The organism is Cohnella nanjingensis (assembly GCF_014212125.1).
GTDB lineage: Bacteria > Bacillota > Bacilli > Paenibacillales > Paenibacillaceae > Cohnella > Cohnella nanjingensis.
This window is the reverse complement of the sequence record NZ_JACJVP010000062.1, coordinates 1-43,759: the sequence shown is the minus strand read 5'-3', so window position 1 is coordinate 43,759 and position 43,759 is coordinate 1. Positions and strand designations below refer to the sequence as shown.

Genomic DNA, 43,759 nt, shown 5'->3' with positions numbered 1-43,759 from the left:
CACCATCAGGCACCACCATCAGGCACCACCATCAAGGCACCACCATCAAGCACCACGACGCACCACCATCAAGGCACCACCATCAAGCGCCACGACGCACCACGGCGAGCACCACCGACAAGCACCGCCGGACAGGTCCCGGCCGATGAATTACGGGCGACATGAAGACGAATATTCCGTACGATTATTAGGTGTATAAGCCCTGATAGCGATAATGGCCAAGACCCATTTTCATAAATAAAAGCCGACCCCTTCGTCGCCGAAGCGATCCCGGGATCAGCCGAATAGAGGATGGTCAGAGCGTGGTGATGACTTTGTCGACGATGCCGTAGTCCACGGCTTCTTCTCCGGTCATGAAGTAATCCCGGTCCATGTCCCGTTCCACGCGATCGAGAGGCTGCCCGGTACGCTCGGCGGTGATCCGATTCAGCCGCGCCCGAATATCGAGGATGCGCTTGGCGCTGATCGCGATGTCGCTCGCCTGCCCTTGGGCGCCGCCGTGCGGCTGGTGGATCATGATCTCGCTGTTCGGCAGCGCGAAGCGCTTGCCGGGCTCGCCGGCCAACAGCAGGATCGCGGCGAAGGAGGCGGCCATGCCGGTACAGATGGTCGAGACGGCGGGCTTCACGAACTGCATCGTGTCGTAGATGGCGAACCCGGCCGTCGTCTCGCCGCCCGGACTGTTAATGTACATCGAGATCTCTTTGTCCGGATCCTCCGCCGCCAGAAACAGCAGCTGGGCGATGATGCTGTTGGCGACCTGCGTGTCGATCGCCGATCCCAGGAAGACGATTCGATCCTTGAGCAGGCGGGAATAGATATCGTAAGACCGCTCGCCGCCACGCGTCTGCTCCACTACGTAAGGGACATATCCGCTCATGTTTGTTTCCTCCAATCGGGTGTTGTACTTCGCTTTCCCCTTGTAAACGAACGGAAGGCGGCGTAAGATACGAGCATAAATATTTTTCGGATCCCCGTATCCTCGGGGCGCGTTCGTTCGTTTACGGAATAAGGACCATTATCGGCATAGCCGCGCAAAGGAGAATGCGGAATGTACCAAACGGTTGTCGCCATGGCGGAACGAGCGTCCGAGCGAACGTCGGCCGCGGAGCTGGAGCGTCTGCAATACGTCGTTCAGCGGTATTGCCTGTCCTTGACGGGCTCCGGCTGGGAAGCGGAGGACTTGGCGCAGGAAGCGTGGCTGAAGGCGCTCGGCACGAAGCAGCTGCGGCATCATCCCCATCCGGAGGCGCTGCTGCTGCGGATCGCGAAGAACGCTTGGATCGACCAATCTCGCCGAAAAGCCAATTTGACCCGCATCCTCGAAGGGGAGAAGCGGGGGGATACCGCCCGCTCGGACGAAGACGGACTGGCGATCGAGAATGCGTTGCATGCGCTGACGCTGCGGCTATCGCCGTTGCAGCGGACGGTATTCCTGCTGCGGGACGTGCTCGGCTATTCGATCGCGGAGGCGGCTGAGATGCTGAAGATGACGGAAGGCGCGGTCAAGGCCGCGCACCACCGCGCGCGCCGGTCGTTGGACGCCGTGCAAGCGGACTTGGAGGCGGATTCGCTCCCTGCGCCGGAAGACGACGGACTCAAGGCGATCCTCCGCGCGATGGCGGCGGCGTATCGCTCCGGCGACGTGGCGGCGTTGATCGAGCTGGCGCAGCAGGACGTCGTCGCGCCGGCCGTTGCGATCGGTATCGTCCGGCAGCGGATGCTGAGCCGACAGGAGCCGACCGCGCGGCGCGACGGCGCGGGGCCGGTCATGCAGCTGGCAGCTTAATGTCGGATTCGCGGCCGGGACGCTCTTGCCCGTGCGCCGCTCGGAATAGAGAAAAGGATGGCCGCGCTTGGATGCGGCCATCCTTTTCTTTTTGGCGCTTCGTTGCCGTGTAACCCGAAACAATCGGGTTACGGCCCGCGAGGCGGAGCTAGCGGTTCACGCCGGAACCGTTTCCTTCAATCCCTGCTTCAAATGGTCGTATAACTTCGCCGCAGACGGCAAGAGCGGATGTTCCGAGACCCGGCTCAAGAGGCCGATCGGCAGATCGATCGCTGCGTCGCGCAGATCCGCGATCCGGGTGCCGGACGGCGGAGGCGCAAGCAAGATCCGAGGGACGAGCGCCACGCCCAGTCCGCTTGCGACATACGAAGGCAACGCTGTCATGCTGCTGACCTCCATCGTAGCGGGCTGGGCTTGGTCGGCGCGGTGAAGCAGAAATTCCAGCTTCCGGCGGTAAGGGCAATTCGAAGCGGTAATGAGCAGGCGATGGTCCGCGAGATCCGCAAGACGCACATCGGCTCTCCCGTCCAGCGGATGACGCTCGGGTACGAGCAGCGCGAACGTCTCCGTAAACAGCGGTTCGAAGAACAGATTCGCGCCCAGCTCCGGCGCCGAACAGATCGCGAAATCGAGCTCTCCGCGAAGCAAGCGCTCGCTGAGCACGGGCGTGTTCGCCACCGCGACGGAGACGTCGATCTTCGGATAGCGGGACTGGAACCGCGACAGCAGGCTGGGAAGCCGGCAGCTGGCTAACGGCTCGTTGGCGCCGATGCGGAGCTGGCCGGCTTCGCCGGCTCGAAAATCGGCGAGGCGCGAACGGAGGTCTTCAAGCTGCCGGACGACCGGGATGCTCTGTTCGTAATACCAGCGGCCGGCGTCCGTCAACGCAATCGTTTTGCCGCGCGCGAACAAAGCGACGCCCAGCTCGGACTCCAGCTTCTGAATCTGCATCGTGACGGTGGACTGCGCGTAGTTGAGGGCTTCGGCCGCGCGGTTGAAGCTGCCTAATTCGACGATGAGCTGGAACGTTTTCATCGTTCTCGGATCGATGACCGTCACCCTCTTTCGGTTATTGTTCAGTGTTTTTGAATAAAGGGTTCACGTTATTCAATTATACAAAACAAAGATGCGGATTTAAACTGGAGTTGCAACGAACGAGGAGGGGGAGAACGCTATGAATGTACGGGACAAAGTCGCCTTGGTCACCGGCGGAGGGACGGGAATCGGCAGAGCGACGAGCTTCGCGCTGGCCGAACGCGGAGCGATCGTAGCGGTGAATTATTCGCGTTCCATGGCAGAAGCGGAAGAGACGGTCCGGCTGATCGGGGAAGCGGGCGGCCGCGCGATCGCGGTGCAGGCGAATGTCGCCGAAGACCGTGAGGTTCGCGCGATGGTCGACCGGATCGCAAGCGAGTTCGGAACGGTCGATCTTCTGGTGAACAATGCGAGCATCACCCGCCATATTCCGCTGGACGATCTGGAGGCGGTGACGGCCGACGCCTGGGATGCGCTATATGACGTGAACGTGAAAGGGATGTTCTACTGCGCGCGCGCCGTCGCGCCCTATATGAAGCGAAGCAAGCAGGGCGCCATCGTGAACCTCGGCAGCATCGCGGGACAGACGGGCTACGGCTCCTCGCTGCCTTATGCCGTCTCCAAAGCCGCCGTGCATGCCTTGACCCTGTCTCTCGCCCGCGCCCTGGCGCCCGAGATTCGGGTGAACGGCGTGGCGCCCGGCGCGGTCGCCACCCGCTGGTGGGCGGGCAGGGAAGACAGCATGAACCGGCTCAGCCCTCATCTGCCGCTGCAGCGGATCGCTGCCCCGGAAGATATCGCTCGCTTCATCTGCGCCGCGCTAGAGCAGGAAGCGATGACCGGCCAGATCGTTACCGTGGACGCGGGCCAGACGCTCTGAGCATTCCACCCGCTTCGCCGGCAGCAGGGGCTTTCTCATTGCAAGCTGGAGGAGGAGCAGCAGGACCGCCACGATCCCGAGCCGCATCGCGGAAAAGAGAAATGGCGGGACATCGGCCAATCCGACCTTCATCGTCACCCATGCATATCCCCACACGAGCGTCACGAGCGCGATCCATCCGGCGTTCCGGACCATGCTATTCCACTCCTCCCGCATTCGTCCCGTCCCGTTTGGACGTTCATGGAGATCTACGCCTCTATCCTATGTCCGGACGATTCCGCGGTTGCCGGTCGGGAATGGGCAACCCGGAGGGCGCGCGATACCCGTTTACTTCGGATGGGAAATCGAGTATGCTGATGATCGTTGGAACTATTTTCATCCATTCAAACCACCCGGGAATAAGGGGTCGCAGAACAAGATGCCAGAGATTGAGACAGCCGGCTACAAATCGATCGCGCTCGATATCGCCCAGCGAATCGTCAGCGGCGAATTCCCCGTGAAGAGCAAGATCTCCGGGCGCTCGCTGCTTGCCGGTCAATACCGCGTCTCCCCCGAGACGATCCGCAAGGCGATCGGCCTGCTGAAGGACGAGAACATCGTGTCCGTGTCGCAAGGCAAGGAGATCATCATCGTCTCGGACCAGAACGCTTACGACTACATCACGCGCAACAACTACCTCAAATCCGTCTATTCCTTGAAGCAGGACCTGCAACGTTTGCTGATCCAGAAGAAGGCGATCGACCGGGAGTTCGAAGCGCTCCTCTCGAATATCGTCAACGCCTCGGACCGGCTGCTGAACCTGAAGCCGTACCATCCGGTCGAGATCAAAGTTCCCGAGCATTCGCACGTGGTCGGCAATACGATTGCGAACTTGCAATTCTGGCAGAATACGGGCGCGACGATCGTCGCTTTGCGGCGGGGGACGCAGGTGTCCATCTCGCCCGGACCCCATGTTATTTTGTTGGAGAAGGACGTGCTCGTGGTGGTCGGAGACGGCCAGGTTCAAGCCCGTACAGAACAATTCATTCAACGTCCGGAAGCCCCGCCAATCTAAGAGATTTTTCACGAGACTGCTTGCAGAAGCAGTCTTTTTTTGTTCTTTTATTCTGTTAAATACCATAATCATACATACAACTTTACTATAACTTAAAGGTTGTCAGTTGACCTCCCCTTTGTTATAGTTATCAATAACTTAGGGGTCGCAAGTTCCACACGCAGGAAATTCGTACCAAGAAGGGGTGGTTCTCTTGATTCAATTCGAGGACGTGAAGAAGACTTACGAGGATGGACGCGAAGTGCTGAAGAGCGTAAACCTGGACATTCAAGCAGGGGAAATCACGGTCTTGATCGGTCCGAGCGGTTGCGGAAAGACGACGACCATGAAGCTGATCAACCGGCTCATCGCGCCATCGGCCGGACAGATCCGGATCGACGGCCAGGACATCGCGAAGTCGGATCCGGTCGGCCTGCGCCGGAAGATCGGCTATGTCATTCAGAACATCGGGCTGTTCCCGCACATGACGATCGCGAAGAACGTCGGCGTCGTGCCGCGGCTGCTGAAATGGGACCGCGCGGCGACGGACCGCCGGGTCGACGAGCTGCTCTCGCTCGTCGGCTTGGATTCGGAGATCTACCGCAGCCGGTATCCGTCGGAGCTTAGCGGCGGACAGCAGCAGCGGATCGGCGTCATCCGGGCGCTCGCGGCCGACCCGGACATCATCCTGATGGACGAACCGTTCAGCGCGCTCGACCCGATCAGCCGCGAGCAACTGCAGAACGAGCTTATCCGGCTCCAGCAGGAACTGCGCAAGACGATCGTGTTCGTCACCCATGACATGGACGAAGCGATCAAGCTCGGGGACACGATCGTGCTCATGAAGGATGGGAACATCGTCCAGACGGGCAGACCCGAACAGATTCTGCGCCACCCGGCGAACGACTTCGTGAAGAGCTTCATCGGCAAGAAAAGGCTCGCGAACGAACATCAGCCGGATGAACTGCCGATCGTCGACGAAGTCATGGTCGAGCATCCCGCGACGGCTTCGCCGACGCGCGGACTGGCCGAAGCCGTGAAGATGATGGAAAAGCGCCGCGTCGATTCGCTGCTGATCGTAGACAAGAACAACCGGCTGCAAGGTTCGGTCTCGATCTATCGCGTGCTCGATCAGTACGGGGAAGAGAGCAAGACGGTCGCGGACGTGATGAAGCCCGTCGAGCACGTCGTGCAGACCGGGACGTCGCTCTCGGCCGCGCTCCAGATCATGAGCGAGCATCAGCTGTCCAACCTGGCCGTCGTGCGGGAGGATCGACAATTTGTCGGACTCATCACCAGAGGGACGGTCGTAAGCCACATGGCCGGCATGTATGCGTCCGAACGGCCGGGAGAATCAGACCATGTTGCGGTATGAGTGGTGGGTCGACTACGCGGATTTCTGGCGGGAGCGCTATGCGGACATCGGCACGGCGACGCTGGAGCACCTGACCATCTCCGCGACGGCGATCGTGCTGGGCGCGCTCGTCGCCATTCCGCTAGGCATGTTCCTCGCGAGCAACCGCATCAAATGGCTTCATTCGCTCATCTTTACGATCGCCAACGTCTTCCAGACGGTGCCGAGCCTCGCCCTGCTGGCGATCCTCATTCCGCTGCTCGGCATCGGCGTAAAGCCTGCGATATTCGCGCTTTTCCTCTACGCCATCCTGCCGATCCTCCGCAACACTTACGCCGGGTTCAGCTCGGTCGATCCGGCGCTGATCGAATCCGCGCGGGGCATGGGGTACGGGACCGTTCAACGGCTGCTGAGCATTCAGTTCCCGCTTGCGTTTCCCTATATCATGTCCGGCATTCGGATGACGACGGTCTACATCATCAGTTGGACGACGCTCGCGTCGCTGATCGGGGCGGGCGGCTTGGGACAGCTCATCGTCTCGGGGATCGGCGTGAACAAAGAGGAGCTTATCGTAACGGGAGCGTTGGCGGCCATCGTCCTCGCCTTGGTCGCCGACCGGCTGCTCGGCGCGCTGGAGAAGCGGTTCTCCCGCAAGGCGAAGACGACGGCCCGGGAAGTATCGACGATTTGACGGGCTGCGATGACGCTTTCGATCGAACTTATTTTTGAAGAAGATGAATTCCTTATTCCCTTATTCCCTTATTCGCATGATCTGAGGAGGAATTATGAGAAGTAGAAAATATATCGCTGTTACTGCCGTCCTGTCGTTGTCGCTAGCGCTGTCCGCGTGCGGAGGAAAAGGAGGGAGCGGAGGCGGCTCGTCGTCGACCCTGACGATCGGGACGCAGACGTATACCGAGCCGAAGATCATCGCGGAGATGTACAAGACGCTCATCGAAGACCGCACCGACATCTCGGTCAAGATCCTGCCCGATCTGGCCGCGAGCCCCATCGTCATCAAGGCGATGAAGAGCAACGAGATCCAGATGTCCACGCTGTACACCGGGGAGATCTTCAACGGGCACTTCGACATCGAGGATACGAAGGACCGCGCGGAAGTGCTGAAGCAGGCGCAGGAAGGGTTCGACAAGAACTTCGGATTCAAGTGGTTCGATCCCTACGGCTTCGAGAACACCTACGCCTTCACCGTCCGCAAGGACTTGGCCGATCAGTACGGCCTGAAGACGGTGTCGGACCTCGCGTCCCATGCCAAGGATCTGAAGCTGGGCGTAGACACGTCCTGGCTCGAACGGGACAACGACGGCTATCGGGCCTTCTCCAAGTTCTACGGCTTCAAGTTCGGCGACACGTTCCCGATGGAGATCTCGCTCGTCTATCAAGCCGTCGCCGACAAGAAGGTGGACGTCGTCCTCGCGTACACGACGGATCCCGGCATCAAGCAGTACAATCTGCAGACGCTGCAGGACGACAAGCAGTTCTTCCCGCCTTACGACGCCTCTCCGGTCATCCGCAAGGATACGCTGGAGAAGATGCCGGAATTGAACGACGTCATCGCGCTCCTAGTCGGCAAGATCGATGCGGAAGCGATGACCGCGCTGAATTATGAAGTCGACGTAAACAAGCGCGATCCGCATGAAGTGGCGCTCGAATATCTGAAGCAGATCGGCTTGATGAAATAAACCGGGGATGTGAGAACGATGAATAACGATTCGCAGGGCGTCATGGGTTGGCTGAACTATATGCAGGACCATGCCGGCTATTTGTTGAGCTTGACTTGGGGGCATCTGGTCATGGTGTTCTGCGGGCTGGGGCTTGCCTTGCTCGTCGGGATTCCGCTCGGCGTCGTATGCGCGAAGAACGAGAAGCTGGCGCCGTGGATCCTGACGACGGCCAATATCATCCAGGTGCTGCCAAGTCTGGCTCTGCTGGCGCTGGTCATGATCATGCTCGGACTGGGCTTCAAGACGATCGTGTTCAGTCTGTTCCTCTACTCGCTGCTCCCGATCATTCGCAATACGTACGTCGGGCTGAAGGAAGTGGATGCCGGCGTGAACGAAGCCGGCAAAGGCGTCGGGATGAGCGCATGGCAGCTGCTGTTCAAGGTTCAGCTCCCGCTGTCCTTGCCCTTCTTGATGGCGGGACTGCGGCTCGCCGCGGTCATCGCGATCGGCGTGGCGACGCTCGCGCCGCTCATCGGGGGAGAGGGGCTCGGCCGGGAGATCTACGCCGGATTGAATCTGCGGAACAACCTGAAGATCTATGCGGGCGCGATCCCGGCCGCCTTGCTCGCCATTCTGGCGGACATCGTGCTTGGCAAGCTGCAGGATAAGCTGAAGCAAGGCCGCCGACAAGCCAAAGTCTAGGGATATAGGAGCGTTCTACGTCGTGAGCTTGAACAAGGAACGAAACCCGCCGTACCAACTGTACTTCAGTCATACTTGGCATCATGACGGGGCTTCTGCGGATATTCGCGCGCTCCTCGGCGGGCAGAGCGGCTTCCGGTTCGTCGGCGCGCTGGCGAGCGGCGAAGATCCGCTCTGCGCGCCCGGCCGCGAGCGCGAGCTCTACGAGTCGATCCGGCGGAAGATGAAGCATTGCCACGCGGTCTTGCTCCTATGCGGCGTCTACCCGCTGTACAGCAAGTGGATCAACAAAGAGATCATCGCCTGCAAGGAAGAGGTGAACAAGCCGCTCATCGCGGTGGAGCGCTTCGAGCCGGCGATGACGTCGATGATCGTCCGGCAGAACGCGGACGCGATCGTGGGGTGGAATGCGGCGGATATCGTAAAGGCCGTAAAGGATCTGGTTAAAATCCATTAACGCAGGCTTCGAGTCGACGCTTCGGCGGTTGTCGGGAAGGAGGATTTCCCCTGGTCTGGGAGGACCGGAAGGGGGTCCTCCTTCTTTTGCTGCATGAAATGAATTCGCGTTTATATTACAATAGATGATTCAACGAAGAGAACGCAGACAGCAAGGGGAGACATCAGGTATGGACGCACGGATACAGGAACCGGTTCCGCAGAAGCAAAAACCGAAAAACAAATCCGAAAAGGGAATGCGGGGGAAACGGCGCCGCATTCCGCGATGGGTAGGCTGGCTTGCGTTAGGGGTGCTGCTCACGTCGGCAGTCGCCGTCGCGTCGGCGATCTATTGGATTCGATCGCTAGATATCGACAAGCTGGCCATGCCCGTGAAGTCGCCGACGCTCATGATGGACCGCAGCGGCCAAACGGCTTCTAGAATTACGTCCGCCAAGACGGATCCGGTCGCGCTCGATCAGATTCCGGAGGCGATGAGGGAAGCGATCGTGGCCGTCGAAGACAAGCGGTTCTATGAACATACCGGCGTCGACGCGTTCGGCATCTTCCGGGCCGCTTTTCGCAATGCGAGAGAAGGCGGGAACGCGGAGGGAGGAAGTACGATCACGCAGCAGCTCGCGAAGAACGTCTTCCTCTCCGGCGAGAAGACGTTGAAGCGCAAGCTGACGGAAGCGACTTACGCATGGAAGATCGAATCTTCGTATAGCAAAGATCAGATTCTGGAGATGTATCTTAATCAAATCTATTTCGGCGAAGGCCAATGGGGTATTCGGCGAGCGGCCAACCGGTACTTCGGCAAAGAACCGAAGGAGCTGACGCTAGCCGAGAGCGCGCTGTTGGCCGCGCTGCCCAAGGCGCCCAGCCGTTACTCCCCTTATCGGAACAAGGAGCTGGCGTTGGAGCGGCGCAATCTCGTGCTGAAGCTGATGAAGGATGAGGCGTTCATCTCGAACGCCGAATACGAAGGGGCTTTGGCGGAGCCGCTGCGCGTGCTGGGGCAGAAGCCGAAGGGCGACGGCCTGCTGGGCAAATACCCCTCTTATGTCGACGCGGTTATCGACGAGGCGATTCAAAAATACGGCTTTACCGAACGCCAGTTGCTCGCCGGCGACTTGAAGATCTACACGCAGCTGGACCCGACCGTGCAGGAAGCGATGGAAACGGCTTATGCCGATGACTCGCTATTCCCGCCGAGCGCAGCCGATCGGCAGGTGCAGAGCGGCGCCGTCTTGATCGATCCGTCGACGGGCGGCGTGCGGGGTCTCGTGGGACAGCGCGGGGAGCACGTCTATCGCGGGTTCAACCACGCGACGCAGCTGGAGCGTCAGCCGGGTTCGATCTTCAAGCCGCTCATGGTGTATGCCCCTGCCTTGGAAAAAGGCTATACCCCTTCGTCCATGCTGTACGACGGTCCCCTGAATCTGAACGGGTATCAACCCCAGGACTGGGACCACCGGACGCGCGGGCAAGTATCCCTGCGCGAAGCCGTGATTCACTCCTGGAACATCCCGCCCGTATGGCTGCTGAACGAGATCGGCCTGGAGACCGGCAAGACGTTCGTGCAGCGGCTGGGCGTGCCGCTCGACGAAGCGGATCGGAATCTCGGTCTAGCGTTGGGCGGTCTCACCAGAGGCGTGTCGCCGCTGCAGATGGCGCAGGCTTATAGCGTCTTCCCGAATCTCGGGACGCTCGCGCCGGCGCATCTGATCGTGAAGATCACGGGCCCGAACGGGGAGACGCTGGCCGAAGCCGAGCCGCAAGCCGAGGCTGTCCTATCGCCGGAGAACGCCTATACGATGACGGAGCTGCTCATGGATGTCGTCCAAGAAGGGACCGGCAAGAAGGCGGCCATGGACCGGCCGACGGCAGGCAAGACGGGGACGACGCAATTGCCGGACACGGCGGCGTTCCGCAGCATCTCGGGCGGGGCGAAGGACGCATGGTTCGCCGGCTATACCCCCGAGCTAGCCGGCGCAGTCTGGATGGGGTACGACGAGACGGATGCCGGGCATTATCTGACGACCTCCGGCGGGCAGTATCCCGCGATGCTGTTCAAAGAGATGATGAACCTGGCGTTGAAGGACGTGCCGGCGACCGCGTTCCAGCGACCCGATTCCCAAAAGGACGGGAACCAGGGCATATCACCCGGTCGGAAGAACGGCAAGGACGACGGCAAGGCGTCGAAAAAAGACAAAGACCGGGAAAAGGAAGAGCGCAAACGCCAAAAGGCGCAGGAAAAGGCGGACAAGCAGCGCGAGAAGGAGGAAATACGAAAGGCGAAGCAGGACGGTAAAAACCTCGGCCGGGACAATAACCGGGATTAGCGCGGCTTGCCCGTATCGGGTTCCATAAAAGTTAGAACTGCCAGGAAACCCGGAAGTCCGGTATCATGGGATTCATCAAGGACGAAGGCGGGATTCGATGACGGCGGCCAAATGGATCGGGACGGCGGCGTTCGCGGTATTCATCTCTTCGTTGGCGAGCGCGCTCCTCCTATCGCTTTTCTTTTTCGACAACCTCGCCGCGATATTCATCGTCGTGCTCTATTGCTTCGTCGGCACAGCCGCGTTCGGCGCGCCGGTCTCGCTGCTGATCTTCTTCGCGGTCCGGACCGATCGTACGTGGGGGATAATGCTGCGCTTCGGGCTGCACTTGGCCGCGGGCTTTGTTCCCCTGTACCTCCTGAGCGGGAGTGACGGGACGATCTTTGCGATTTCCGGTTTGGTTAATGCCATTAATTACTATGTCGTATTTGTCCTGTTGCGAAAATGTTGGAAAAATATTGAATGACGAGACGCCCGTTGGAGATTTCGGGGACTAGCTGCAGTTTGGTTCGTGCAAAAGCGAGGCTTCGAGAGAGTCCCGGACTGGCGCTTCTCCGTCGCGGCGCCGCCGGGCGAATAGACCAACGGCTCCAGGGAGCAAGCCAAAAAAGACCGTTAGCCGGCGCCGGCTAACGGTCTTTTGCTGTCCGTCTCGTCGGCTATGAACTTCACGAGGAAATCCCGGAACGCCTCCGCGGCCTTGGACATGTAATGCCGTTCGTGCCAAGCCAATTGGAACGAGCCTTGGCAGACGGGATCGCTGATGCGCAGCATCGACAGCGAAGGCGGCGGGTCGGTCCGGTCCCGATTGCAGGCGCCCGCGAATCCGATGCCGAGTCCGGCGCGGATGAGGCTCGTCTTGGCGGCCGGCTCGCTCACCTCGCAAGCGTACTTGGGGACCATGCCCGCCTGTCGGAACAGCGCGTCGTCCCGCTGCCGGAACGGATTGTCCTCCGTATACCCGATGAAAGGTTCGCCGGCCGTCTCGGCCAACGCGATGCCGGGGCGATCCGCCCAGCGATGCCCGGCGGGTACGGCCAAGCAGACCTCCTCCCGCAGTACGGGCAGCTCGCGGATTCCCGGCCGGTTGAACGGGAGCGAGGAGAAGCCGAAGTCCGCCTCGCCGCTCTCCAGCAACCGGACCATCTCCTCCGTCGGGACTTGCGTCACGCGCAAGCTCACTTCGGGATACAGCTCGCGATAGGCGGTCAGCGCCGCGGACAGCCGGTTCAAGGTCGGTGTCGCGATATGCAGTCTCCCCCGGGTGATGCCCGCGAGATCGGTCAGCTCCCGGCGCCCTTCTTCCAGCGCGGATAGCGCCGTCTCCGTGCGCGCGAGGAAGGCCCGCCCGAAGGCGTTGAGCCTGATCTGGCGGCCTTGGCGATCGAACAGCGGGACGCCCAAGTCCTCCTCTAGCCTGGCGATCGTCTTGCTGAGCGCGGGCTGCGCGATTCGAAGCGCCTGTGCGGCTTGGGTCATATGCTCGAGTCTGGCGACCGTACGGAAATATTGCAGCTGCAGCAATTCCATCCTCGTTCCTCCATTCATATACCGTATGGAATGTATGATATGGTTCAAGATCTATTTTTTATTATTAATCAAACCTTATACAATACGGCTAAGGCAGTCAAATAGGGGGAGTTAGAATGAGAGCAGCCGGATTCGATCGTTACGGTCCGCCTGACGTTCTTGAACTGATGGAAGTGAAGACCCCGCAGGCCGGGGCGGGAGAAGTACGGGTCCGCGTGAAGACGGCCGGCGTGCAGCCGGCGGATTGCTCGGTTCGGAAGGGATGGATGCCGCCGGGCGCGACGGTGACGCTACCGCACGTGCCGGGCAACGAATTCGCAGGCGTCATCGACCAGGTGGGACCGGACGTCGCGGCTTGGAAAGTCGGCGCCGAGGTGCTGGGCTATCGGATGCAATACGCGTATGCCGAGTATGTCGTGGCTCCGGCCGACCAGATCGTCGCCAAACCGCCCGGCATGCCGTGGGAGGTCGCGGGCAGCCTCTCGGCTTCCGGACAGACCGCGCATACGGCGATGGACGAGCTGCGGATCGGCCCGGGAGACACCGTGCTGATCAACGGCGCGGCGGGCGGCGTCGGGACGGTGGCGGTGCAATTGGCGAAGCGGCTCGGCGCGACCGTCATCGGCACGGCGAGCGCGGCGAACCAGGACTATCTGCGTTCGCTCGGGGCGATCCCGGTCGTCTACGGAGACGGACTGGAGGCGCGCGTCCGGGCGCTAGCCCCGAACGGCATCGACTCCGCGTTCGATACGGCTGGAGGCGAGGGGCTGCGGGCGGCTGCGGCGATGGTGCGGGATCCGAACCGCGTCGGCACGATCGCCGGGTTCGACCTGACGGAAGAGCTGGGCATCCGCGCCATCCGCAGCCAACGCTCCGGGAAGCGCCTCGCGGCATTGGCCGATCTCTACGAGCGGGGGGCGCTTCGGATTCATGTCCGCTCGATCTATCCGCTGGACCGGGCCGCCGAAGCGCATCGGGAAGTCGAAGTCGGGCACGGACAAGGAAAGGTCGTGTTGCGGGTCGACGATCGCAAGGATTGAACTTCCCCTCGAACGGACGCATGCCCGCTCCGGGTCTGCCGGTCTGCGCGCGTTCTAAGCCGATCCGAATAAATCCGGCGCGGGGTATCGCTTCGGAACGCGATCCTTCGTATAATAAAGGAGATCGAATGTTCCCATGGCGGTGATGCGGTGAAGCTGGAGCGACTTATCTCGATTACATATGCGCTGTTGAATCAGGAAGTGGTATCCGCGACGGAGCTGGCGGAGAAGTACCAAGTCTCGCCGCGGACGATCTACCGCGATATCGAAGCGATCGGCGCGGCCGGCATTCCGGTCGTCTCCTATCAAGGCGTGAACGGCGGATTCGGCATCATCAAGGAATACAAGATGGATCGCAGCTTGCTGGGCGCCGATGACGTGAACAGCCTCATCACCTTGCTTCACAGCACGGCCACCGTGTTCAAGGACGACCGGGCGGAGGATACGCTGCACCGGCTGCGCACCGTCCAACCCGTAGAACGGATACCTAGCCTGAACCTGGACTTGGGCAGCTGGCGCATGAACAATGCGCTCCTCCACGAGCTTCGGACGGCGATTACGGACAGGCGCGTCGTGCGCTTCGGGTACATTAACGCGAAGAATGCCCACGTCGAACGCGTCGTTGAGCCCTTCAATCTGCAGTTCAAGTACTACTCCTGGTACTTGCACGGCTATTGCAGGACGCGCGAGGATTATCGCGTGTTCAAGCTATCGCGAATGACGAACCTGATGACGACGGAGGAGGAGGTCTGCCGCAGCCACGCGCCTCCGGCGATGAACGTCGGAGCGGATCTGAGGCGCGGGCGCGACATGACGGGCGCGGTGATCCGGTTCGATGCGAGCGCCGTCGCGACGGCGCTCGATTGCTTCTACGCGGAGGAGAGACGCTTCGACGAAGCGGGATCGCTGACGATTCGGATCGTGAATCCGACGGACGTCGACTGGCTCGTGTCCACGGTGCTCAGCTTCGGCGGGGATGCCTACGTTGAAGAACCGGCATGGATGAGACAGGAGATTCGGGACAAGATCGAAAAATTGCGCGCGCGATATGAAGAAGTATGACAGCCAGCTGTCATACTTCTTTTTTTATAATGAGAGCATTCGTTCGTATGAGAGGGGCAGAATCATGACAATGATTTTCCATCATCACATTCTCGAGGAACAGGTGCGCGCGCATCGGCGCGAGATCGAGATCTGGAACAGGGAAGCTTGGAAGTGGATGCCTGGTAGGACGGGGAAGAATGCGTCCGCACGCGGCGGACGGTTGACGCTCGCCATGTGGCTGGGACGAATGTTTTAGCGAATTTTTAACAGGAAAAAATGCCGCGCAGCGAATCTAACTCCAGGCAAGATTACGGCGTTGGAGGTTGGAAGCATTGAGCAAGTGGCTTTCTCGGTTCAAGTCAGGCTGGTCGCGGATCTGGCGCGCGCCCAAGCGTATTATCGGGACGTCTTAGGCTGCGAGGTGACGGATTGGTGGGCGGTACGGGACGACTTCGCGCTCGGGTTCAAGTTGATGCAGGCCGATCGGCCGGAGGACGTCTCTCCGAATCGGCCGGGCAAGGGGCAGAGCGTGCCGTGGGATACTTATGCCTATGTCGATACGCATAGCGAGCTGGATGCGCTCTACCGGACGCTGGCGGAGAGGGGGGCTAGGATTATTCAGACGCCTAGCGTCACCGAAGCCGATTGGGGCGTTTGGAAGGAATTCGCGATCGCGGATCCCGACGGCTACGCCATCGCGTTCGGTTCGGGGAAAAAGGAATAGCGGACGCCGAGTGCGGCGCAAAGCGTCTCTTCCCCGTGCAGCGGGGAGGAGACGCTTTTTTTCGATCCGCGAATGCGTTCGCGCCGGTCCTGTCTCGCCGACCCGGCTCAAGCTTCCGCTTTAGGCTTTGATGTCCCGCATGAACGATGCGCAAGCGAAAATGCGCATGAACCTGTCTGACAGCTTGCACGTCTTAGCGGCGTGCTATGGATCGAGAGCGGTCTGTCGGAGCGGCAAACAGGTTGATGCGGAGCGTCGTGCCTCTCGCGGGCGCGGCGCTTCATTCGTCTTCGAACGGCATCCAGCCCGGGATGCTGCGGAGGAGCCGCCACATCGGTTCGGGGATGCCGAGACGCTCCCGGTCGGACGCCGTTAAGGACGTCCGGATCTCTCCGCTGCGTCCATCGCGGACTTTGTTCGCCCAATCCGGCTCCAGGAGCAGCTCGCGGCCGAGCGCCAGGAGCGGGATGCCGATCTCCATCGCGCCCTGCGCATCCTCGGCCGTGCGAACGGCGCCGACGCCGATGAGCGGCACCCGTTGGCCGACGCGCTCCTGCAGAATGGCGAGTCGGGATCGGCCGTCCCCCGAGCCGCTGCGCGGCGGATTCCGGAAGTCCATCAAGGAAACGTGCAGATAATCGAGGCCGCGGGCGGCGAGTTCGTCCGCGAACGCCAGCGCGTCGTCCATCGTGATGCCGGGCGTCTCCCGCTCCTCCGGGGAGAGGCGGAAGCCGACGATGAACGGCTTGTTCGCGCGTTCCCGAACGACGCGCTTCACCTCGTCGACGACCGACAGCCCGAAGGTCATGCGCCGCTCCAACGTTCCGCCGAACCGATCCTGACGCCGATTCGCATGGGGCGAGAAAAATTGATGCGTCAGATTGCCGTTCGCGCCGTGAATCTCCACGCCGTCGAAGCCTGCCGAGATCGCCCGGCGCGCGGCTGCGCCGAAAGCGCGGATGATTCCTTCGATCTCCTCTTCCTCCAGCGGACGGGGCGTTTCGGCGCCCTCCCGCGTCTCGGGTATGGCGCTAGGGGCTACCAGGTCTCCCGTTCTCGTGGCTTGGCGTCCGCTGTGGAACAACTGAAGCACCGCTTTGGCGCCTCGATCTTGAATGGCGGCGGCGAGCCGGCGCAGCCCGGGGATCTTGTCGTCGTCATCGGCGCCGGGACCGCCCGGCAATCCGCCGTTCGGGAGTACCCAAGTAGCGGCGGTGATGACCATGCCGGGTCCCGCAGCACGGAGGGCGTAGTAATCGAGCTCGGCGTCCGAGATCGTACCGTCGGCATGGGAGGACAGATGCGTCATCGGCGCCATGACGATCCGGTTGTCGAGCTTCAGGCCGCCAGGCAATTCATAAGGTTGGAGCAGTGTTTGCGCGTTGTGTCTCATATCCGGTTATCTCCTTTTCTCTGCTCCGATATCTGGATCGGAGGGGGTAGTTGTCATTATAGAACGGGGAAAAGGAAGAAGTAAGAACGCAAAAGCGTTGGACTAGGTCCAGTCGGTTGGACCTACCCGCCGGGAAAATCGGCCTTTGCGGCTGTCTTTTTCTAAGAAGTTTTGTCGAATGTATTGAAAAACCTATATGAATATATTAAATATATCGTGACGGGGCAGTTATCGCCTCGCCCGCAGTTGGAACGGGAGGAGGGAGTTCGGGAAGCTTTCCGCGGGGACGCGGGTAGGAGATCGCTCACGTATCAGAGAGTATAAGTTTCACCCCTACTTTGCTGATATGTCTCCGATAAAAACGTGTTGCCCTCTTCCGAGAAGACGGCAAAGTCGTTTTTACTTGGGCCGTATCAACCAAATGAGAGACGAGGAGTGTATCGCATGATACGAAAAGGGTTGGCAGCGGGATTGGCGCTGCTCTGCGCATTATCCTTCTCCGTCGGCGCTTCGGCTGCCGAAGACGTTCAGGCGGCGAAGAAGCCGAAGGAGACGATCAACTGGCCGGAAAAGCAAGCGCTTCCAAGCTTCGCTAAGGCGAAGCGGCTGGATGTCGCGGACATCGTGGACGCTCCCGGGGATGTGAAGCTGCTGCTCGCCACCTTGCAGGGCGTCGTGAACCGGACGGAGCCGCGCATCTACTTGCTGGAGAGCGAGGAAGAAGGCAAGACGACCTGGCTCAACAACCTGGATGTTCCTTATCAGCTGCATGCCGACGCTTGGGAACTCGTTCACGCCTACAAGGGCGAAGTGAAGGGCATCGTCGTCTACGACCCGCACGTCCCGGACTCCATCAACGTGGCGACGACGCTGGCCGGCTTGAAGGACGCCGTCGTCGCGAGCCCCGCGCTCGCGGAGCGCTTGAAGGAAGCACCCTATAGCCTGAAAGTGCTCGACGATCTGCGGGGCAAGTTCAAAGACCGGCTCGACGCCTATACGTGGCAATACGAGAATCTCTGGTCTCAGACGACGCACCGGATGCTCGTCGGCCTAAGTCCGGACACGTCGATCAAGCTGCCGCCGGGCATGCCGGAATCGTTCCGGACGATCGCCGAAGAGAAGACGCAGGAGCGGGACGGCAAGAACAAGATGACTTACGAATTGGACTTGACCGACTTCCTGGGCAAAGACGCCGTCTATCTTCGCTTCGACGACGCCTTCCCGCAGGACGGCTGGGGTCCGGCCGTTCACGAGGTGACGGTGCAGGCGGACGGCGCGACGATCGCGCAGTTCATCCCGGGCACGCCCGAAGAGGAGCCCTTCCTCTACGACCGCCAGAGCTCTCAGGTGTCGAGCGGCCAAGGCGGACATCGCTTCGCGGACAACGGACGGTACTTCGTCTATAAGTTCGTTCCGCCTGCCGGCACCAAGAAGCTGACCGCGTCCGTCAATATGTGGAACCAGTACAAAGTCTCGGCCGGCAACGTCGAGCCGCCTTCCTCCGAGCAGAAGGAGCCTTACGGCTACCTCCGCGACTATGCCGTCGCGAATCGGGCCATGGTCTTCTGGTTGGACGCGAACGTGCCGGCGCAGAAGGCGCTCTTCGAGAAGATCCTCTCCGACGTCAAGCCGGGCACTCCGTATCTGGGCTGGTTCAGCAATGACGTCGAAGGGGAGTTCAGCTCGGTCGAGATCACGTCGAATCACGGCGTCTACGTGCTGGCGGCGGACTGGTTCAGCAACCTGACCGTCTTCTCGGGAACGAAGGCCGAAGAGGCGAAGAACCGCCCGTCCCCGAAGCCGAAGCTGGCGAACAAGATCTACGTGACCTTCACCTTCAGCGAGGGCGACAACTTCCAGTACAATCAGCACCGGATGCGCAACCTCTGGGATGATTCGAACCGCGGCAAGGTGCCGATCAACTGGACCTCGAGCCCGCTGCTGTACGACGGGGCGCCGGCCATGCTGGGATACTACCAGCAGACGGCGACGGCGAACGATCAGCTCATCGCGGGACCGTCGGGCGCCGGATACTTCTACCCGGAAGCGTGGCCCGAAGCCTCCTTCGCGGACTTCCTGAAGTCGAGCTACAAGTATCTGGAGAAGACCGGCATGACCGTGCCTTACGTGCTCAACCGCGTGGATGGCGATAACGTGCCGCTCAGCGCCTCGAAGGCCGCCGCCTATGCGCGCGAATATCATGCGCCTGGGCTGTTCCTCAGCTGGGAGGGCCGTTACGGCGTCGAGATCGCCGGCGGCAATCTCCCGATCTCGACGATCCAAGGCATCAGCACGGCCGAGGACGGCAAGAAGATTCTGGCCGACGCCCGGGCGGGCTGGGACGGGAAGTCGCCGCTGTTCGTCTCACTCGGCCTGCTCGCCTGGAACATGACCCCATCGGACGTCGCCGCGATCGCCGATACGCTCGGTCCGGACTATCAAGTCGTCTTGGCCGACGCCTATTTCTCGCTGATCCGCCAAGCCAACGGCATTCGTTAGCTTCCGCATGCCCCATCCGCGCCAACAAACGACTCTCAAGAACCTCCGGCCGTCCGCCGGAGGTTCTTGGCGTGCGCGGCGATCTTCATGGACGCGGTTAGCCGGGTCCTCTATAATCGGGGATATCTAGAATAGGGGAATGGCAAGATCGGGTACGACCGCCAGATTGGGAGCAGGATCAGGTCAGCGCCAAAGTGCGCGACTTGTAATGCCGCGTTCACATCCCGTACAAATGGTTAGGATACGATTGAAGGATGAGAGATCAAGCATTGAAGAGAGGGAAAGGGGGCGCCGACTTGACGACTACCGTGATGGTCGTGGATGACGAAGCGCATATTCGCGAGCTGGTCCGGCTCTATCTGGAGGATGAGGGCATGGACGTCGTGGAGCAGCAGAACGGCAAATCGGCGTGGGAATACTTGCAGAAGTTCCCGATCGATCTGGTCGTCCTCGACGTGATGATGCCGGAGATGGATGGTTGGGAGCTGTGCGTCAAGCTGCGGGAATCGGGGGACAAGCCGATACTGATCATCACCGCGAAGAGCGAGCCGGCGGAGCGAATCAAGGGCTTCCGGCTCGGGACGGACGACTATCTCGTGAAGCCCTTCGACCCGATGGAGATGGTCATGCGGGTGAAGGCGCTGCTGAAGCGATACCGGATCTCGATGTCGCAGTCCGTCCGGCTCGGGAGCGTCGTGCTCGACCGGAAGAGCTATCAGGTGGAATTCGCGGATTCGGGCCAGACGGCGACGCTGCCGATGAAGGAGTTCGAGCTGCTCTACACGCTCGCCAGTTATCCGGGACAGCTGTTCACGAGGGATATGCTCATTCAGAAAATATGGGGCTTCGATTACGACGGCGACGAGCGGACGGTAGATACGCATATCAAGCGGCTGCGCGAGCGGTTCGCCGATTACGCCTCGGACTTCAAGATCGTCACGCTGCGCGGGCTAGGCTACCGGCTTGAGGCGAACCATGATTAAGTCGCTTTATGCGCGGGTCGTTCTGACTTTTCTCGGGGCGGTGCTGGTCAGCCTGTTCCTCTCGTTGATCCTGATCAATCGGCTGTACGAGAATCAGATCAGAAGCTACGTTCAAGACAACCTGATCAAGAACGGCAAAGAGATTATCGAATCGTATATCGACTCGTATCCGTCCCATTCGGAGATGCTGGTCAAGGGCATTGCCGCCGTGTCCGCTTCCAATGCCGTCAATATCTACGGACCGGACGGCAAACTGCTGCACAGCGATGTCTTAACGGGCAACAAGTACATCTCGCTCAATGATGAGGCGATCGAATTTGTGCTAAAGGGAGGGCTGTACCGCAACCAAAACCCGCATGGGCCCCAATCCATGATCGTCGGACTGCCGTTCCAGATCGGGCAGGAGAAGTTCGCCTTATTCCTCGCGCCGTCGCTTGGACCGTTCTTGAAGCTGGTCGCCCGCTTTATCCAGATCGCGCTGCTGCTCGTGATGTTCTTCGGCAGCTTGTTCATTCTGGTCGCGGCGCAATTCATCGTCCGGCCGCTGAAGCGGCTGACGAGCGCGACCCGGCGCATGAGCAAGGGCGACTTCCGCATCGAGATGCGGACGAAACGCAAGGACGAGATCGGTCAATTGACGCGCAGCTTCAACGCAATGGCGCAGGAGCTCGGGACGCTCGAACGGATCCGGCAGCAGTTCGTCTCCAACGTGTCGCACGAGATCCAATCTCCGCTCACTTCGATCAAAGGGTTCACCCAGGCGTTGAAGCACAAAAAGATGGACGAGGCTTCGCGGCTCAGGTTGCTCGGCATCATCGAAGAAGAGACGGAGCGGCTGTCCCGGCTCGGGGAAGATCTGCTGCAGCTCTCCTCGCTGGAATACGAGCACTTGCAGTTGAACAGGCAAGCCTATCGGTTGGACGAGCAGCTGAGAAAAGCCGTCATCGCGCTGGAACCGCAATGGGCGCCCAAGGAAATTCGTATCGCGCTTGCGCTCGAGGAGATCGACGTGGTCGCGGACGAAGACAAGCTCTTTCAATTGTGGAGCAATCTGCTCGGCAACGCGATCAAGTTCTCGGAGACGGGCGGCGAGATCCAATTGACCGCCATTAGAAGAGGGGATACGGCGACCGTGTCCGTTCGCGATAACGGCGCGGGCATCCCGGAGAGCGAATGGGACCTTATCTTCCGGCCGTTCTACAAGGTGGATCCGTCCCGCGCGAGGACCGTCCCGGGCAACGGGATCGGCCTGTCGATCGTCAAGCGGATCGTCGATCTCCACCATGGAGACATCCGGGTGGCGAGCCGGCCGGGGGAAGGGACGACCTTCACGGTATCGTTCCGGACGGAGACGTCGGACGAATTGTAACCCCCGGTTCACAATGGCGACAAATTCGGGTTCTATACTCCTCTCAGACAAAGAGAGGAGAGAAGCGACATGAACGCGCTAAGCAAGATCAGCTTGAAAAACGGGGTGGCCGTCGTCATCCTGTGCATCCTCGTGCTCGGGTACGGCTTCTATTCCGCCACCCAGATCAAGCAGCAGACCTTTCCCGATATCGAGCTTCCGGCCGTGTTCGTCCAGGCGATGAACCCGGGCGCTTCGACGGAGGAGATCGAGACCGGCCTCACGAAGCCGATCGAAGACAGCCTGAAGAGCTTCAAAGGCTACGATTCGTTGACCAGCACTTCTTCGGAAAATGCGGCCAGCGTCTTCATCCAATTCCCGTTCGGCACGGATATGGAAAAGAAGGCGGCGGACATCGAATCGGCGCTGTCCAAGCTGAAGCTGCCGGACAAGGCCAACTTGTCCGTCCAACGGCTGTCGGCCGGATCGATCCCGGTCTATCAAGCGGCCGTCTACACGGGAGCGGAGGGCGCCGATTCCGAGGCGCTGGCGGCGAAGCTGGCGACCGAGATCGTCCCCAAGCTGCAGAAGCTGAGCGGCGTCAGCTCCGTGACGCTGGACGGGACTTCCTCCGAGCGGCTGAACATTGTCGTCGACAAGGACAAGGCGAGCCGCAACGGCATCTCGTTAAGCGCGATTCAGAGCGCCATCCAGTCGCTTGATTACGCGCTGCCGCTAGGCAATGTCAGCCAGGAGGAGGCGACGATTCCCGTGCGCCTGGTCGGCAGCGTCCATACGCTCGCGCAGATCGAGAACCTGGAGATCGGCAGCGCCGCGGGCGGCCCGGGGCAGCAAAGGGGCGGGGCGGCGGCCGTCAAGGTCAAATTGTCGGATATCGCATCCGTCGCCACCGTGTCGTCACAAGAGGAGATGACCCGGTTTAACGGGAAGCCCAGCTATGTCCTCGGCGTCGTCAAAAATCAGGATGCCAATACGGCCGACGTGGCGAACGAAGTCAAGGACGTCCTGAAAGGCTATCAGGACAAAGGCGAGCTCGATCTGCATGTCATAGAGGACCAAGGCAAGGCGATCGAGGAGTCCGTCTCGTCGCTCGTGCGGGAAGGGCTCTTCGGCGCCTTGTTCTGCGTCGTCATCATCTTCCTGTTCCTGCGCAACGTCAGGGCCACGCTGATCTCGATCCTCTCGCTGCCACTCTCGATCTTCGCCACGATCGCGATCATGAACCAGATGGGCTACACGCTGAACATCATGACGCTAGGCGGCATCGCCGTCTCGATCGGCCGGATCGTGGACGACAGCATCGTCGTGATCGAGAATATTTTCCGGTGGAAGCAAGAGAAGGGCAACGAGCTGAAGGGCAAGGAGCTGGCCTACAAAGCGACCAAGGAGGTCATCGGCGCCGTGGCGTCCTCGACGATCGCGACCGTCGTCGTCTTCGCCCCTCTGGCGTTCGTGAGCGGCGTGATCGGGGAGTTCTTCCGCCCGTTCTCGCTCGCCGTCGTCATCTCGATCGTCTCTTCCTTGCTCGTCGCCGTGATGCTCATTCCGGTGCTCGGCGCCAAGTTCTTCAATCGCGTCAAGCCTCACAAGGAAGGCGGAGGGATGCTGGCGCGCGGCTACGAGAAGCTCATCCGCGGCGCGCTGAAGCGCAAGGCGATCGTGCTCGGCGCGGCGATTGCGCTCCTCGCGGCATCGCTTGGCACCATTCCGCTGCTCGGCGTAGCGTTTCTGCCCGCGGATACCGTCCCGACGGCGTCTATCGAAGTATCGCTCCCCGCCAAGAGCTCCCTGGAGCAGACGAACAAGGCCGCCGGGAAGGTCGAAGCTTACGTGCAGAGCCTCGGAGACGTGACGAATGTTCAGGTGACCGTCGGCGGCGCTTCGGGCAAACGGTTCGCGAACGTCGCGGAGAGCAACAAAGCGAGCGTAAGCGTCCAATTCGCGAAGAGCGCGGACATGGACAAGCTGATCGACAAGGCGAATGCGGAGCTGCCTTCGCTGGTCGCAGCCGAAGCCGAAGGAGCTACCGTGAAGGTCAAGGAAGGCCAGCAGCAAGGCTTGCCGAACGGCAGCGGCATCGACGTCAGCCTCTATTCCAACAATGCGGCCGACCTGTCCCGCGCCGCCCAACAGATCGAGGAACTGATGATGACGCGCACCGACCTGAAGGAGATCGCCAACAACATGAACGACGTCTCGCCCAAGTGGGTGCTGACGCTGAACCAGAAGGGGCTGGACGCGGGCGTCAACGCTTATGCGGTAATGCAAGCCGTGAACGAGCGGTTGAAGCCGGTCGACGCGGGAACGTATACGCTGGACAATGCGAAGCGGGACGTTACGCTGTCTTACGCGCAGCGGATCGGATCGCGGGAGGAACTCGAAGACATCGCGATTCCGACGGCGTCCGGATGGATGAAGCTGAAGGAGATCGCGACCGTCGACGTTCAGAATGCGCTGGTCACGGTCCAGCATGATGACGGCCGAATGTACGCCAAGATCAGCGCCAGCATCAAGGGCAACGATACGGCTGCGGTGACGAAGGCGGTCGAAGCCGACATCCGCGGGCTGGCGCTGCCGTCCGGCGTGGAGCTGGCGTTCGGCGGCGGGCTCAAGATGATCAATGACGGCTTTGCGAGCATCGGCATCGCCATGGCCGCGGCGGTCGGCCTCGTCTTTCTCGTCATGAGCATGACGTTCGGCGGATTGGTCACGCCGCTGATCATTCTGTCCTCGCTCGTCTTTATCCCGGTCGGGTCGCTCGGCGCGCTGCTCGTCTCCGGCCAGGCGCTGTCGATGAGCGCGATGATCGGCATGCTGATGCTGGTCGGCATCGTCGTGACGAACGCCGTCGTGCTGCTCGATCGCGTAGAGAAGAACCGCAAAGCCGGCATGGCCATCACCGACGCGATCGTCGAGGCGTCGGCGACCCGCCTGAGACCGATCCTGATGACGGCATTCGCGACGATGCTGGCGTTGGTGCCGCTCGCGCTGTCGGGTTCCTCGACCAGCCTCATCTCCGGCGGGCTGGCGATTACCGTGATCGGCGGATTGTTCACTTCGACGCTGCTCACCTTGATCGTCGTCCCGGCCATCTACGAGATGGCTTGGAAAAAGCGCAAAGTGCGCGAGGCGGAGAATTTCTAACGTCCATGAACGTCGTCGCTTGCAAGGCTCAGGCGCGGAGCCGGCGTCTGCGGAACGAAGCGTTGGATGCCGTCTAGCGTGGCCTCTCAAGCGGCGGGAATATCGCGGATACAGCCGCATGAACGATACCGGGCGCAAGCCGAACGAGCCGAATGCTCGTTCGGCTTTCGCTCTTTTTTTGGCATCCAGCATTTTTAAGTTTCACGCCTATTCCTTTCTGTATGACCTCCGATCAAAACGTCTCGCCCTCTTCCAAGGACGGCGAAGCTTTTTTTGCTTGGCATCGGGACGGACGTCATGGGATGCGACATTCGGACCGAGCTGCGGCCGAGCTGGCTTGATCTGGGAGGTGGCTTTGCCGAAATCGGCGGTAACCTTTGCGCGAAGGTTTACGTCTAAACCTACAACACAGACATTCCATACGCAAAGGAGCATTGATTTATGCAATCGCATCTGAAGACATTCGCGTTCTCCCTTGCGCTCGCCGGCGTATTCGCCATGACGGCCTGCGCCTCCGGCAACGGCGGCAGCAACGGAGCGGCGTCTCCACCGGCCTCTCCATCGGCTTCCGCCACCTCTCCCGTCGCGTCCGACCCGTTGCCCGGCACCGATCCGACGCCGAGCGCCGGCGCGGGAACCGGCACGAAGCCGCCTGCTTCGCCCCCGGCCAGAACCGCGGAAACGGACGATACCGGCGCGGAGCTGAAGGAGCTGTTGAAGCTCGCGCAGAAAGGGCGGGCGCCCGGCATCGCCTACGCGGCGCATACCGGCCTCATCGACGACGTGGAGAAAGACTGGGGCAAAGCCGACAAGACCGAAGCGGCGGGCAAAGGCATCTATGCCACCTACGCCAAGAAGAACGCCGTCATCGGCTTCAACAAGGGCAGCCAGATCTTCGACGTGCGCTCCAGCGACCCGAAGCTGCAGAAGCTGACGCTCAAACAGATCGAGCGCACGCTGGGCAAGCCGGCGGACACGACGAAGAACGGGGACGACGCGATCTATGTCTACAACGCGGGCAAGCAATTCCAGCTGAAGTTCGTCATTCCGAAGTCCACCGGACAGGTCGACCACATCTCCGTCTTCTCCCCGCAGGATGCCGTCAACAATATGGCGGGTTAATCGTTCGCCGTCCAGGCGGGTATAGACATAGAGAGACCGAAAGGGGGGAGACCATGGAGAATGCGGATACCCGGACATTCACCGAACATGCGATCAAATACGACGGCACGAAAAAGTCGTATCCATGCGTGCGGCTGCGGCAATCCGGTGACGAGCTCGTCCTCTTGCACAAAGTGCGCGAAGCCTTCTGCATGAAGCAGGGAGACGAAGAGCTGTGCATCCCTGCAGGCGCTTATACCGTCGCCTATTATTGGCTGGACCGGCCTTACAACGCCTATTACTGGCTGAATCCCGAGGGCGTGTACCTGGGCACGTACTTCAATCTCGTCGAACGAACCGTCGTCACCGACGATGCCGTGACGTTTCACGACATGATCGTGGACGTGCTGGCGATGCCGGACGGATCCTACGTCGTGCTCGACGAAGAGGAGCTTCCGTCGCCGATGCCCGAATTCGAGGGCGGCAGCGTCGAACGGCATCTGAAGGCGTTGACCGACTCGATCTCGGATACGATGCGGTATCTGGATCGGGAAACGTATCGTCTCATCGCCAGCGGCAGCATCCGATAACCCTGCGCGAACGCGGATTCGCCCCGTTCCGAACGAATCGCAAGAGCCCAGGCTCACGCGGATCATCGCTCCTTAGACGATTCGTCTCCCTGGGCGCGAGAGGGGCGGGTTCGCCCATCCGTGCGCGGAAGCCCGAATTTGACAATCTCCCGCCGCCCGATTATTGTTTTATTCATCAATCAATCGAAGTCGGGTGAGGGCCATGGCCGTTCGGGAAGACCGCAAGGAACAGATCTTGGACAAGGCGGTCGCCATCTTTGCGGAGTGGGGCTACTACAAGACCACGACCGCTCAAGTGGCGCAAGCGGTGGGCGTGACGCAGCCGTACGTGTTTCATTTTTTCAAAAACAAGGAAGAGCTCTATAAAGCCGTCATCGAGCGTTCGATTCTCCGTCTCTACGAAGCGTTCGATGAAGTGCAGGCGCCTGCCGACCGATTGCTGATCGCGCTCGGCGACGCGTTCATGCACATCCTGGAGACGCGCCGGGACGAGATGCTGATGGTCATGCAGTCGCACGTGATCGCGGAACCGTCGATCCGCGAGCTGGTCCGCCAGATGTTCCGCGACATTCACGCGCTGCTGGCCGGACGGATCCGAATGGCGGGCCTCCCGGACGCCGAGGCGGAAGCGAGCGAATTCATCGGACTCGGCTTGCTCATCACGATGGCGGAAGTGCTGGGGCTCCCGGAGCTGATGCGCTTCAAAGAAGAATAAGAACGCCCGCATCCCCGAAGCGCTGCGCTTCGGGGATGCGTCGTCGCGGGGGACTATTGAATGCGGCCGCAAGCGATGCGGTCGCCCGAATTGCCGGTGGGATCCGTGACGTAGTCGTCCGCTTTGTCGTGAATGACCAACGCCGTGCCGCCCGGCTTCAGGAGCGAGTTGGCCGTGCCTTTGGCCAGGGTGACGTGCTTGCTCTCCACGTCGGCATTGACCGTGCCGTCCGCCGCGACTTGGATGTTCGGCAGGTCGCCGGCATGAAAGCCCTTCGGATTGTGGAAGCCGTGCTGCTTGTTCTCCGGATTCAGATGCGCGCCTGCCGACTTAAAGTCGGGCGGCTCGCAGCTTCCCGTCTCGTGAAAGTGTATGCCGTGCGCGCCCGGAGGCAGATTCTTCGCTTCGAGATGGATGCGGACGGCACCAGGCAGCTGCGTAATCCGGGCCTGGCCGATCTCTTCGCCTTTTGCATTCACGATCTTCACGTTGACGACGGGCGACGTCTCCGAACGCGCCTGGGCAGACGGCGCATAGGCCGCGGCTCCGGCCCAGAGAAGCGTGAGCGCGCTCATGCAGAGGGCTGCGATCCGTATTTTCATGGCTGTAGTTCGTCCTCCTAAGTTCCGATAGATTGATGGTTCGGCCTTAGCTTTACCATAATCTGTCTAAACATACCGGACAGGCGGGAACGAAGGACTTTGACCTCGCCTTCGCCGGGATGCCGGTCCGGGAGAACGCCATATTCGAGGCCCTCGAGGCCGGCGGCAGCGGAGTGGATGATTGCTCTCATTTCGACTCGCTTCCTGAAATTTAAGTCCAATGTTACTCCATAATATGGTGTATAATGGGTTTGTCAAAGCCCGCCCATACCGCCATTATCGGCCATCCGGCGGGCTAAAGGAGCGTTCCGATGAGCATATCTTCCGATTTTCGCACCTTCATTCGTTTCCGTTCGGTATGGGTCCTCATCGCCGCCATGTTCCTCTACGGGGTCGGTGTCGGCATCCTCGCGCCGATGAACGCGATCTATCTGCAGAATGACGTCGGCTTGTCCAAGAGCCAGATCGCCGTCGTCTTCTCCGTCTCCCTGCTGTTGAATATGGCGCTGACGATCAGCGTCGGATTTTTCAGCGACAAGCTTCGCCGCAAGAAGCGCATCCCGCTCGTCGCGGCCGGCTTGTGCATCGTCGGCATTCTTCTCTATATGCGGGCCGATAGCTTCGGAACGGCGCTGGCCGGCATGTCGGTCGCCGTCGCGCCTTCGGGCATGATCATGGGGCAGCTGTTCGCGATGGCGCGCAATCACTTCGCCCGCCTGCAGCCCGGCATCGTCGAGATGGCGCAGCTGTGGCTGCGCACGACATACAGCGTCGGCTTCTTCGCCGGTCTGCTGCTGGGCGCGAACATCTTCCTGATCGCGTCCTTCCGGGGCGTCCTCTGGGGCAACCTGTCCGGCTACGTCCTGCTGTTCGCGCTGCTGCTCCTCTATCGCGAAGCGCTCGCCGATCCCGGCGCGCCGCCCGCAAGAGGGGGCGAGCCGTTCTCGCTCGCGCTGCTCGTCGCGCTGCTCTTGCTCTTGTGCGCCGACGCGATCCGCGGCCTGTACTTGCCGCTGGTCGTGAACGCGCGCTTCGGCGATCCGCGCCTCATGTCCTATATCTGGAGCACGCAGGCGATCTTCGAGCTGATCTTCATGACGCTGGCCGGCTACTGGGCGGCCCGCTACGGCAGCCGGAAGGTCATACTCTTCAGCGGCGCGCTCGCCTTGGCGACGTATCTCGTCTATGCGACGGTCGACTCGCTGCCGGTCTTTTTCCTCATGCAGCCGGTCTATTCTTTCTTCGTATCGGTGCTCTACGGCGTGGCCATGGGGGTTGTGCAGCGGATGTTCCTGCAGCGGACCGGCTTCGGCGCGAGCCTCTACGTCTTCATCTCCCAGACGGCCTCGTTGATCGGTTACTTCCTGCCCCTGACGATCGAAGGCGTCACGCCACGCATCTTCTACATTCCGGCGGCGCTCGTCCTGGCATCCGTCGGCATCCTGACGAGCGTGGCGCTGAGGCGGAGCGGTGCGCACGGCCTTTCCGCTTGACCGGGCAGCCCGCTGCCGGCAGCCCTTGTCTGCGAGCCCCGGAACGCAATCGAACCTGAACAGGGAGGAAGATCCAAGCATGATGACAGTCGAACCTATCGTACTCGCCGGAGAAACCGTTGAATTGATTCCCATGCAGGCCGGCCATGCCGAGGGCCTCTTCGAAGCCGGACGCTACCCGGAGATTTGGACGGTGACCCAAGGGAATATCCGCACGCTCGCCGATGCCGAGGCCTATATCCAGAAAGCGTAGGCCCAGCCGAACGCGCTGCCGTTCGTCATCGCGGAGCGCCCGTCGGGCCGGATCTTGGGGAGCACGCGGCTCTTCGATATCTCCGAAGCGAACCGGAATCTGGAGATTTGTTCCACTTGGCTGACGCCGTCGGTCTGGCGGACGAACGTCAATACGGCTTGCAAGCTTCTGCTGCTGCGTCATTGCTTCGAATCGCTGGGCACGATTCGGGTCCAGTTGAAGACCGACTCCCGCAACGTACGCTCCCAGCGGGCGATCGAACGGCTCGGGGCAAGCAAGGAAGGCGTGCTGAGGAACCATATGATTCTGCCGGACGGCTACGTGCGGGATTCGGTCTACTACAGCATCCTCGACCGGGAGTGGCCGGAGACGAAGGCGCGGCTGGAGCGTTACTTACGTCAAAACGGATAAGTCTACGAGGCGCGCGGAGGCGAAGCGATTCGCGGTTGCTCTTTTCCATCCCATTGGATAAAATGGACGGAGAACATACATTCGCATTTCCAACAGGTGGAGGAAGGGGAGAGCCGCCGTATGGAACGGTATTCCGAAGTGGACGAGGTAATCGCCTTTATTCGCGATCATATCGACGAGCCGCTTCCGTTATCCCGTTTAGCCCGTTATGTCGCCTACAGTCCGTACCATTTCACGCGCATCTTCAAAGAACGGATCGGATTGTCGCCGCTCTACTACGTCTCGTCCATGCGTCTGCAGAAGGCGAAGGACTTGCTGCTGCGCACGAACTTGAGCGTCCGGGATGTCGGGCTGGAGATCGGCCAGCAGAGCCTGGGCACGTTCACGACCCGATTTACCGAGCGGGTGGGCGTATCGCCGTCCGAATTCCGGCATTCGGCGCTGCAGACGGACGCGCACTTTCGATCTTTGCAGCAGCTGACGGATTGGCGCACGGCCGATCCGGCGACGCTGGATTACGGCTGCGTACAGGGGACCGTCACCTCGTCTGTTCCTTTCGAAGGGTTCATATTGATCGGGCTTTTCTCCAAGCCGATTCCCGAAGGTCTGCCGCCATACGGCACGCTGCTCTCCTCCTTGGGCGACTTTCGGTTCACGGGCGTCCGGCCGGGCACTTATTATTTGATGGCGACTTCGATCTCCTGGGGGATGGGGGCGATGGATATCCTGCTCCCCCACGCCACCTTGCGGACCCGGTCGAGAGCGCCGATCCGGGTCATTCCCGGGCAGCCCGTTCCCGCCCAGCAGGCGATGCTGTACGAGCCCCGGCCGGACGACCCGCCGATTCTCATCTCCTTGCCGCTGCTGATGAACGTCTTCCTCAGCCGAACGCTCGAACTTAGCCGACGTTGATCCGTCGCCCTGCCTGAAGCCGCGGACCGAATAAGACCGCAAGATAGCGAAAGGCACGGCGATCGGATCTGTGATACAACTAGAGAAGCGGCGATCGTCGCACAGACGGAGGGGGATCGGCATGGAGCAAACGATGCGGCAAGCCGCAGAACCGGAAGCGCGGAAGGACGGGCCGTCGCTCCGGCTCGCCGTGCCCGAATTGTTCTCGTTCGGCGAGAACTACCGATACTTAGCCAACGCTTCGAACGAATGCCTATATCGCTTCCATGAGGGAAGCATCTACAAAGCCGTCCCGGTCGGCACGCAAGCGCCGGTCGTGGAGATTCGAGAGGACCCGATCGAACGCGGTATCCGCATTCGATTCCTGGGGGATGCGCTTCCTTCGCCCGCCGTACAAGCAGAGGTCGTACGTTATGTCCGGGAATGGTTCGACCTGGACCGGGACTTGGCGCCGTTCTACCGCTTGGCGCGGACGGACGCGCTGCTGGATCGCGCGGTGACCGCTTTTCACGGGCTGCGCAATATGGGGATCCCGGATTTGTTCGAGGCGATCAGTTGGGGGATTCTCGGCCAGCAGATCAATCTGGCGTTTGCGTATACGCTGAAGAGACGGCTGGTGGAGCGATTCGGCCGCCGGGTCGTCTGCGAAGGCGAGACGTATTGGACCTTTCCGACGCCGCAAGACATCGCCGGCTTGTCCGAAGCCGATCTTAGCGATCTGCGGATGACCGTCAAGAAATGCGAATATCTCGTCGGCGTGGCGCAACTCCTGGCCGACGGCCGGCTGAGCCGGGAACTGCTGCTCGGGACGGATGACTTGAGGAAAGTAGAGAAGCTGTTGGTTGGCGTACGCGGCATCGGGCCCTGGACGGCGAACTACGTGCTTATGCGCTGTCTCCGCATGCCCTCGGCATTTCCGGTCGACGACGTCGGCCTGCACAATGCGATCAAGATGCTGAACGGAATGGAACGCAAGCCGACCAAGCCGGAGATCTTGGCGCTCTCGGCCGGGTGGACCGGCTGGGAGTCGTATGCGACGTTCTATTTGTGGCGTTTTCTCTATTGAGGCTTGCGCGGGCCGGCAATTCGCCTTCCCGCTACCCCGACGCCTAGCGGCCGGGGGATAATCGCAGGAGATGAATGGCGTTGCGGCAGGAGGGGGAGCGGGAGATGGCCTTTCACGGACAGCGGATACTGCCCGCGGTGCGGAAGATGAGGGACTTGGAGAAGCTGATGCGGATGTCCTATGTCTATGTCGTGCTATTGGACAGCCATATCAGCCAGATCAAGCCGATCCTGGAGATGGCGAACGCCAGCGGCAAGAAGGTGCTGCTGCATGCGGACCTCATCGAAGGTCTGAAAAACGACGAATACGCGGCGGAGTTCCTCTGCCAGGTAATGAAGCCCGCAGGCCTCATCTCCACCCGGGCCGGCGTCATCGCGAAGACGAAGCAGAACGGGCTGCTCGCAATCCAGCGGCTGTTCCTTCTCGATTCGCATGCCCTGGAGAAGAGCTACGCGCTGCTCGAGAGATCCAAGCCGGATTATATCGAAGTGCTTCCCGGCGTTATGCCCCACATGATCGAAGAGGTGCTCGGTCGAGCGGGCATTCCGATCTTCGCGGGCGGTCTCATCCGCACGGTCGCGGACGTGGAGCAGGCGATCGCGGCGGGTGCCTCGGCCGTCACGACCTCCCGTATGGAGCTCTGGCGGCACTTCGACGGAGCGCTGTAGACGCGCGCGGCTGCCTCATCGCTAAGGCCGGGAGACGGGCAGAATAGAATTGGGCGCCAGCGGCTTTCCAAGAAAAGCACCTTGTGGTATCATAAGACACAAGTTAATAGTGGGTTGGAGAACGGGAGACACCGCGACGCTCGGTTGCGCCTTTGGCGCAGCTGATGAGGTTGCGGTTTTTTTGTTGCTTCGACGTATAGAGGAGGCATTTGCCGTCATGGAGCAGGGGATGTCAGCCGCCGGCCGAACCGACCGGCTGCGCGGGATGGAGCAAGAAAGCTGGGACGTGCTGGTCATCGGAGGCGGGATTACCGGCGCGGGCATCGCGCTGGATGCGCAGAGCCGGGGCATGCGCACGGCGTTGATCGAGATGCAGGACTTCGCCGCGGGCACTTCGAGCCGATCGACGAAGCTCGTCCATGGCGGATTGAGATACTTGAAGCAATTCGAGGTGAAGATGGTCGCGGAGGTGGGCAAGGAGCGGGCGATCGTCTACGAGAACGGGCCTCACGTGACGACGCCGGAATGGATGCTGCTGCCGATCTATCAAGGCGGCGCCTTCGGCAAGCTCTCCACGTCGGTCGGTCTGGCCCTGTACGACTATCTCGCCGGAGTGAGACGGAGCGAGCGCCGCAAGATGCTTCGCGCGGCGGAGACGATGAACCGGGAGCCGCTGCTGCGAAGCGAAGGGCTGAAAGGCGGAGGCTATTACGTGGAATACCGCACCGACGATGCCCGGCTGACGCTGGAGGTTATGAAGAAGGCGGTCGAAGCCGGCGTCAACGCGGTGAATTACGTCAAAGCGGAGGAACTGCTCTACGAGCATGGGCGGCTTGCAGGCGTCCGCGCCGTCGATCGGATCGGCGGCGGCAGCTATACGATTCGGGCGCGCAGAATCGTCAACGCGACCGGGCCGTGGGTCGACGCGCTGCGCGAACGGGACCGCTCCAAGCAAGGGAAGACGCTGCGGCTGACCAAAGGCATCCATCTCGTCTTCGACGGGCGCCGGTTCCCGCTGCATCAAGCGATCTACTTCGACACGCCCGACGGCCGCATGCTGTTCGCCATCCCGCGCGACGGCAAGACTTATGTCGGCACGACGGACACGGACTATGAAGGGGACCCGGCTCGCCCGACCATGACCGAGGCCGACCGCGACTACGTGCTGCATGCGGCCAACGAGATGTTCCCGGGCGTGAAGCTGACGGCGCAGGACGTGGAGTCGAGCTGGGCGGGGCTGCGTCCGCTCATCTATCAGGAGGGCAAGTCGCCGTCCGAAGTGTCGCGGAAGGACGAGATCTTCCGCTCGCCGTCGGGCATGCTCACGATCGCCGGAGGCAAATTGACCGGCTACCGGAAGATGGCGGAGACGGTCGTGGATCTGTTGTCCCGCGAGTTGACCGGCGAGGGCGGAGGGCCGTTCCGGCCGTGCGCGACCAAGCGGATGCCCGTCTCCGGCGGGGACGTGGGCGGATCGGCAGGCTATGCCGCGTTCGTGAGCCGTTGGCGGGCGGAAGGCGTCCGCCGCGGCCTGTCCGAAGCGACCGCCGAACGGTTGGCCAGCCGATACGGATCGAACGTCGCGGCGGTCTACGATCAGCTGCGGCATTCGGACGGCGAGCGCGGCGACGCGGGCGCGCTGCCGTCGGAGCTGTACGCATCGCTGCTGTACGCGATCAAACACGAGATGGCGGCGAAGCCGGTTGACTTCCTTATTCGCCGGACGGGCGCGCTGTTCTTCGATATCGCGCTCGTCCGGACATGGAAGGGCGAAGTGATTCGTATGATGGCGCGGGAGCTCGGTTATACGGAAGACCAGACGCGCGCCTACTCGGAAGAGTTGGAACTGCACCTGCTGGAAGCCGTGCATCCGACGCCCGCCGATGGTCGTCCTTGATGCGGCTTTTGCGCGTCATCCCGGCAATCGATAAAGCGATCGGTTCTCGCGCCCTGCGGTCACTTCGCATAGTCTCTCCTTCATAAAATTTTAAGAACCGCTTCATCCGCTGTTTATCAAGTTCACTTATCTTAGAAGGAGGAACTGGGTACGATTATGATGGAGGGTGATGCGGCATATGGAAGCGACAATCGGTGCGTTGAAGGACAAGCAGATGTGGAGCAAGGTTCCGGCGATTACGATTTTTTTCTGGATTATCAAAGTCATGGCGACGACGGTGGGGGAGACGGCGGCGGATTTCCTGAACTTCAATCTGAATTGGGGATTGACCGGTACGACCTTGCTGATGGGCGGGTTTCTGGTAATCGCGCTGATCCTGCAATTCCGGTCCAAGAAGTACACGGCCGGCATTTACTGGCTTGCCGTTCTGCTCATTAGCGTGTTGGGCACGCTCATCACGGACAACCTCACCGATAACTTCGGCGTTCCGTTGGCGTTGACCACCTTGATCTTCGGCTTGGCGTTGGCCGCGACTTTTTGGGCTTGGTACGCCAGCGAGAAGACGCTCTCGATCCACTCCATCTACACCGCCAAGCGGGAAGGGTTCTATTGGTTGGCCATCCTGTTCACCTTCGCGCTGGGCACGGCGGCAGGCGATTGGTTCTCGGAAGGATTGAACTTAGGCTACGGGGTATCGGCGCTTATCTTCGTCGCGCTGATCGGGATCGTCACGTTCGCTTACTATGCGCTCCGCTTGGACGCCGTTCTCGCGTTTTGGATCGCGTATATCCTGACCCGTCCGCTGGGAGCTTCGGTCGGCGATTATCTGTCGCAGCCGCGCGACGAAGGGGGACTCGGATGGGGAACGACCGGCATTAACATCTTTTTCCTCGTCACGATCCTCGCACTGGTCCTCTACCTGACGAGAACCAAGCGAGACGTCGTCTCCGTGCAACACGAAGGTTGAAGAGCATGAACGAACAAACGACCGTCTCCGATATGCAGCGGGGGCGGTCGTTTTTTTGCGATGTTACGATGCCTGGCACCGTATGGAGTACGCAACCGCCCATAATGAACCCGCACCGCTGTGGGTTCTATTTGGATTTTTATTCCGCCGGCTGCTAGGCGCATTATAGACATTCCCCAAGCTTTCTCGCGCCTTGCTTAGCAGGTTTTCACTCAAAATGGAGGAATAATCTTTTTATAAATAAAATATTGGAGAATATATTTACATAATTCAAAAGGGCCCTTATAATCGGATTTGTAAGTGCTTTCGTTTCTAGCAGCGATCCTTCGCTAGATGACTCTGTTACATCCGCAAATTACCCACAAGGAGAGGTTAGCGAATGAACAAGACCAGGTACGGCAAGGCCGCGTTATCCGGAATCACCCTGCTGCTCGCCACGGGCATGGTGCTGTCCGGCTGCGGCGGCAACGGCGACAAGAACGCTTCGTCGGGGGGCTCGGACAACGGGGGCGGCGCAGGCGGCAAGAAATCGAAAGTCACGGTCTGGTATCTCTGGGGCGGCAAAGAGGGGCAAGTCATCGAGGACGTCATCAAACGGTTCAACGACAGCCAAGACAAGATCACGGTAGAAGGCCTGTCCGTGCCGGACGAACAGAAGATCAAGGTCGCCATCGCCGGCGGCAAAGGTCCGGATCTCACGGACTCCTTCGCCAGCAACGTCGCCCAGTACGCGAAGGAAGGAATCGCCCTTCCGCTGGAGGACTTGATCGCTAGAGACAAATACGACATGTCCGACTTCGTGCCCGCGACGCTCGAGCAAGGCAAGTATGACGGCAAGCTGTTCGCGCTGCCGCTCAACATCAACATGAACGGCATGTTCTACAACAAGAAGCTGCTGGCGGACGCGGGCTACACCGAGCCGCCGAAGACCAGCAAAGAGCTGATCGAGATGGCGACGAAGCTGACGAAGACGAGCGGCAACGGCGAGATCGAAGTGCTCGGCTTCCCGTCTTACCCGGGCTTCCCGTTCCAGGCGCTGACCTACGGCTTCGGCGGCACGTACGTGTCCCAAGACGGGAAGAAGGCGACGTTCGACCAGCCGGGTGCCCTGGAAGCGCTTCAAGCTATCTATGATTATAACAAGCAATTCGGCGTGAACAACATCAAACAGGTTCAGGCGACGGGGAAATGGCTCGATCCGACCGACCCGTTCATGTCCGGCAAGCAGGCGTTCCGTTTCGACGGACCGTGGCTGTCGACGTTCATGGCGAACAACAACATCAAGCTCGATTACGGACTCGCGCCGCTTCCTTACCTGGACGGACACGCAGACCTGGCGGGGAGCAACGAAGCGCAGAGCTCGATCTTCTACATCGCCAAAAATTCCAAAAACGTCGACGGCGCCTGGGAATTCATGAAGTTCATGTATTCGGCGCCGGAGCTCGCGAAGGTCATGGGCGGCATGGGGAATATCCCGGCGCGCACGACTTCGATGAAGGACCCGGTGTTCGGCACGATCGCGGATGCCGACAAGTTCATGGAGTTCGCGCAGAACGCCAACGTCAAAGCGCTGCCGAACATCGCGCAGCTGCCCGATCTCTTGAACAAAGTCGTGAAGGAAGAGGGCGAAGCGGTCTTCAACCTGAAGAAGACGCCGGAAGAGGGCATCGCGGCCATGCAGAAGCGGGCGCAAGAGCTCCTCGACAAGTAGTTCGGCTAAGCAGTTAATTCATCGGATCGCGCTTGCGCCGGCTCGGCGCGAGCGCGGTTCACCGGATGGAGGACGGGAAAATGCGCAGGAAAGCGAATCTTACGGGGCTTTTATTTTCCGCTCCGTTCATCTTGGGGTTGCTGGTGTTCACGCTGTATCCCACCGGGGCCTCTCTGGTTTACAGCTTCTCCGACTTTAACCTCTTCAAGCCGCTCGCCTGGGTCGGCCTGGACAACTACAAGTGGATTTTCCAAGAGAAAGAAGTATCCAAGAGTATCCTCAACACGCTGTACATGGTGCTGCTCGCGACGCCGGTCAGCTTGATCGCGGGACTGCTTACCGCGCAATTGCTCAACCTGAAGGTGAAAGGTCAGTCCATCTTCCGGACATTCTTCTATATTCCGTCCATCGTCCCGGTCATCGCCTCGTCCCTCGTCTGGATGTGGGTGCTGAATCCGAAGAGCGGTCTGATCAACTCGCTGCTGGATCTGGCGGGTCTGAGAGGGCCCAACTGGCTGCTGGACGCCGCTTGGACCAAGCCTTCGCTCATCCTCATGACGGCCTGGGGCTCCGGCGGCGTCATGATTATCTTCCTGGCGGCGCTGCAGGACGTGCCGCGCAGCCTCTACGAGTCGGCTGACATCGACGGGGCCGGCTCCGTGCGGAAGTTCTTCTCGATCACGCTGCCGAGCATCTCGCCGATTATCTTGTTCCAGCTGGTCATGAGCCTGATCGTCTACTTCCAATATTTCGCGCAAGCGTTCATGCTGGCCTCCTTGACGAACTCGGGCGCCGACCAGACGATGGCCGGGCCGGAGAAGTCGCTGCTCTTCTATGCAATCCTGCTGTACCGGGAAGCCTTCGTCGACTTCCGGATGGGGCACGCGAGCGCCATGGCGTGGGTTCTGTTCATCATTACCGCCCTCGTAACCTGGTTGGTCTTCCGATCTTCCAAGCGATGGGTCACATACGGAGGCGATTGAGATGACCTTGGTGAAAAGGAAAGTCGTACCCTATACGCTGCTCGTCCTGCTCAGCCTCGTCTTCGCCGCGCCGCTGCTGTGGCTGCTGTCCACTTCGCTGAAGTCGAAGGACCAGCTGTTCGTCACGAAGCCGCTCTATTTCCCGTCGGCGCCGCGCTGGCAGAACTATGCGGACGTCTTTCACACGATCGACTTCGTGCGGCTCTCGGCGAATACGCTGCTGGTCACTTTATTGACGGTCGCCGGACTGCTGATCTCCGCGCCGTTGGTCGCTTATGCGACCTCGCATATCGAGTGGCGGGGCAAGAAGCCGCTGTTCGCCGTCGTGCTGGCTACGTTGCTGCTGCCGTATCAAGTCACGATGGTGCCGCTCTATATCGTATGGTCCAAGCTCGGCGCGATCGGCACTTACGTTCCGCTGGTGCTCCCGGCCTTCCTGAGCGCGGGCGCCGGATATTATGTCTTCCTCATGCGGCAGTTCTTCATGACGATCCCGAATTCGCTCGTCCAGGCGGCGCGAATCGACGGCGCTTCCGAGATGCGGATCTACGCGCAGATCATGCTGCCGCTCTGCAAGCCCGTCATCGCGACGGTCGGGGTCCTGGTCTTCCTCAGCACCTGGTCGGACTTCCTGGGCCCGCTGCTGTACTTGAACGACGAGCGGACGTATACCTTGTCTCTCGGCCTGTACGCGTTCATGCAGACGCATTACGTCGAATGGGAGCAATTGATGGCCGCTTCCGCCATGTTCACGGTTCCGATTATCGTCCTGTTCTTCCTAGCGCAGAAGCAATTCATCGAAGGCATTGCGCTCACGGGTATCAAAGGGTAGGGGGAAAACGTCCTTGCCGCTGCGGATCCAACATACTTCCATAGAAGCCGGTGAGTGCATATGAGCAAAACAATCGACTTAACGGGTTTAAGAGGAGGCATGGTCGTATCCTGCCAGGCCTATCCGGGCGATGCGACCTACGGCAGCGAGATCATGGTCCGGTTCGCGCTCGCGGCGCTGGAAGGCGGCGCGCTGGCGATCCGGGCGAACTCGCCGCCCGATATCAGCGCGATCAAGCAAGCCGTCAAAGTGCCCGTGATCGGTCTCTGGAAACGGGTCTACGCGGACTCGGACGTCTACATCACCGCCACTCGCGCCGATGCGATGGCGGTCGTGACGGCCGGCGCCGACATCGTGGCGCTTGACGCGACTGCCCGCAGACGCCCGGGAGGCGAGAGCCTCCAGGAAGTCGTCTCGTACTTGAAGCGGGAGACCGACGCGCTGCTGATGGCGGACGTCTCTACGCTGGAAGAAGGCATCCAGGCGGAACGGCTGGGCTTCGACATCGTCTCGACGACGCTGTCTGGCTACACGCCTTATAGCCCGCAGACGAGCGATCCGGACTACGCGCTCATCGCGGCGCTCAGCCGCAGCATCCGCGTACCGGTATTCGCCGAAGGGCGGATTCATACGCCCGAGCAAGCGAGGCGCTGCCTGGAGAACGGCGCGCATACCGTCGTCGTCGGCACGGCGCTGACTCGGCCGCACGTCATGACCCGCAAGTTCGTGGACGAGATCTCGCACGTCCGCGACCGAAGTCAAGTCGAGAGGGGCTGATCTCATGCCGAGTGCGGATGCGCACGGGCGGAATCGCAAGCGCGGCCGCGGTGAAGCCGTCGCGATGCGGAGCTGCGCGCGGAAGATGACTGCGAGGCAGCCGCCGCGAGAGGCGCGGCGTGGCCGAAGCGCGGCGGAACGGCGGGCGAAGAGGGCGATGCGAAGCCAAGGCGCGGTCGCGGAATGCCGGGGACGGGCATCGGTCGCGAGGCAGCCGGTAGGGGAGGCGGATGGTCCATGACGCCGGCGTTGACGATCGGCAGCGCGCTGCTGTATATGTGGGCGCTGATTCAATCGCTGCCTTTTGCGGCCGCTTACTTCGGCGGGAGCTATATCAAGGCGATCGTCTGGGCCGCCGTCGCGATGGCGGCGATCCTAATCGCCGGCGCGGCCGCCGCCCGCAGGCTGGGGCCGAAATCTTTCTTGCTTTTGCTCGTCGCGGCGAGTCTCGCGGTCCGTCTCGGCTGGGTGCTCTGGATCGACACGCCGCCCGTCTCGGACTTCAAAGACATGTACGACGCGGCGGTCCGGGGGGCCGGCGGGGACTTCTCCTTTGCCGGCAACGAATACTTCAGCAGATGGGCCTATCTGGTCGGCTTTACGCTGTACGAGACGGTCGTCGTGAAGCTGTTCGGCGCTTCGGTGCTGGTCTTGAAGTTACTGAACGCCGTCTTCGGCGCGGCGACGGCCGTCGTCGTATACCGGATCGGCAAGGCTTGCTTCAACGCCTACTGCGGCAGAATCGCCGCGCTGCTCTACGCCTTCTACCTGCCGAACATCATGATGTGTTCCGTGCTGACCAATCAGCATCTGTCCACCTTGCTGTTCACGCTCGGCTGCGGCCTGCTGGCGACCGGGCGGCTGCGTTCGCGCTTCGGCTGGCTGTGGATCGGCTTGCTCTTCGCCGCAGGACAGATCATTCGGCCGCTAGGCGCGTTCTACGTGGTCGCGGCCGTCGTCTACGGACTCGTCTGGCTCGTCCGCCGGCCGGAGAACGCGCGCCGGACCGTGCTGCTCGCCCGATTGGCGGGGCTCGCCGTCGTCTACTTCGTCGTCTTGCAGCTGGTCGGACAGCTGTTGATCGGCGCGGGCATCGCGCGCTACCCGCTCGCGGCCCAGGAGCCCTACTGGAAGTTCATGGTCGGGCTCAACCGCGAGACGACGGGCGGCTGGTCCCAGGCGGATACGGACTACGCGCTCTCGTTCCCGCTCGGGTCCGTCCGCGACGAGGCGGAACTAACGCTCCTCCGGGAGCGGCTGCGCACGGTCGAGCTGAAGTCGCTGCTCTGGGACAAAGCCCGCCTCCTCTGGGGCGCCGACGACGCTTCCGCCTACTGGAGCCTCTATCAGACGAAGCAAGCGCAGCTGCAAGCGGACTTCAATCGGGCGGAGCGCGCGTTCTACCTGGCGATGGCGGCCTTCGGCGTCATCGGCGCGCTCGCGCTTCTGCGCAGGCGGGCGGAGGAGAGGGGCTATGCGTTGTTCGCGCTGCTCCTCGTCGGCTACGCCGCGATTCATCTCGTCATCGAGATACAGACGCGCTACCGTCTCGACATGATGCCCGCCTTCGTGCTGCTGCAAAGCTTCGGCATTTATACCGTCCATCAATGGATGCAGACCGCAAGACAACATATCCCGAATTGGAGGCATTCCCCATGGAAAAAATCAAGGTCGCTGTAATCGGCTGCGGCACGATCGCGAACTCCGCGCACATTCCCGCCTATATGGCCAATCCGAACGCGGAGATCAAATACTTCTGCGACATCCGGCTGGAGCGCGCCGAGCAGGCAGTCGAGAAATACGGCGTCGGCCAAGCCGTCGCGGACTATCGGACGGTCCTGAACGACCCGGAGATCGAAGCGGTGTCCGTCTGCACGCCGAACGACGTCCATGCGTCGATCTCCATCGACTGCCTGCGCGCGGGCAAGCATGTCTTGTGCGAGAAGCCGGCGGCGCGGACGTACGACGAAGCGCTGGAGATGCAGAAGGTTCAGCACGAGACGGGCAAGGTGCTGAACATCGGAGTGGTCAACCGCTTCAATACGGGCGTGAACAAGATCAAGAAGCTGATCGCGGACGGCGAACTGGGGGAGCTCTACCATGTCTACGTCAGCTTCCGCGCGCACCGTTCCATTCCGGGCCTTGGCGGCGCGTTCACGACCAAAGCGATCGCGGGCGGGGGCGCGCTGATCGACTGGGGCGTTCACTTCCTGGATATCGTCATGTACTGCTCGGGCGATCCACGTCCGAAGACGGTGTCCGGCCAAGCCTACAGCAAGCTGGGCGTGGAGATGGAGAAATACGCTTACGTGGACATGTGGGCCGGCCCGCCGGACTACAACGGCACGTACGACGTCGACGACTTCGTCACCGCCCTCATCCGTACCGAAGGTCCCGGCATCACGGTCAACGGCGCCTGGGCGCAGAACATCGGCGAGAGCGAGATGTACATCGACTTCCTCGGCGACAAAGCCGGCATCCGGCTGCAGTACGGCGCCGACTTCAAGGTATACAGCTCGAAGGACGGCTCGCTCACGGAGACGGTCCACAAGTTCAAGAACGACAACCACTTCCAGCAGGAGATCGACAGCTTCCTGCGCGGCATTCGCAGCGGGGAAAAGCTGCCGTCGCATATCGATACGGTCATTCTGACCTCGCAGATTCTCCAGGCCATCTACGATTCCTCCGAGCGGAGAGCCGAGATCGCGCTTGGCTGACGGGTGCGGAACCACTTGAAGACGAGGAGGAGAAACCGCTTGAAGAAGATTGGCTTCATCGATTATTTCCTGGACGAATGGCATGCCGAGAAGTACCCGAACTGGATCAAGGAAGCGACGGGAGGCGGGATGCAGGTCGCCTACGCCTACGGCAAGATCGATTCCCCGAGCGGAAAGACGAACGCGGAGTGGTGCGCGGCCCACGGCGTGGAGCTGCTGGATTCGATCGAAGCGGTCGTGGAACGGAGCGACTATCTGGTCGTCCTGTCGCCGGACCATCCGGAGTACCACGAAGAGCTCTGCCAGCTCCCGCTGCGGTCGGGGAAGCCGACCTATGTCGACAAGACGTTCGCGCCCGACCGGGAGACGGCGATCCGACTGTTCGAGCTGGCCGCGCGGCACGGCACGCCGATCTGTTCGACTTCGGCGCTGCGCTACGCTGCCGAGTATGCGGAAGCGGCGGCGCTCGAAGTCGCCACCCTGCACAGCGTCGGGCCGGGCCGCTTCGAGAACTACGCGATCCATCAGATCGAGCCCCTGATCGCGCTCATGGGCGGATCGCCCGACCGCGTCATGTCGATCGGCACGTCCGAGGCGCCGGCGTTGCTGATCGGGTTCGCGGACGGCCGCCAGGCGGCGATCCATCACTTCGGCTGGGAATGCCCGTTCGCGATGACGCTGAACGATCGGGAGGGGCACGCCCATACGCTGAAGGTGGATTCGGACTTCTTCGCCGTCTTTATCCGGCAGATGGCGGCGTTCTTTGAGACGGCGGAGCCGCTGGTCGCGCCGGCGGAGACGATCGCGATCGTCTCGGTCATCGAATACGGCCTGCGCGCCATGCAGACGCCGCACGAATGGGTCGCGATCCCGACGACGGCTTAGCGCTTCGGATTGCAGCTGGATGCATAAAGATGAGGTGCAAAGGGACTGTCCCAGAAAGGCCGATCGGGCCCGGAGGGACAGTCCCTTGGTGCATTTTCGCCGGGACACGGCCAATACGCACATTCTCCGCTATAACCCGCCAACCGCTGATGAAGGTCGTTTACATACGCACATTCGCCGACCCAGCCAACCGACCGC

General features: G+C 61.0%; 40 protein-coding genes and 1 pseudogene. 35 read left to right on the top strand and 6 right to left on the bottom strand.

Features of this window, described 5'->3' with window-relative positions:
* Positions 1–295 precede the first annotated feature (295 nt).
* The gene (locus H7C19_RS31185; RefSeq protein ID WP_185672987.1) at positions 296–880 is read right to left on the bottom strand and encodes an ATP-dependent Clp protease proteolytic subunit; all 585 of its coding nucleotides are present in this window, start codon (positions 878–880) and stop codon (positions 296–298) included.
* A 171-nt stretch (positions 881–1,051) separates the two neighbouring features.
* On the opposite strand from H7C19_RS31185, the gene H7C19_RS31180 reads away from it, so the two are divergent.
* Positions 1,052–1,789, top strand: a complete 738-nt coding sequence (locus tag H7C19_RS31180; protein ID WP_246470124.1) for an RNA polymerase sigma factor — start codon at positions 1,052–1,054, stop codon at positions 1,787–1,789.
* Between the two features lie 156 nt (positions 1,790–1,945).
* Here H7C19_RS31180 and H7C19_RS31175 read toward each other — a convergent pair whose 3' ends face one another.
* Positions 1,946–2,839 carry a LysR family transcriptional regulator gene (locus H7C19_RS31175; protein WP_185672994.1) on the bottom strand — a complete coding sequence of 298 codons (894 nt, stop codon included), beginning with the start codon at positions 2,837–2,839 and terminating at the stop codon, positions 1,946–1,948.
* A 124-nt stretch (positions 2,840–2,963) separates the two neighbouring features.
* On the opposite strand from H7C19_RS31175, the gene H7C19_RS31170 reads away from it, so the two are divergent.
* Complete coding sequence (locus tag H7C19_RS31170) at positions 2,964–3,704, top strand: SDR family NAD(P)-dependent oxidoreductase (RefSeq protein ID WP_185672986.1); 741 nt, start codon at positions 2,964–2,966, stop codon at positions 3,702–3,704.
* Here H7C19_RS31170 and H7C19_RS31165 read toward each other — a convergent pair.
* Positions 3,645–3,899, bottom strand: coding sequence for an EamA family transporter (locus H7C19_RS31165; RefSeq protein ID WP_185672985.1), 255 nt, complete (start codon positions 3,897–3,899; stop codon positions 3,645–3,647). The genes H7C19_RS31170 and H7C19_RS31165 overlap by 60 nt on opposite strands.
* A 223-nt stretch (positions 3,900–4,122) precedes the next feature.
* On the opposite strand from H7C19_RS31165, the gene H7C19_RS31160 reads away from it, so the two are divergent.
* From H7C19_RS31160 to H7C19_RS31125, 8 genes are all read left to right on the top strand, one after another.
* Entirely contained in the window at positions 4,123–4,758 is a 636-nt protein-coding gene (locus tag H7C19_RS31160) for a TrkA C-terminal domain-containing protein (RefSeq protein ID WP_185672984.1), read from the top strand.
* A 193-nt stretch (positions 4,759–4,951) separates the two neighbouring features.
* Positions 4,952–6,112: an ABC transporter ATP-binding protein gene (locus H7C19_RS31155; protein ID WP_185672983.1), complete on the top strand. Its 1,161-nt coding sequence runs from the start codon at positions 4,952–4,954 to the stop codon at positions 6,110–6,112.
* Entirely contained in the window at positions 6,099–6,782 is a 684-nt protein-coding gene (locus tag H7C19_RS31150; RefSeq protein ID WP_185672982.1) for an ABC transporter permease, read from the top strand. Before H7C19_RS31155 ends, H7C19_RS31150 begins: the two co-directional genes overlap by 14 nt.
* Before the next feature lie 94 nt (positions 6,783–6,876).
* Positions 6,877–7,791 carry a glycine betaine ABC transporter substrate-binding protein gene (locus H7C19_RS31145; protein WP_185672981.1) on the top strand — a complete coding sequence of 305 codons (915 nt, stop codon included), beginning with the start codon at positions 6,877–6,879 and terminating at the stop codon, positions 7,789–7,791.
* A gap of 18 nt (positions 7,792–7,809) precedes the next feature.
* Entirely contained in the window at positions 7,810–8,475 is a 666-nt protein-coding gene (locus tag H7C19_RS31140; protein WP_246470123.1) for an ABC transporter permease, read from the top strand.
* A gap of 22 nt (positions 8,476–8,497) precedes the next feature.
* A complete protein-coding gene (locus tag H7C19_RS31135) occupies positions 8,498–8,932 on the top strand; it encodes a TIR domain-containing protein (protein ID WP_185672980.1) in 435 nt (144 codons plus the stop codon).
* Positions 8,933–9,167: 235 nt separating this feature from the next.
* Positions 9,168–11,255 carry a PBP1A family penicillin-binding protein gene (locus tag H7C19_RS31130; RefSeq protein WP_221469576.1) on the top strand — a complete coding sequence of 696 codons (2,088 nt, stop codon included), beginning with the start codon at positions 9,168–9,170 and terminating at the stop codon, positions 11,253–11,255.
* Positions 11,256–11,352: 97 nt separating this feature from the next.
* Positions 11,353–11,721 carry a hypothetical protein gene (locus tag H7C19_RS31125; protein WP_185672978.1) on the top strand — a complete coding sequence of 123 codons (369 nt, stop codon included), beginning with the start codon at positions 11,353–11,355 and terminating at the stop codon, positions 11,719–11,721.
* 149 nt (positions 11,722–11,870) lie between these two features.
* Here the strand turns inward: H7C19_RS31125 and H7C19_RS31120 are convergent, their stop codons facing one another.
* The gene (locus tag H7C19_RS31120; RefSeq protein ID WP_185672977.1) at positions 11,871–12,785 is read right to left on the bottom strand and encodes a LysR family transcriptional regulator; all 915 of its coding nucleotides are present in this window, start codon (positions 12,783–12,785) and stop codon (positions 11,871–11,873) included.
* A gap of 116 nt (positions 12,786–12,901) precedes the next feature.
* On the opposite strand from H7C19_RS31120, the gene H7C19_RS31115 reads away from it, so the two are divergent.
* From H7C19_RS31115 to H7C19_RS31100, 4 genes are all read left to right on the top strand, one after another.
* The gene (locus tag H7C19_RS31115; protein WP_185672976.1) at positions 12,902–13,825 is read left to right on the top strand and encodes an NADP-dependent oxidoreductase; all 924 of its coding nucleotides are present in this window, start codon (positions 12,902–12,904) and stop codon (positions 13,823–13,825) included.
* 150 nt (positions 13,826–13,975) lie between these two features.
* Entirely contained in the window at positions 13,976–14,887 is a 912-nt protein-coding gene (locus H7C19_RS31110; RefSeq protein WP_185672975.1) for a helix-turn-helix transcriptional regulator, read from the top strand.
* A 64-nt stretch (positions 14,888–14,951) separates the two neighbouring features.
* A complete protein-coding gene (locus H7C19_RS31105; protein WP_185672974.1) occupies positions 14,952–15,125 on the top strand; it encodes a hypothetical protein in 174 nt (57 codons plus the stop codon).
* A 60-nt stretch (positions 15,126–15,185) separates the two neighbouring features.
* On the top strand, positions 15,186–15,593 hold the full coding sequence (locus H7C19_RS31100; RefSeq protein ID WP_221469575.1) for a VOC family protein: 408 nt from the start codon (positions 15,186–15,188) through the stop codon (positions 15,591–15,593).
* A gap of 280 nt (positions 15,594–15,873) precedes the next feature.
* On the opposite strand, the gene H7C19_RS31095 is transcribed toward H7C19_RS31100, so the two are convergent.
* The gene (locus tag H7C19_RS31095; protein WP_185672973.1) at positions 15,874–16,986 is read right to left on the bottom strand and encodes an oxidoreductase; all 1,113 of its coding nucleotides are present in this window, start codon (positions 16,984–16,986) and stop codon (positions 15,874–15,876) included.
* 444 nt (positions 16,987–17,430) lie between these two features.
* Here H7C19_RS31095 and H7C19_RS31090 point away from each other — a divergent pair, with 444 nt between their 5' ends.
* From H7C19_RS31090 to H7C19_RS31060, 7 genes are all read left to right on the top strand, one after another.
* The gene (locus tag H7C19_RS31090) at positions 17,431–19,485 is read left to right on the top strand and encodes a GxGYxYP domain-containing protein (RefSeq protein WP_185672972.1); all 2,055 of its coding nucleotides are present in this window, start codon (positions 17,431–17,433) and stop codon (positions 19,483–19,485) included.
* Positions 19,486–19,796: 311 nt separating this feature from the next.
* On the top strand, positions 19,797–20,468 hold the full coding sequence (locus H7C19_RS31085; protein ID WP_281385060.1) for a response regulator transcription factor: 672 nt from the start codon (positions 19,797–19,799) through the stop codon (positions 20,466–20,468).
* Entirely contained in the window at positions 20,461–21,837 is a 1,377-nt protein-coding gene (locus H7C19_RS31080) for a sensor histidine kinase (RefSeq protein WP_246470122.1), read from the top strand. The genes H7C19_RS31085 and H7C19_RS31080 overlap by 8 nt, the downstream gene beginning before the upstream one ends.
* A 69-nt stretch (positions 21,838–21,906) precedes the next feature.
* Complete coding sequence (locus tag H7C19_RS31075; RefSeq protein ID WP_185672970.1) at positions 21,907–24,981, top strand: efflux RND transporter permease subunit; 3,075 nt, start codon at positions 21,907–21,909, stop codon at positions 24,979–24,981.
* Between the two features lie 441 nt (positions 24,982–25,422).
* Positions 25,423–26,103, top strand: coding sequence for a YjgB family protein (locus tag H7C19_RS31070; protein ID WP_246470121.1), 681 nt, complete (start codon positions 25,423–25,425; stop codon positions 26,101–26,103).
* A gap of 53 nt (positions 26,104–26,156) precedes the next feature.
* On the top strand, positions 26,157–26,672 hold the full coding sequence (locus tag H7C19_RS31065; protein ID WP_185672969.1) for a ribonuclease FAU-1 family protein: 516 nt from the start codon (positions 26,157–26,159) through the stop codon (positions 26,670–26,672).
* A 202-nt stretch (positions 26,673–26,874) separates the two neighbouring features.
* Entirely contained in the window at positions 26,875–27,387 is a 513-nt protein-coding gene (locus tag H7C19_RS31060; protein WP_185672968.1) for a TetR/AcrR family transcriptional regulator, read from the top strand.
* A 53-nt stretch (positions 27,388–27,440) separates the two neighbouring features.
* Here the strand turns inward: H7C19_RS31060 and H7C19_RS31055 are convergent, their stop codons facing one another.
* Positions 27,441–27,989 carry a superoxide dismutase family protein gene (locus H7C19_RS31055; protein WP_185672967.1) on the bottom strand — a complete coding sequence of 183 codons (549 nt, stop codon included), beginning with the start codon at positions 27,987–27,989 and terminating at the stop codon, positions 27,441–27,443.
* Positions 27,990–28,300: 311 nt separating this feature from the next.
* On the opposite strand from H7C19_RS31055, the gene H7C19_RS31050 reads away from it, so the two are divergent.
* From H7C19_RS31050 to H7C19_RS30985, 14 genes and pseudogenes are all read left to right on the top strand, one after another.
* On the top strand, positions 28,301–29,482 hold the full coding sequence (locus H7C19_RS31050) for an MFS transporter (RefSeq protein WP_185672966.1): 1,182 nt from the start codon (positions 28,301–28,303) through the stop codon (positions 29,480–29,482).
* 79 nt (positions 29,483–29,561) lie between these two features.
* Positions 29,562–30,146 (top strand): annotated as a pseudogene (locus H7C19_RS31045) (GNAT family N-acetyltransferase).
* Positions 30,147–30,266: 120 nt separating this feature from the next.
* A complete protein-coding gene (locus tag H7C19_RS31040; protein ID WP_185672965.1) occupies positions 30,267–31,058 on the top strand; it encodes a helix-turn-helix domain-containing protein in 792 nt (263 codons plus the stop codon).
* A 121-nt stretch (positions 31,059–31,179) separates the two neighbouring features.
* A complete protein-coding gene (locus H7C19_RS31035) occupies positions 31,180–32,124 on the top strand; it encodes a DNA-3-methyladenine glycosylase family protein (RefSeq protein ID WP_246470120.1) in 945 nt (314 codons plus the stop codon).
* A gap of 104 nt (positions 32,125–32,228) precedes the next feature.
* On the top strand, positions 32,229–32,792 hold the full coding sequence (locus H7C19_RS31030; protein WP_185672964.1) for a glycerol-3-phosphate responsive antiterminator: 564 nt from the start codon (positions 32,229–32,231) through the stop codon (positions 32,790–32,792).
* Positions 32,793–33,009: 217 nt separating this feature from the next.
* Entirely contained in the window at positions 33,010–34,689 is a 1,680-nt protein-coding gene (locus H7C19_RS31025; protein WP_221469573.1) for a glycerol-3-phosphate dehydrogenase/oxidase, read from the top strand.
* A gap of 178 nt (positions 34,690–34,867) precedes the next feature.
* On the top strand, positions 34,868–35,656 hold the full coding sequence (locus tag H7C19_RS31020; RefSeq protein WP_246470119.1) for a COG4705 family protein: 789 nt from the start codon (positions 34,868–34,870) through the stop codon (positions 35,654–35,656).
* A 379-nt stretch (positions 35,657–36,035) separates the two neighbouring features.
* Positions 36,036–37,367 carry an ABC transporter substrate-binding protein gene (locus H7C19_RS31015; RefSeq protein ID WP_185672962.1) on the top strand — a complete coding sequence of 444 codons (1,332 nt, stop codon included), beginning with the start codon at positions 36,036–36,038 and terminating at the stop codon, positions 37,365–37,367.
* Between the two features lie 80 nt (positions 37,368–37,447).
* Positions 37,448–38,350, top strand: coding sequence for a carbohydrate ABC transporter permease (locus H7C19_RS31010; protein ID WP_246470118.1), 903 nt, complete (start codon positions 37,448–37,450; stop codon positions 38,348–38,350).
* 1 nt (position 38,351) lies between these two features.
* The gene (locus tag H7C19_RS31005) at positions 38,352–39,182 is read left to right on the top strand and encodes a carbohydrate ABC transporter permease (protein ID WP_185672960.1); all 831 of its coding nucleotides are present in this window, start codon (positions 38,352–38,354) and stop codon (positions 39,180–39,182) included.
* Positions 39,183–39,242: 60 nt separating this feature from the next.
* Positions 39,243–39,959 (top strand): N-acetylmannosamine-6-phosphate 2-epimerase, encoded by a 717-nt coding sequence (locus tag H7C19_RS31000; protein WP_185672959.1) that lies wholly within the window; start codon positions 39,243–39,245, stop codon positions 39,957–39,959.
* 237 nt (positions 39,960–40,196) lie between these two features.
* On the top strand, positions 40,197–41,639 hold the full coding sequence (locus tag H7C19_RS30995; RefSeq protein ID WP_185672958.1) for a glycosyltransferase family 39 protein: 1,443 nt from the start codon (positions 40,197–40,199) through the stop codon (positions 41,637–41,639).
* Positions 41,615–42,676 (top strand): Gfo/Idh/MocA family protein, encoded by a 1,062-nt coding sequence (locus H7C19_RS30990; protein WP_185672957.1) that lies wholly within the window; start codon positions 41,615–41,617, stop codon positions 42,674–42,676. The genes H7C19_RS30995 and H7C19_RS30990 overlap by 25 nt, the downstream gene beginning before the upstream one ends.
* A gap of 39 nt (positions 42,677–42,715) precedes the next feature.
* Positions 42,716–43,561: a Gfo/Idh/MocA family oxidoreductase gene (locus tag H7C19_RS30985; RefSeq protein WP_185672956.1), complete on the top strand. Its 846-nt coding sequence runs from the start codon at positions 42,716–42,718 to the stop codon at positions 43,559–43,561.
* Positions 43,562–43,759: the final 198 nt, after the last annotated feature.

Coding starts and splice junctions, on each gene's coding strand:
- H7C19_RS31025 (WP_221469573.1), top strand. CDS start 33,010: ATGGAGCAGGGGATGTCAGCCGCCGGCCGAACCGACCGGCTGCGCGGG.
- H7C19_RS31165 (WP_185672985.1), bottom strand. CDS start 3,899: ATGGTCCGGAACGCCGGATGGATCGCGCTCGTGACGCTCGTGTGGGGA.
- H7C19_RS31020 (WP_246470119.1), top strand. CDS start 34,868: ATGGAAGCGACAATCGGTGCGTTGAAGGACAAGCAGATGTGGAGCAAG.
- H7C19_RS31145 (WP_185672981.1), top strand. CDS start 6,877: ATGAGAAGTAGAAAATATATCGCTGTTACTGCCGTCCTGTCGTTGTCG.
- H7C19_RS31075 (WP_185672970.1), top strand. CDS start 21,907: ATGAACGCGCTAAGCAAGATCAGCTTGAAAAACGGGGTGGCCGTCGTC.
- H7C19_RS31130 (WP_221469576.1), top strand. CDS start 9,168: ATGCGGGGGAAACGGCGCCGCATTCCGCGATGGGTAGGCTGGCTTGCG.
- H7C19_RS31180 (WP_246470124.1), top strand. CDS start 1,052: ATGTACCAAACGGTTGTCGCCATGGCGGAACGAGCGTCCGAGCGAACG.
- H7C19_RS31185 (WP_185672987.1), bottom strand. CDS start 880: ATGAGCGGATATGTCCCTTACGTAGTGGAGCAGACGCGTGGCGGCGAG.
- H7C19_RS31080 (WP_246470122.1), top strand. CDS start 20,461: ATGATTAAGTCGCTTTATGCGCGGGTCGTTCTGACTTTTCTCGGGGCG.
- H7C19_RS31150 (WP_185672982.1), top strand. CDS start 6,099: ATGTTGCGGTATGAGTGGTGGGTCGACTACGCGGATTTCTGGCGGGAG.
- H7C19_RS31010 (WP_246470118.1), top strand. CDS start 37,448: ATGCGCAGGAAAGCGAATCTTACGGGGCTTTTATTTTCCGCTCCGTTC.
- H7C19_RS31000 (WP_185672959.1), top strand. CDS start 39,243: ATGAGCAAAACAATCGACTTAACGGGTTTAAGAGGAGGCATGGTCGTA.
- H7C19_RS31125 (WP_185672978.1), top strand. CDS start 11,353: ATGACGGCGGCCAAATGGATCGGGACGGCGGCGTTCGCGGTATTCATC.
- H7C19_RS31090 (WP_185672972.1), top strand. CDS start 17,431: ATGATACGAAAAGGGTTGGCAGCGGGATTGGCGCTGCTCTGCGCATTA.
- H7C19_RS31085 (WP_281385060.1), top strand. CDS start 19,797: ATGGTCGTGGATGACGAAGCGCATATTCGCGAGCTGGTCCGGCTCTAT.
- H7C19_RS31060 (WP_185672968.1), top strand. CDS start 26,875: ATGGCCGTTCGGGAAGACCGCAAGGAACAGATCTTGGACAAGGCGGTC.
- H7C19_RS31040 (WP_185672965.1), top strand. CDS start 30,267: ATGGAACGGTATTCCGAAGTGGACGAGGTAATCGCCTTTATTCGCGAT.
- H7C19_RS30995 (WP_185672958.1), top strand. CDS start 40,197: ATGACGCCGGCGTTGACGATCGGCAGCGCGCTGCTGTATATGTGGGCG.
- H7C19_RS31160 (WP_185672984.1), top strand. CDS start 4,123: ATGCCAGAGATTGAGACAGCCGGCTACAAATCGATCGCGCTCGATATC.
- H7C19_RS31050 (WP_185672966.1), top strand. CDS start 28,301: ATGAGCATATCTTCCGATTTTCGCACCTTCATTCGTTTCCGTTCGGTA.
- H7C19_RS31140 (WP_246470123.1), top strand. CDS start 7,810: ATGAATAACGATTCGCAGGGCGTCATGGGTTGGCTGAACTATATGCAG.
- H7C19_RS31120 (WP_185672977.1), bottom strand. CDS start 12,785: ATGGAATTGCTGCAGCTGCAATATTTCCGTACGGTCGCCAGACTCGAG.
- H7C19_RS31055 (WP_185672967.1), bottom strand. CDS start 27,989: ATGAAAATACGGATCGCAGCCCTCTGCATGAGCGCGCTCACGCTTCTC.
- H7C19_RS31105 (WP_185672974.1), top strand. CDS start 14,952: ATGACAATGATTTTCCATCATCACATTCTCGAGGAACAGGTGCGCGCG.
- H7C19_RS31030 (WP_185672964.1), top strand. CDS start 32,229: ATGGCCTTTCACGGACAGCGGATACTGCCCGCGGTGCGGAAGATGAGG.
- H7C19_RS31065 (WP_185672969.1), top strand. CDS start 26,157: ATGGAGAATGCGGATACCCGGACATTCACCGAACATGCGATCAAATAC.
- H7C19_RS31095 (WP_185672973.1), bottom strand. CDS start 16,986: ATGAGACACAACGCGCAAACACTGCTCCAACCTTATGAATTGCCTGGC.
- H7C19_RS31170 (WP_185672986.1), top strand. CDS start 2,964: ATGAATGTACGGGACAAAGTCGCCTTGGTCACCGGCGGAGGGACGGGA.
- H7C19_RS30990 (WP_185672957.1), top strand. CDS start 41,615: ATGGAAAAAATCAAGGTCGCTGTAATCGGCTGCGGCACGATCGCGAAC.
- H7C19_RS31070 (WP_246470121.1), top strand. CDS start 25,423: ATGCAATCGCATCTGAAGACATTCGCGTTCTCCCTTGCGCTCGCCGGC.
- H7C19_RS31035 (WP_246470120.1), top strand. CDS start 31,180: ATGGAGCAAACGATGCGGCAAGCCGCAGAACCGGAAGCGCGGAAGGAC.
- H7C19_RS31115 (WP_185672976.1), top strand. CDS start 12,902: ATGAGAGCAGCCGGATTCGATCGTTACGGTCCGCCTGACGTTCTTGAA.
- H7C19_RS31015 (WP_185672962.1), top strand. CDS start 36,036: ATGAACAAGACCAGGTACGGCAAGGCCGCGTTATCCGGAATCACCCTG.
- H7C19_RS31005 (WP_185672960.1), top strand. CDS start 38,352: ATGACCTTGGTGAAAAGGAAAGTCGTACCCTATACGCTGCTCGTCCTG.